The sequence below is a fragment of the Stenotrophomonas sp. Sm10 genome, assembly GCF_030985515.1.
GTDB classification, from domain to species: domain Bacteria; phylum Pseudomonadota; class Gammaproteobacteria; order Xanthomonadales; family Xanthomonadaceae; genus Stenotrophomonas; species Stenotrophomonas hibiscicola.
Genome location: NZ_JAPTFO010000005.1, coordinates 1 through 55,548, shown reverse-complemented (window position 1 = coordinate 55,548; position 55,548 = coordinate 1). Strand labels below are relative to the sequence as shown.

Below are 55,548 nucleotides of genomic sequence, written 5' to 3'. Positions count from 1 at the left end.
TTCGCCCAGAGCAGCACCTCCGCCGGTGTCGGCGGCCAGGTGATGTCCGCCGCAGGCCAGCCTGTTGCCGGCGCTGAAGTCACCATCACGCACACCGAGTCGGGCACTGTTTCGCGTGCCACCACCGATGCGTCGGGTCGCTACAACGCGCGCGGCCTGCGCGTGGGTGGTCCGTACACCATCACCATCACCAAGCCCGGTGAAGGCACCAAGACCGAAGAAGGTGTCTACCTGAACCTGAACCAGGTCAACACCGTCAATGCCAACCTGGGCGGTGATCTGGCTGCGACCAACCTGGACGCGGTGAACGTTGTCGCCACTGCCGGCGGCCTGGACCTGTTCAGCGCCAACAAGATGGGCACCGGCACCAACGTGACCCGCGAAACGATGGATGCATTGCCGTCGGCCAGCCGCAACATCCAGGACTACGTCCGCCTGGATCCGCGCATCTCGCAGGTCAGCAAGGCTGACGGCGCGATCTCGGCCGGTGGCCAGAACACCCGTTACAACGCCATCCGCATCGACGGCATCAGCGCCTCCGATCCGTTCGGCCTGGGCTCCAACAACCTGCCGACCGAGCGTCAGCCGGTGTCGATGGACGCCATCCAGGAAATCAACATCGACCTGGCCAACTACGACACCACCATCGCCGGTGGTACCGGTGCGGTGATCAACGCCGTGACCAAGTCGGGCACCAATGAATTCCACGGCACCGTGTACGGCTCGTACCGCGACAAGGACATGGTCCGTTCGCGCCTGGAAGGTGACAAGCAGGACTTCAACGGCTTCGAGGACGAGAAGACCTACGGCATGACCTTCGGCGGCCCGATCGTCAAGGACAAGCTGTTCTTCTTCACCAACTACGAAAAGTACGAGCGCTCGGCCGCCGGCGTCGCGCTGAGCGACACGCCGATCGGCCGTGGCACCATCACCCAGCAGCAGATCACCGACGTCCAGAACTTCCTGGGCAAGCTGGGCTACGATCCGGGCAGCCTGACGGCGCCGAACAGCAAGACCGAGATCGAGGAGTATGCGGTCAAGCTGGACTGGAACATCAACGAGAACCACCGTGCGGCCCTGCGCTACAACAAGATGGAGCAGAACGTCGTTCGCTTCCCGCAGGTCAGCAGCAGCGCCATCTCGCTGAGCAACTTCTGGTACCAGCAGCCCACTGAGTACGAAACCTGGATGGGCGAACTGTTCAGTGACTGGTCCGAGAACTTCTCGACCGAGTTCAAGGTCTCGCACAAGGATTACTCGGCCAACCGCGTCCCGCTGGTCGACATGCCGCAGATCCGCATCAAGTCGGGCAACGATTCGCTGTACGTCGGTACCGAACAGAACACCCACGTCAACATCGTCGAGTCGAAGGAACTGAGCGCCTTTGGTGCCGGTACCTGGTACATCGGTGACCACACCGTCAAGTTCGGCTTCGATTACTCGAAGAATGACCTGATGAACTTCTACGGCCGCAACCTCAACGGCGTGTACGAATTCAACAGCGTCAACGATTTCCTGGCGGGCAAGGCTTCGCGCTACCAGCTGCGTGCTCCTCGCGCCGATGGCAGCCGCAGCGACATCCCGGCCGACTTCACCCTGAAGAACACCGGCGTGTTCGTGCAGGACACCTGGGCGATCAACTACAACCTGAACCTGATGTTCGGCGTGCGCATCGACATGCCTGACTTCAGCACCCAGCGCCTGTACAACCCGCGCATCGAGCAGCTGTACGGCTTCAACAACACCAAGCTGGTCGACAAGAACCTGGTGCAGCCGCGCGTCGGCTTCAACTACACCTTCGACAGCGATCGCCCGACCCAGCTGCGCGGTGGCGTGGGCCTGTTCGGCGGCGCCGCCCCGAACGTGTGGCTGGCAGGTGCCTACCAGAACACCGGCCTGAACTACATCGAGTACGACGAGCGCAGCATCCCGGCCGGTGCCTTCACTCCGGACGGCAACAACCCGTACATCCCGGCCGGTGGCCCGGCTTCGGCCCGTCAGAACGTCGACATCATCGCGCCGGGCACCCGCCTGCCGTCGGTGTGGAAGGCCAACCTGGCGTTCGACCATGAGCTGCCGTGGTACGGCATCGTCGCGTCGGCCGAAGTGCTGTTCACCAAGGTCAAGGACGGCATCTACTTCGACCGTCTGGACGTGTCGGCGCCGACCGCCTTCGGTCAGGATGGCCGCGCGATCTACTGGAACGATGCTGGACGCAACTCGGCGAACACTCGCATCGATAAGGGTGTCGACTACGGCATTTCGACCGGTACCAAAAATGCGGTTGATCGTTTCAACCGTCCGAAGGACATCGGCGACGTTCTGGTCCTGCGCAATACCGATAAGGGTCGCGGCACCCAGGCCACCTTCTCGCTGGCCAAGCCGCTGACCGAGAACTGGGGCTGGTCGCTGGGTTACACCTACACCAAGTCGACCGAGGTCAGCCCGCTGTCCAGCTCGCAGAACACCTCGAACTGGAACAACACGCTCATCTTCAACGCCAATGAGAACGTGGCCTACAATTCGCGTTACGCGATGAAGGACCGCGTCACCGGCACCCTGGAGTGGAAGCACAACTTCTTCGGTGACAACGCCACCCGCGTGGGCCTGTTCTACGAAGGTCGCTCGGGCCGTCCGTACAGCTACATCTTCTACAACGATGCCAACGGCGACGGTGCCACCACCAACGACCTGTTCTACGTGCCGAAGGGCCCGGGCGACGTGCTGTTCACCGGTGGTGCCGCGATGGAGAAGCAGTTCTTCGATTGGCTGGCGCAGAATCCGGAACTCGATGCCTACCGCGGCAGCGTGGTCCCGGCCAACCGCCACCGCGCCTCGTGGGTCAACAGCTTCGACGTCCGCGTCAGCCAGGAATTCCCGGGCTTCATGAAGGGGCACAAGGGTGAAGTCGCCCTGGACATCATGAATGTCGGCAACCTGCTGAACAAGAAGTGGGGCCTGATCGACGACTACGGCTTCTACTCGACCCGTCGCGTTGCCAACTACGCAGGTATCGATCCGGCCACCGGCAAGTACGTGTACTCCTTCACCGGTTCGACCGACAACCCGTCGGTGCAGGAAAACAACAACGACAAGGGCAACACCGCCGTGTCGCGTTGGTCGATGCAGCTGACCCTGAAGTACAAGTTCTGATCCGTCAGAATCTGAAGCAGTAGGTGAAAGCGGCCGGGGAAACCCGGCCGTTTTTCTTTTGCGATAGAAAAGAAATTTTTGATGTGCTATAGCTGGAGTGAAGATGGCCATGGACGGTGAAGATGAAAGTCAGATATGGATTGCCTGAGTCGTCAGTCATCGGACTGAGGGGCTGTGACTTCGTACTGCCGGATGGGTCGGATCACTCTTCGGGGCGGAGATTTAGAGAGATGTTCGCCCGTGTTCTCTCCTGCCGGTTGCGACACTGTCCTGAGTGCAGCTCGATCACTGGGTCGCATCTTGGATGCAGAAGAGGAGATGCTTACCTGAAGTCTGCCGGGAAGTGCGGCATTCAGGAAATGCATGCGCGTTCGTTGATCTCTATGCATTCCCGATTTGCTGCCGATAGCGCAGGTCGGAGTGACTTCAGGGTTAGGCGCGTATGGGTGGGCGCGGAGGGAGCGCCTCACAGCTTTGTCGCGGCGCAGATAGATGTCCAGTCACACCTTTCGAAGATCTGTGGGTCGATTGCGGAAATGAAACCCGCTCCACGTCTTTATGCACTCCTGCTGGCCATCGATATTCTCCATCCATTTGAAGATGGGAATGGGCGTCTGATGAGGGGGCTTGCTTGCGCTTTTGCTGTTCAGTATCGATGTGATTTTTTCGCATTCCTCGCTGTCTACATCAAGGTCGCGCAGGATGACTTCGTTCATGCCCTTGAAATGGCGGCGGATGACGTTCCATTGGAACTGCATGGTTTCCATGCTCGAGCAGTAGAGAAGTATCAGTGCCTTATGGCTGAGCCGGGTGGATTCGAACGTTGGCTCGATGAGTCCGTGATTAGAAAGGGTGAGTGGATGTGTGGCGATGTTTTTCGTCGTCATTTGGTTGATTGATTTGGACGAGTGCTGATTTCAACTAAGGAGGGTTTACGGTGAAATTGAGTGTAATGATTGCTTCCGTAGTGTTTGGTATGGGGCTGACCGCAGTGGCCGAGAAGGCTAATGCGCTGGATCCTTGGTGCAACCCTAGCTACTGCCCGCCGACTCCGGGTTATCCGGGATCTGGTGAAACATCCAGGGAGGAGGACTACGGTGATACGAACAGGCTTGTTGCTGGTGTGGTGAGCTGTGACTCGCCAGTACAGGAGCGCTACGCTGCGGTCCTGGCTGCATACTTGGCGGATCCGATTTACGCACGGGTTGCCTACTATGAGCAGAGTCCACGTGGAGAATTCCACGCGATGTACACCGGAATCGCGGAGTTGAATGGAAGGTTGGCCTATGAGTCTTGGATCATCACGGACCCATCTTCATCGGTTCCAATTGCCCCCAATCCTGTTCCTGGGTTTGAGTGCCGCAGATAGTTGACTTCGCTTGAGCGATGCGGTGCGCGAAAACGGCCGGGGAAACCCGGCCGTTTCCCGTTCAGGCGAAAGTCCTTGCAGGGCGTGGGGCAACGGCGTAGCATCCAGAAATGTGCGCGGTGCCAACGCCGCCGATGCGGTCCCGGAATGGCGGACGCGGGCGGCACACATCCAACGGTCGGGCTTCCCGGCCGTTTTGCTTTTTAAGGGGGCGGCAGTACAGTCGGAAACCTTGAAGGAAGCGAAAAATTGGATATGACCACGAACGAAAAATCGGCCCGTGCACTGCCGGTGCAGGATGCCCGGATCTACCCGCGCGGTGGGCTGGATGTGCTGTCGCGGGCCGAGGTGGCACGCCTGCGCGATGCCTCCGCCGGCGGCATGCATGAGCTGCTGCGCCGCTGCGCGCTGGCCGTGCTGACCAGCGGCAGCGCCTCCGACGATCCGCGCGCTGCGCGCGATCTCTACCCTGATTTCGACATCCAGGTAGCGCAGCAGGATCGCGGCGTGCGCATCGATCTGGTCAACGCACCGGCGATGGCCTTCGTCGACGGCGAGATCATCCGCGGTGTCGCCGAACTGCTGTTCGCCGTCGTGCGCGACCTGGCCTACATGGCCATCGAAATGGGCCCGGCCTACGCGGCCGAGCTGGAGTCATCCGAGGGCATCACCAACGCGGTGTTCGGCCTGCTGCGCAACGCGCGCATCCTCAATCCGGGTGATCCGAACCTGGTGGTGTGCTGGGGCGGACACTCGATCTCGCGCGACGAATACCTGTACACCAAGCAGGTGGGCTATGAACTGGGCCTGCGCGGCCTGGACATCTGCACCGGCTGTGGCCCGGGTGCGATGAAGGGCCCGATGAAGGGTGCCACCATCGCCCACGCCAAGCAGCGCCGTACCGTGACGCGTTACATCGGCCTGACCGAGCCGGGCATCATCGCCGCCGAGTCGCCGAACCCGATCGTCAACCACCTGGTGATCATGCCGGACATCGAGAAGCGCCTTGAGGCCTTCGTCCGCATCGGCCACGGCATCATCGTGTTCGCCGGTGGCGTCGGTACCGCCGAAGAGATCCTGTACCTGCTCGGCATCCTGCTGCGCGAGGAGAACAAGGACCTGCCGTTCCCGCTGATCCTGACCGGCCCGACGGTAGCGGCACCGTACTTCGAGCAGATTGATCGCTTCATCCGCCTGACCCTGGGCGATGCGGCTGCCGAGCGCTACGAGATCATCATCGGCGACCCGGTGGCGGTTGCGAAGAAGATGGCCACCGGCATCAAGCGCGTGCGCGAGCACCGCCTGGCGCAGAAGGACTCGTTCTTCTTCAACTGGTCGATCGAGATTCCGTGGGAGTACCAGCAGCCGTTCGTACCCACCCACGAAGCGATGGCGGCGCTGGACCTGCACCACGGGCGTGCCCCGCACGCGCTGGCGGCCGACCTGCGCCGCGCGTTCTCGGGCATCGTCGCCGGCAACGTGAAGGAAGACGGCATGCGCCGCATCGAGCAGTTCGGGCCGTTCCAGATCCACGGTGACCCGGACATGATGCAGGCGCTGGATGCGCTGCTGCGCGCCTTCGTCGAGCAGCGCCGGATGAAGATCTCCGGCGAGTACCAGCCCTGCTACCAGGTGCTGGCCTGAACCCGGGCCGGCGTGATGGGGATCGCGCCGGCACTGGCAGGGGAGGACGGGTCGTCAAGCCTTTGACGCCCGTCGCCCCGGATTGACCGTTCATCCTGCCGCCGCTTGCCGGTGGCGGGGCGATGGCCCATCGTGGCCACCAACACGCTGGGGAGCGTCCAATGTCTTTGCGCCGGCAAAACGGCTTCACGCTGGTTGAGTTGATGGTCACGGTTGCCGTGCTGGCGATCGTGGCCGCGATCGCCTTTCCGAGTTTCCAAGGCACTCTCCGCTCCAATCGGGTTGCGTCGGCAAACAATGAAGTCCTGGGCCTGCTCAGCCTGGCGCGGAGCGAGGCAATTCGCAGCAACCGCGGCGGTGGCGTGTGTGGCAGCAGCGACGGCGCGAGCTGTGACGGTAACTGGTCTGCCGGCATGCTGGCCTTCACTGACACCGATGGTGATGGCACGATGTCCTCCGAGGAAACCGTACTGCGGTTCGTCAGCGGCAGCCCCAAGCTGCAGCTGAGTGGGCCGTCGGAAGAGATCGCCTTCGATGGGCGGGGGCGCCGCAGGGCCGCCAGCGATCAGTCGATCCAGCTGGAGCCGGATGTGTGCAGCAAGGGCGCACTGGACAAACGCACTCTTACGGTAAATGCCTCTGGGCAGATCCGCAGCAGCAAGGAAACCTGCTCATGAACCCGCGTTCCATCCGCGCACGCCAAGCGGGCGGCTTCACTCTGCTGGAAGTGCTGGTTGCAATTATCGTTCTGGCATTCGGCCTGCTGGGATTCGCCCTGCTGCAGACCATGAACGTCCGCTTCGTACAGAGCGCCAACTATCGTACCCAGGCAACCAATCTCGCCTACGACCTGACCGAGCAGATGCGCAGCAACCGCTATCAAGCGGCGTGGTACACCGCCGCGTCGTTTGAGGCAGGCAGCAAAACCGCAGAGAAGGCGTGCACGGCCGACACCGGCGACGTCGCTATTGCTGCAAAAATTGAACGTTGGCAATGCCAGGTTGTGAAGGCGCTGGGTGACGATGCCGGTGCCGAAGTGACCTACAAGGGGGGCGTGGTGAACGTCGCGATCACCTGGGGCGACCAGCGCTGGGATCCGGATGATCCGGACAAGGCCACTACCTTCGCGCTGGCGACGGAACTGTGAGCATGACCATGAAACATCGTACCTCCATGGCTGGTCTATCGCTGGTCGAACTGATGGTTGCCCTGGTGATCAGCTTGGTGTTGATGCTGGGCGTGGTCCAGGTGTTCATTGCCTCACAGACGGCTTCGCGCCTGTCTGAGGGGGCCTCCCGCGTCCAGGAAAATGCACGATTCGCGTTGGACTTCCTGGAGCGGGACATCCGGATGGCCGGGCACATGGGCTGCGTCAACGACCAGGCCCATGTAGTGAAGAACCAGGGAGACCCGGTATCGCATCTCGGTGCGACCTCCGGTGATGGCAGTCCGTTGGATTTCAGTGTTTCCATCCAGGGCTTCGACGCTCCCGACACGGCTCCCGGCGGCAGTCTGGCGCTGGGCGCGGACTGGTCCGCGCCGCAAGGCCTGCCGGCCGCGATCGCCGGATTGAGCCCGGCACCGGCCGGCGGCAGCGATGTGCTGCTGCTCCGGTTCTTCGCCCCGATGGGGGCGCCGGTCACGGCGATCTCTTCCAATGGCGGCGATGCACTCCTGGACGTGGATAGTGACCACGTCGCGCGCCTGACCAGCGATGGCATCAGCACGCCCACTCTGTTCGGCATCGCTGACTGTGGGCATGCCGATGTGTTCGCAGGCACGTTGAGCGCTGCGCGGGTGACTGCGACCTCTCTGGACCTGTCGCGCTACGTGGCCCAGCCAACCGGGCAGACGATGCTCTATCGCGCCGAGTCGATGGTCTATTACGTGGGTATCAATCCGGAGACGAAACAGCCTGGCCTGCGGCGAGCGCGTGCCGACAGCGATGGGGAATACACGATCAATGAAGAGTTGGTGGAAGGCATCGAAAGCCTGCAGCTGATGTACGGCCTGGACAACACTGCCAACATCAGTATCAGCACTCCGCCGGCCGGCAACATCACCCAGCTCGACGCAGCCGGCGGGGTCAGCACGGATGCCAATGCCGAGGGTGCTGCACAGTGGTTGCGCGTGGGGCAGGTGCAGGTTGGATTGCTGGCGCGCAGCCCATCGCCGTCGTCCTCGGCCCAATCGGCCAATGCGCTATCGGTGCTCGGCGTTGAGTTCACCAACAGTGACAAGCCCGACGGTCGCTACCGGTCCAGTTATGAAGTGTCGATTGCCCTGCGCAATCGCTTGTTCGGAAACTGATCATGCCCCATTTCCAGCGTTCATTCAGACCCGTCACCGCCCCCCGCCAGCAACGCGGTGCGGTGTTGTATGTCGCGTTGATCATGCTCATCCTGCTGGCATTGCTGGGTATCGCTGGCATGCAGGTGGCGGGCATGCAGGAGAAGATGGCAGCCAACTACCGAGCCGCCAACCGGGCGTTCCAGAATTCAGAAGGTGTGGTGCGTGCAGCCGAGCGCACGGTGGAACAGATCGCCAATCGCCAGGATATCGGCGACGAGAGCTTGGTACAGGCCAGCGATGTGTCGCGGGTCTGCGATGACGGATTCGACCCGGCCGATTGGGCCGTGGAGCGCCGCGACGATACTCGCCCTGCCGTCAACGTAAGGCAGATCGACAGTTGCGTCATTGGTGAATCGGCGCTGGAGATGGGGCGGCCACTGGAAGACATCACACCGATCTACCAGATCACCGGATTTGCCACTGACGATGTGGATGCCAGCTCGTCCGCAGTGGTCATCGATACCGTATTCAAACTCTGAGGACGCAGGCCATGGCTTCGCGCAAATTCCGCTTCATGGCCGCAGGTGGCGCCGCACTGGCGCTGGGTGGGGGCTACTTCATCTATACCCTGATGGCGGCCCAGGGCCAGGGTACGCTGGCGCAGGCGCCGCTGAACATCCAGGTGCAGACGGCACCGGCATTCCTGATGGCGCTGGATGATTCCGGCTCGATGCTGTGGGAGGTGCTGAACAATACCCGCGACGGTGTCTATCGCTGGAGCGGGACGAGCTTCTACAGTGGCAATGTGGCGTACGGCTATGTCGATTCCGGGAACATGTATCACTATGTTTTCCCCAGCTACGGCCGAGATTCAAATCTGGCAGTTCCGCCATTGGATGCCTATGGCTTTGTGCGATCTCCGGATGTCAACGGCTCCTACTTTGATCCTCGCGAGACCTATGATTCCTGGAAAACCGGGCTTACGGGTTCGGCTGCCAATTTCCCAAGTGATCCGATTGATCCGGCCGCAGCGCCCCTGGATCCGCGACCGGGTACGCCAGACGGCAAGAAGACCGGCATCCTTAATCTCGCTGCCAATTCGACAATGACGTCCATTGTTGTGAGCGGAAAAGCCGCAAACTGGCGTTTTCAGTTCTATAGCGGTATGGAACTGCCGAAAGATACGAGGATTGAAAACAATCGATGCAGCGATATTACCAGCCGGAACAGCAGTGTGAAGGACGGCTTCGCTGTGCTGAATCAGAAGGTGACGCTGAGCAGAAGCTGCAGTGCCGCAATGGTGTTCTATCCAGCCACGTTCTACCTGGAAAACCCGGCCTCGCTGCCGGCCGATTACGGCTATACCGCATCCCCGGTGGCGGTGACCAACCCCGTTGGCGGGCGTCCGGGTACGCTCTACAGGTATGAGATCAAACTGGATAACTTCAACAAGGACCAGGCCAAGTACAACAAGGCGATGCAGAACTTCGCCAACTGGTTCAGCCTGTATCGGACCCGTCGCGAAGCGTTGATCGGTGCGGCCACCAATGCGCTGCATGGCACTACGAACCTGCGTGTGGGCTGGTTCCGAATCAATGATCGTGAGCAGGTCAAGATGCACAACATGACCGACGAGACCGAAAAGTCGAAGTTGCTTTACGACATCATGAGCAGAATGCGAGCCAGTGGGACCACGCCGAACCGTTCTGCCGCAGACTACCTTGGCCAGCAGTTCCAGCGCACGGATGACGGCGCGCCAGTGCTATTGGCCTGCCAGAAGAATGCGGGCATGCTGTTCACTGATGGGTATATCAATGAAAGCGGCAACAAGACTCTGATGAAGGACCTGGTGGCGCCCTACTACAAGGGCCCGCTGATTGAAGACCTTGATAACAGCTCTGTGCCGGTTCCTGCAGAGTGCAGCAGTTCCAGTCCGGACCCGTCATTGGACTGCAACAAGAAACTGCACATGAACTTCTACGGTGTGACGCTGGGTACTCAGGGCAAAGAGTTCGGCGTCAAGTACCTTCCGGACCCGAAGAGGCCCTGGGTGCTCAGCCCAGATCCGTATGTTGTCAAGCCCAATTTCCCGACCACGACGCAGGATCTCAAGCCGGAAGCGGTCGACGAGCTGTGGAACGCGGTGTATGACACCCGCGGCGAGATGGTCAACGCCACGCGCCCGGGCGAAATCACCGCTGCCATGCGCCGGATCATCAGCAATGTTGCCCAGGGGGCCACGCCGTCCGGCTCGCGTTCGTTGACGGGGGCTCGTATCGGCGTGGGCTCGCTGTCGGTGGAGCCGTTCTACGAGGCGACCAACAACGGTACTGACTGGTACGGCAGGCTGCATGCCTACTCGCTGAAGGTGGACGAATCAACGCGCAGGATTGTCTCGGAGGAGGCATGGGAAGCGTCGGCGAAGATGCCAGCGGCCGCATCACGCCGCATCCGCTTCTGGCGCAACGGTGAACTGGTTGATTTCACCGGCAGTAATGTCAGCCTGGCCAACCTGTGCGACAAGTCGAGTGTGATGTATCCGGGCATGCTGATCTGCAGTGCCTCGGAACTCGAAGGGCTCGCCACGAATTCGGCGACCGCCGTTGCGTACCTGCGTGGAGACACAACCAACGAAAAGCGCAGCGGCGGCAAGCTGCGCGACCGTACCACAGTGCTTGGGGACATCATCACCTCTACGCCGGCCCTGAGTTCGCCGCTCGATGACTACGGCTTCCGTCGCCTGCCAGGCGCGATGGGCACCAGTTATGCCGACTATATGGTCACCAAGCGCAATGACCGACGCTACATGGTCTACGCGGCTGCCAACGACGGGATGCTGCACGCCTTTGATGGCGGCATGGGCGCGGATGGCGAGATGGACAGCGATGGTGGCAAGGAGCTGTTTGCCTATATCCCATCCACATCGTTGGGTCATATGGGCAATCTGTTGCTGCCCAACGATCCCACCAACCAGAACGTCCAGCGCTTCCAGCATCGCTACTATGTCGATGGCCCGGTGACGATCAGTGATACCTACAGCGGCGGAAGCTGGACGACCTCGCTGGTCGGCACGGCGGGTGCCGGTGGGCGCAGCGTGTTCGCGCTGGATGTGTCTGATCCGGCCAGCTTCGGCGGCACCGGTTCGCTGCTGTGGGAGATCAGTGATCTCAACGCCTCGCTGGATGAGGACGTAAGGAGCAATATCGGCTACGTGCTGGGCAAGCCGGTGATCGTGCCGATGAAGAACTCTGACGGCTCGGTGGGCTTCCGGGCGATCTTTGGCAATGGCTATGAAAGCAAGAGCGGAAAAGCCGTGTTGTTCGTGGTCGACATGGCGGCTGGCAATACGCCGACCATCCGCATGATCGAGGCGGTCGAGTCGGGTACGGATCTGCCTGCCGGCAGCAATGGGCTGGGCAACATTGTGGTGGTGGATCGTTGGGGTGGGGCTGGACAGAACGAACGGGTCCGCGATGGTCTTGCTGATACCGTCTATGGTGCTGACAAGCGCGGAGCGGTCTGGAAGTTCGACCTGCGTGCCGACGCGGCACCGACGGTTCCGCTGTTCACCACCGATACCCATGTCGATCGCAGTGACAAGCGAACCTATCGCCAACCCATCACCGGCGGCTTGACGGTAACCACAGGCCCATCCGGTGGCGTGATGCTGATCTTCGGCACCGGCAGCTTCTCGTACTACGGCGATGAGAACGACGCTGCGGTGCAGGCGCTGTATGGCATCAATGACGTTGAAACCGGGCAGCCCAGTGCTACGCTGACGTCGGCCAATCTGCGCCCGTTCGCGGCGCAATTTGAGAATGGCGTTCGCACCCTGCTTCCGGGTACTGTTCCGGCGCTAAGCCGCGGCTGGACCGTAACGCTGTCCAACAAGGAGCGTGCGGTCGGCAATCCGCGCATCGTTTCCGGAGTGGTGTTCATGCCCACCTATATCCCGTCCGAGGCCAAGGGCTGCTCGGTGGATGGCGCGAACTGGGTGTTTGGCCTGCAGGCCGGCAGTGGCGAAGCGGCAATGTCGCAGGTGCGCTTCGGTGCACCGGACGGCACGTCGCCGGGGGCAGGTACGGCCGGTGTACCCCTGGAAACGGGCGGCAACGCACCGGTCAGGGATGTCACGACCTCTGTTGTCCCTCGCCTTGCGCCGCCGGATCCGGGTGAACCAGGGACTCCTCCACCGACGCCGCCGGGCGAGGCCTGCCTGATGCAGATTTCGGTGGCAGGTGCAAAACCGATGTACTTGCCTTACCCGTGTGGTCGCCAGTCGTGGAGGCAGATCCAGTGAGTAGTGTCCGTGCTTCGTCGATCAATGGAGTTGCTGCAATGCACACGACGTTCGCCCCTGGCCGCCTGGCCTGCGGATTCACTCTCATTGAACTGATGATCGTGGTGGCAGTCGTGGCGATCCTCGCTGCGATCGCGTACCCGAACTACAGCGAACATGTGCGAAAGTCGCGGCGTGCGCAGGCCAAGGCCGATCTGGTGGAGTATGCGCAGCTGGCCGAGCGCTACCACACCATCAACAACACCTATGTGGGCTTCACCTTCCCGGGCGGAGCTGATTCCATCAACTCGCCACGCGAGGGCGGCACTGCGGCCTACACCTTGTCCATGGAAACCGCGCAATCGACGTTTACGTTTACGGCGACGGCTGCCAATGCTCAGGCCGAAGACAAGTGTGGTGACCTGTCCCTCAACCAGGCCAATGTGAAGACATCCAAGGGCACGCTGTCCGAATGCTGGTGATGTGGAAAAGCGCGCCGGCGGGCGTCGTGGGCAGGAGTGTTGCACTCTCTGATCGAGGTGATTACAATGCGCCTCCCCGCCCGAATAGCTCAGCCGGTTAGAGCACTTGACTGTTAATCAGGGGGTCGTTGGTTCGAGTCCAACTTCGGGCGCCAGGTTATACGCATCAAAGGCTTGCGGTCATCCGCAGGCCTTTTTTGTTATCAGCAGGGTCGATCGGTCCTGGTCCGTGTTGATCGGACGCGCCCGCTGTTGCTGACGATTATCCGGGAGTGCTCACGGCCGTCCGCGCAGATGCGCAGCGTCAGATTGGCTCCAGGGCTGCGGCCATCCGGTTGGAAGTAAAGCTGCGGCCGGCCACTGCTGGTGGTTCCCCGGATCCTGATGTTCGGAAAGCCTGCCTGGTGCATCAGAATAGCGTCGGCAGAAGAGGGGGGGTTCGCGCCGGCCGCTTGTCCTGTAGATGACCCACCCCTGGCTCCAGTCGTCGCCGCAGTGGTGGCCATCGGTACTTGCGCAGATGCCGATCAAGTTTCGGCGCATGATCGCCTGGTAGCGCGCAGCAGCGAGTCCGGACTGCAGGTTGATACGGGTGGCGTCCGCACGCTGCCGCAACAGCATCGAATGCAGGGTGGGCCATCCGGCGGCCAGCAGCACGGCCAACACCGCCACCACCGCCATCAGTTCGACCAGGTGCATGCCTCGCGGCGCCGTAGGGCTGGGGATCGGGCAGTGGCGCATGAGTCCAGCCTCCCTCGTCCAGCGTCGCCGGCGCCATCAGGCACTGCCGCGCCCGCCTGCCCGGAAACCCCTCAGCTGGCCGTCACCGCTTGCCCCGTATACTCACCCTTCCCGGGAACTGGCAACACCATGAGCGACCGTTTTGAACTCGTCTCGCCGTATTCGCCGGCAGGCGACCAGCCTGATGCCATCGCAAAGCTGACCAGCAACTTCGAAGCGGGCATCGCCAAGCAGACCCTGCTGGGCGTCACCGGTTCGGGCAAGACCTACACCATCGCCAACGTCATCCAGAACGTGCAGAAGCCGACGCTGATCATGGCGCCGAACAAGACGCTGGCGGCGCAGCTGTACGGTGAGTTCAAGGCATTCTTCCCGCACAACGCGGTGGAGTACTTCGTCAGCTACTACGATTACTACCAGCCGGAAGCCTACGTGCCGTCGTCGGACACCTTCATCGAAAAGGACAGTTCGATCAACGAGCACATCGAGCAGATGCGGCTGGCGGCGACCAAGACCCTGCTGTCGCGCCCGGATGCGATCGTGGTGGCCACGGTGTCGGCGATCTATGGCCTGGGTGCACCCGAGGACTATCTGTCGCTGCGCCTGATCCTGTCCAAGGGCGAGCGCATCGACCAGCGCGACCTGATCAATCACCTCACCCAGCTGCAGTACACGCGCAACGAGTACGAGCTGCAGCGCGGTACGTTCCGCGTGCGTGGCGAAGTGATCGACGTGTTCCCGGCCGAGTCGGACAGCGAGGCGCTGCGCCTGGAACTTTTCGATGGCGAGGTCGAGAAGATCACACTGTTCGACCCGCTGACCGGCGAGACGCTGCGCAACATGCAGCGTTTCACTGTTTATCCGAAGACACACTACGCGACCACGCGCGAGCGCGTGCTGGCAGCGATCGAGACGATCAAGGTGGAGCTGAAGGAGCGGCTGGAGCAGCTGTACGCGCAGAACAAGCTGGTGGAGGCGCAGCGCCTGGCCCAGCGCACCCAGTTTGACCTGGAAATGATGGCCGAGGTTGGCTACTGCAACGGCATCGAGAACTACTCCCGGCATCTGACCGGCAAGAATGCCGGCGAGCCGCCACCGACCCTGTTCGATTACCTGCCGCCGGATGCACTGCTGGTGATCGACGAATCGCACGTGACCATTCCGCAGATCGGCGCCATGTTCAAGGGCGACCGCTCGCGCAAGGAGACCCTGGTCGAATTCGGTTTCCGCCTGCCGTCGGCGCTGGACAACCGCCCGCTGCGCTTCGAGGAGTGGGAGGAGCGCTGCCCGCGCAGCATCTACGTGTCGGCCACGCCCGGGCCCTATGAACTGCGTGAAGCCGGTGACGAGATCACCGAACTGGTGGTGCGCCCGACCGGCCTGATCGACCCGGTGGTGGAGATCCGCCCGGTCGGTACCCAGGTCGACGACCTGATGAGCGAGGCCAACGCGCGCATCAAGGCGGGCGACCGCGTGCTGGTTACCACGCTGACCAAGCGCATGGCCGAGAATCTCACGGAATACCTCACCGAACATGGTATCCGCGTGCGCTACCTGCACTCGGACGTGGACACGGTCGAGCGCGTGGAGATCATCCGCGACCTGCGGCTGGGCAAGTTCGACGTGCTGGTCGGCATCAACCTGCTGCGCGAAGGCCTGGACATGCCCGAGGTATCGCTGGTGGCGATCCTTGATGCCGACAAGGAGGGCTTCCTGCGTTCCACCGGTTCGCTGATCCAGACCATCGGCCGTGCCGCGCGCAACGTGCGTGGCAAGGCGATCCTGTATGCGGACAAGATCACCCGTTCGATGCAGGCCGCGATCGATGAGACTGACCGCCGTCGTGCCAAACAGGTCGAGTACAACGAGCAACATGGCATCGTGCCGCGCTCGGTGGCGCGCCCGATCGTCGACGTGCTGGAAGGCGCGCGTTCGGATGCGGCAGAGAAGGAAGCGAGGAAGGGCAAGGGCAAGGGCAGGCCTGGCGTGGCCGAGGACGGGGGCGACTATCGCTCGCTCAGCCCGGCCCAGCTGGCGTCCCGTCTCAAGGCGCTGGAACAGCAGATGTACCAGCATGCGAAGGACCTCGAATTCGAGGACGCGGCCCGCGTGCGCGACCAGATCAGGCAGCTGAAGGAGGCGAGTCTGGGCTGAACGCGGCAGTGCAGCATCTTCTTCACGAAAGTATTGCACTTCACGGCGGGCATACGTAATATACGCGGCCTGCACCGACGCAATCGCGAACGTTCAGAAGCAAAAACGGGCGGTTAGCTCAGCGGTAGAGCACTACCTTGACATGGTAGGGGTCACAGGTTCGAACCCTGTACCGCCCACCACGAAGTCCTCGGAAGAGGGCTGTCGTGAAATGCAAAGCCCGGCCCTGGCGCCGGGTTTTTACGTAGCAAGGCCAGCTTTCGGGCGGCAAGAACAAGATGGGCGGTTAGCTCAGCGGTAGAGCACTACCTTGACATGGTAGGGGTCACAGGTTCGAACCCTGTACCGCCCACCACCTGGCTCCCGGCACTGCCGGTGCAACGGTGGATCAGAATGAAAGCCGGCCCCGGGCCGGCTTTTTTCGTTTGCGCCAGTGGGCTGCAGCCAGCGGTCAGCGTTGGGCCACCCATTCGTCGATGCTGATCATGCGCTGCAGCCGCCAATGCCCGTCCACGCGTTCCCAGACCTGCGCAACGCGTGCCGAGCCGGTGCGCTGCTGCGGGGTGTCCGCCCGCAGGGGCTGGTTGCCCACGCGCAGCACGCGATCCTGGCGCAGCCGGTAAAGCTGAAGGGTGGCCGGGTCTGCTTTCTCATCCGGCATTGGAGATGCTCCTGCCTGCCCAGCCTCGGCCTGCAGGATCTGGCTGCGCAGGGAAGCATCCCCGGCGTCGGTATCGCGGCCGAACAGGCCAGCGCACAACAGCAGCAGGGCAAGCATCGGCATGGCACGGTGCTCCGGAGAAGGGAGTCCAGCGTGGCACTGCCCCCTGCGGTGTGAAACCGGTATGCGACGAAAGCCGGTAAAGCGCGCGCCAAGGCGCCCGGGGAAGGATGAATCCGGGGCCGGAAGTGCCGGGCCGCCCCAAGAGACGGCCCGGCGCGATGCCCAATGCGGGTGGGCGCCGATCAACACCGCTGCGCTGGGTCAGCGCTGGCGACCCGCAGCTCGGCTTCGATTACAGCGGATCACAGCACAGCACCTGGCCAGGCTTGCCGGAGTTGCCGAACGGGCAGCTCGGATGCGGCTCGCAACCGGGCGCATAGCCGGCCTTGGGCGCAACGGCAAAGGCCTGGCTGGTGCCGAAGGCCATGGCCGCGACAACGACGATACCGGCGACAGACGAGAACAGCTTCTTCTTACCGATCATGCGTGGCTCCTTCAGGTGTGGAAATGCACGGTGTAGGCCGTTTGCGGGACGGCCTTGCACAGGTCAGTTCGGCTGGCAGCAGATGCGGGTACCACCGATTGTCCCGTTGCCGCCGAAAACGCAGCCCGGCGTGTAGGTGCAGCCCGGCGCGAAGCCAGCCTTGGTTGGCTTCGCAAAGGCCTGGGACGCGCCGAACGACAGCGCGGCGACAACGACGATACCGGCGACGGACGAAAGGACCTTCTTTCCGATCATGTGTATCTCCTTGGTTGGCGTTGGTGTTGCAGTTGCCGAAGGCACCGGAGTGCCGGTTGTGGCGCGAATCTGGTGGCGAGGGCGGGCGCGCGGATCGGGCTCGTGGCGCCTCAGTGCAATGCAAGGCGAGGCGCCAGCGACTTCATGGCGGCCTGCACGACCTGCTCATCGAGCTGGCCGACGTGTTTGTAGGCCACGCTGCCATCTGCAGCCAGCACCACCAGCATCGGTGTGACCGTGGCGCGGTAGCGTCTGGCGGCATCGCCGTCGCTGTCGATGGCAATCGGGAAGCGCAGATCGTGCTTGCCGGCGTAGTCGGCCAGTTCATCGTAGGGAGGAAGGCCCACGCCGACCAGCTCGCTGGTGCCACGTCCGCCAGCAATCTGCTGCAGCTGCGGCATCGAGGCCAGGCAATAGCGGCAGGCGGTGGAAAAGAAGTACAGGATCTGGGCAGTGCTGCGTTCGCCGCCGATCATCACCCGGGTGCGCTGGGTGGTTTTCAATGCCAACGTATCGGCACGCGTGCCCAGCGCCAGGCCATGCGCCTCATGCTGCATGGCCTGCAGCTGGGCGGCCATCTGCTCGTTGATCTGCCGCAACTGGCGGTTCTGCCATCCCAGCGCGATGATCAACGCCGACAGCAGCAGGGCAGCAACAGGAACCAGGGCGCGCTTGAGCATTGATCATCCTTGAACGCAGCGTTGTCCGGAACATACCCGAACTGCGGCGCGAGTTGTTAAGCAGACGTTCCGCGCGTCGCCGTGGCGTGCGCGTCCCTACCACTCTCAGGATCCGTCTCAGATGAGCGAGCATGTTCCGGCTCCCCGGACCAATCCATTCGTCGAGCTGCTGTTCGGCGGCAACATGCTGGAAGGCACCTTCAAGGCCGTGGTCTGGGTAGCTCTGCTGGCTGCGGTGCTGGCCTGGGCCACCTTCCGCTGAGCCATCGTGCCCCTGCGCTCAGGCGTTGAAGACCTGCCGCAGGCTGTGCAGCGTAGCCTGGCGGTGCTCCTTTGCGGTCGCTTCGCTCATCTCAAGTTCCTGCAGGCGCAGCCCGACCAGGGTCATCGACAGCGCGTAGGTGCGTGCCGCATCGGCGACGCGCGAAAGCCCGAGTGCGCGGCGGGCCAGCGCATCCACATGCTCCAGATCGGGCATAAGGCCCAGATACGCACGTTCTGCGCTGTCCAGGTCGGGAGCACACAGGATCGCATGGGCTTCGAGGGGGGCGGAGACGCAGGCCATGAGGGGTGTCCTTGTCTGTAACGGGCGCTCGCTCAGAACGAGCTCATCAGGGAAACGAAGGCCGACGTCTGTGTCCCACGCCGCGCCATCGGGCTGTCCTTTACTGCATCGCCGAACCGCTGGTTGGCGGCCAACGGACGGCTGATGGCAGCGGAGAACAGCAACAGGCGCAGCAGGGTCGGGGGCAGCAACGGCATCGATCAGCCACTTTGCGGAGGATGGCTGTGCATGGTGCGGGCGCAACATTGTCAGAACATTGCGCGTCGGCAATCGGCACGCGAAGGCGCCCAAACCCGGCGCAAGGCACTATGATCGGCAGCGTTTCCGGTAGCCGAACCCCCTGATGCGCATCCTCCTGGTCGAAGACGATCCCGATCTGTCCCGAGCCCTGCAATCGGGCCTGGAGCGGCAGGGCGTGGTCGCCGACGTGGTCGGAAGCCTGGCCGAAGCTACGATCGCGCTGCGCGAACCGGTACACCAGTTGATGTTGCTCGACCGCCAGCTGCCGGATGGCGATGGCGCGGCGTTCGTCGCCACCGCGCGTGCACTGCGGCCTAACCTGGCGGTGATCATGCTGACCGCCAAGGGCACGTTGTCAGACAAGGTCGAGGGCCTGGATGTGGGGGCCGATGACTACCTGGTGAAGCCAGTGGCGATCGAGGAACTGATGGCGCGGATCCGCGCGGTCTCGCGCCGGCCCTCGGCGATGGTGACGCCAAGCCTGCATCTGGGCCGGCTGGAATTCGACTTCGAATCGCTGCAGGCGCAGGTGGAGGGCCAGCTGTTGGCGCTGCCCCGGCGCCAGGTGCTGGTGCTGCAGGCGCTGGCGATGCGACAGGGACGCACCGTCACCCGCAGCGCGTTGGAGGCGGCAGTGTACGGCTTCGATGACGAGATCCAGTCCAATGCACTGGACGCGCATATCTCCAAGCTGCGCAAGGCGCTGCAACAGGCCGGGGCCGGCGTGGAGATCCATGTGATCCGCGGCGTCGGCTACCTGCTGGCGGAGGCGTGAGATGACCCGACCGATCCGCTCCATCACGCTCGGCCTGGCCTGGCGGTTGTTCCTGGCGCAGGCCTTCACTGTGTCGTTCGCGGTGGTCGCGTTGATCCTGACCTGGGGCGACAAGGACACTTGGGGAATGGACATGTTCACGGCCGAGGCGGTAGCCAAAGCCGTGCACAGCGAAGGCGGCCGGCTGGTACTGGACCAGGCGCGCTGGGACAGGCTCAATGCCGGGGCGGGGGGCAACCTCTGGTTCGCGGCGGTTGATGACAGGGGCACGTGGCTGGAGCGCGGCACGATTCCTGCGGTCCACGCCCCGTTGCTGGCACGCTTGCCGACGGTGGGCGCCACCGAACTGGGTTCACTGGTGCCGCCCTATCTGGACGTTGCGCGGGTGATGATCCGCAACGAGGATGGGCGGCGCATCACGGTGATGGTGGGCGGGGCGCCGAAGGGCGGGCTGCTGGACGGCGCACTGATGGTGCTGCGCCTGATCGGCCTGTGGTTCTTCCTGCCGCTGATCGTGATCACGCTGCTGGTGATGCCGACCGTGATCCACCGTGCGATGCGCGGCGTGCGTCGGTCCGCACAGCAGGCCAAGGAGCTGGATATCGGCCAGCCGGGTGCGCGGCTGGATGCGCAGCTGGTGTCGACCGAGGTCGCGCCGCTGGTGGAAGCTTTCAACGACGCGATCGACAAGGTGCAGCAGGGCTATGCAGCACGTGACAAGTTCCTCGCCGATGCCGCGCACGAGCTGCGGGTGCCGATTGCAGTGGTACAGGCGCGCTTGTCGCAGCTGCCGCAGGGTGAGCTGAAATCGCAGCTGCTGACCGACGTGGCGCGGCTCGGCAACGTCGCCGAGCACCTGCTTGACCTGCAGCGGCTCGATCGCAATGTCGGCGCACTGCAGCGGCTGGATCTGGCGCTGCTGGTGCGTGAAGCGGCCGCCGATCTGGCGCCACTGGTGGTCGGCGCCGGCTATGGCTTCGAGGTGGATGCGCCGGAGTCGCCCGTGTGGATCCATGGCGACAGCCTGGCGCTGGGGCGGGTGATCGCCAACCTGGTGCACAACGCCATCGTCCACGGCGGCGGGCGCGGCACCATCTGCGTGCGCCTGGATGCACGTGGTCTTCTGGAAGTCAGCGATCAGGGCGCCGGTATTCCGGTGAGTGACCGTGAAGCGATCTTCGAGCCGTTCCATCGCCTGCGCGCGGCGGGCAGCGGCAGTGGCCTCGGCCTGCATCTGGTGAAGGAAATCGTGCAGCATCACGGCGGCTCGGTCAGTGTCGGCGAGGCCACCGGCGGTGGTGCCAGCTTCCGGGTCAACTTCCATCGCGGCACCGTCCGGCGCTGACAGCCGCGCGGGGGAAACCCCGATAGGCAGCCTGTAGCGCCTGGCGGCAGGCTGATGGAATGGCTTCCGAACGTTCCGCGCCGGCCCTGTTCGGCCCCGGCTGCGCTGCCGGCCTGGTGCTGGGCGCGCTGGCCTGCGTGCAGATGCCGGCGCTGCTGCCGCTGTGGCTGAGCGCGCCGATGGCGGTTGCCGGCGGCGCGGGCTGGCTGCTGCGCTGGCGCGGCCGCCCCTGGGCTGCAATCGTGCTCGGCCTGGCATGGGCAACATTGCACGGGCATTGGGCGCTGCACGGCCAGCTGCCACCCGGCGCGCCGCCGCAGGATGTGCGGGTGAGCGGACGGGTCGCCGATCTTCCGCAGCGGGGGGCCGGCTACACCCGTTTCGTGTTGCACGTGGATGAGGCCGATGCGCTGCCAGCGCTGCGCGGCAAGCGCCTGCAGGTCACCTGGAACGATCCGTGGCGCGGGTCGTCAGCGCACGAGGCCGAGGGTGGGCGGCATGCGGTTCGTGCGGGATCGCATTGGCAGTTGCCGCTGCGCGTGCGTGCGCCACGTTCGCGGATCAATCCCGGCGGCGTCGACGGCGAACGCCATGCCTTGCTGCGCGGCATCTCCGGCAATGGCACGGTACGCGACCCGGGGGCTGCGCGTGAGCGCGCGCCTGCGCAGGGCCTGCCAGCCTGGCGCGAGCGCAGCAGTGACGCCATCGCTACGCAGGTGGCACATCCTGCCGCGCGGTTCGTGCAGGCCTTGGCGCTGGGCGATACCCGCGGGCTGTCCGATGCCGACTGGGAGCACCTGCGCGCGCTGGGCCTGACCCATCTGGTCGCCATTTCCGGTTTTCACGTGGGCGTGGTGGCGGGCTTCGGGGTACTGCTGTGCCGCTTGTCGTGGTGGCTGTGCCCGGTGCTGGGACGTTGCTGGCCACGGCCACAGGCGGCGGCATGGGGTGCAGCGCTGGCCGCAGCCGCCTATGCCGTGGCCGCCGGCGGCGCGCTGCCAACGGTGCGCGCGGCGCTGATGATCGGGCTGGTGGCACTGGCCCGTGCCGGACGTCGCCCGGTGGGTGCGGGGCAGGGGTTGGCCCTGGCCGCGATGGTGATGCTGCTGCCGGCGCCGCTGTCGGTGTTGTCGGCCGGCTTCTGGCTCAGCTTTGGCGGGGTGCTGTGGCTGCTGTGGTGCCTGCCGCGAACCGGGCCGGAGGGCGCCGGTGGGGGCCTGCGTGGCTTCCTGGCCGCCCAGGGCGTGGCCAGCCTCGGCCTGTTGCCGCTGTGCGTGGCCCTGTTCGGCGGCACCGCGCGGTTGGGGCCGCTGGTCAACCTGCCGATCATTCCGTGGTGGACGTTGCTGGTGGTGCCGTTGTCGTTGCTGGGTACGGGGCTGCATGCGCTGCACGAGGGAGCCGGCCGCTGGTCCTGGCGTGCTGCGGCCTGGCTGTTCGAGCTGAGCTGGCAGGCGCTGCAGCCACTGGCGCTGCACCCGCAGGCCATGTGGTGGTTGGCCGAGGCGCCGCGCTGGGCCGTACCGGCGGCATTGGCGGGGGTGTTCTGGTGGCTGCTGCCACGCGGCGCCGGCGGTGGCCTGGCGGGCCTGCTGCTGTGCCTGCCGCTGTTGTGGCCGGCGCGGCATGCACCGGCCGAGGGGGAACTGGAGCTGCTGGTGCACGATGTGGGGCAGGGCACAGCGGTGCTGGTGCGTACAGCGCGGCACGCACTCTGGTACGACGTAGGGCCTCCGACCGGCGGCGAGGGCAACGAGCGCATTCTGGTCCCGGCCCTGCGCGCGCTCGGCCAGGCGCCGCCCCGGCAGGTGATGCTCAGCCATGACCATCTTGATCACACCGGCAGCCTGTCCAGCCTGCGACGGCAGCTGTCCGGACTGCAGCTGCTGGCGCCACCGGGCAGCACCATCGCCGGCGCCACGCCCTGCCAGCAGGGGCTGCGCTGGCGGTGGGACGGGGTAGATTTCCAGGTCCTGCACCCGGCGCCGGGCAGCCGTGAGGCCGAGAACGAAGACAGCTGCGTGCTGCGCATCGCCAGCCCCCACGGCGTGGTCCTGCTGCCGGGTGACATCGGCCGACCGGCCGAGCGGACGCTGCTGCAGTCGTCTCCGGCCGCGCTGAAGGCGGATGTGGTGCTGGTGCCGCATCATGGCAGCGGTGGCAGCTCCAGCGCGCCGTGGGTGGCCGCCGTGGCGCCACGGTTGGCGGTGGTTTCGGCCGGCCACCGCAACCGTTTCGGCCATCCACGCCAGGACGTGGTCCAACGCTGGCAGGCGCAGGGGGCGGAAGTGCTGGCCACGGCCGACTCCGGCGCGATCCGCGTATGGCTTGGTGCACAAGGGCTGCAGCTGCGTGAACAGCGTATCCACGCATCCCGGTGGTGGGATGCCGCTGGGCGGGCGCGGTCGGCTGCTATCCTATCGCCGAACGAACAAGCGGCCGTTGGGCCGGAGGGTTGAAACGTGTGGGAACTGGTCAAGGCCGGTGGCTGGCCGATGGTGCCGCTGCTGCTGTTGGGCGTACTGGCTTTGGCGATCATCCTGGAGCGTTTCTGGTCCCTGCGGCGGACTGAAGTGATGCCGCCCGGCCTCGGCCAGGAAGTGCGCAACTGGGCCGCACGCGGCAAGCTTGACCCGGCGCACCTGCAGACCCTGCGCGCCAACTCGCCGCTGGGCGCGCTGCTGGCCGCTGCGCTGGAAGCGCGCAACCGCCCGCGCGACCAGATCCGCGAGCGGATCGAGGACACCGGGCGCCACCTGGTGCACCGCATGGAGCGCTTCCTCAACGCGCTGGGCACCATCGCCTCGGCCGGCCCGCTGCTGGGCCTGCTGGGCACCGTGATCGGCATGATCCAGATGTTCCTGGGCATCCTCGACCATGGCGTGGGCGACGTGAACCAGCTGGCCGGCGGCATCGGCAAGGCGCTGGTGTGCACCGCCACCGGCATGATCGTGGCCATCCCGGCGCTGATGTTCCATCGCTATTTCAAGGGCCGGATCCACGGCTATGTGGTGGAAATGGAACAGGAAGCCAGTGCCCTGCTGGATACGCTCGACGGCCGCCCCGGGGTGATGAACCCGGCCGCGCCGGCGCGGCCAGCCCACGCTGCCACGGCGAAGGCCTGATCGATGCGTATCGGCAATGACCGATCCCAGGATGAGCCGCATATCGATCTGGTGCCGCTGATCGACGTCATCCTGGTGCTGATCATCTTCTTCGTGGTCACCACCACCTTCGATGCGCGCTCGACGCTGCAGGTGCAGCTGCCGACCGCCAGCCAGCAGCCCAGCAACGAGCCGCCGCGCTCGCTCAGCGTGCTGATCAACGCCGAAGGCCGCTATTTCATCAATGACCAGGAAGTGCTGCGCAGCGATGTCGAGTCGGTCAAGCAGACCATCGCATCGGTCGCCGGCAGCGATCGCAGCCAGCCGGTGCTGCTGCGCGCCGACGCACGCACTCCCTACCAGGCCGTGGTGACTGCGCAGGACGCGCTCGGTCAGCTCGGTTTCCGTCGTATCGCCATTGCAACTGCGCCAGAGGTGCGTCCATGAGTTCCCATCACGCGCCGGTGTGGCCGATCTACAAACGTCTGCTGGGCTACACCCGCACCTACTGGGTGTTCATGGTGGGCGCGGTCATCGCCATGGTGGTCGAAGCCCTGGCCGGCTATCACTTCACCAAGCTGATGGAGCCGCTGGTCAACGAGGGGTTTGTCGATCCGCAGCCGCGCGCGGCCGTGGTCCTGCCGCTGACCATCCTCGGCCTGTTCCTGATGCGCAGCGTGGCCACCTGGGTCAGCGACTATACGCTGGCCAAGACCGGCCGCAGCGTGGTCCGCGACCTGCGTGAGCAGGTGCTGCAGAAGTACCTGCACCTGCCGTCGTCGCACTTCGACACCGAAGCAACGCCGGTGATGGTCAGCCGCCTGAACTTCGATACCGAGCAGGTCACCCAGGCCAGCGCCGACGCGCTGAAGACCGTGGTGGCCGATACCCTCACCATCATCGCGATGCTGGCGGTGATGCTGCAGATGAGCGTCAAGGTAACCCTGGCGATGCTGCTGGTGGTGCCGCTGATCGGTGCCATCGTGTCCTACGTGGGCAAGCGCTATCGTCGCATCAGCCGCGGCATCCAGGACGGCATGGGCACGATGGCGCAGACCGCCGAGCAGTCCTTGGCGGCGCAGCAGGAAGTGAAGGTGCACGGCACCCAGCAGCATGAGATCTCGCGCTACTCGCGCCTGGCCAACCGCATGCTGGCGCTGAACATGAAGGTCGAGGTGACCCGCGCAGCGGCGTCCAGCGTGGTGCAGTTCCTGGCCGCACTGGCGCTGGCGGTGATCGTCTGGGTGTCGACCCGCGAAGCCCTGGCCGGCCGCCTCAATGCCGGCCAGTTCATGGGCCTGATGACCTCGATGATGGCGATCATTCCATCGCTGCGGCGCCTGACCAGCGTGCAGACCTCGATTTCGCGCGGCGTGTCCGCCGCCGAGCGCCTGTTCGGCATCCTCGACATGCCGGTGGAGCGCGACGAAGGCCAGCACCGCGTGCAACGCGTGCGTGGCGAACTGGCGTTCGACCACGTCATGCTGCGCTACCGCGAAGACAGTGGCATCGCCCTGGACGACATCAGTTTCGTTGCCAGGCCGGGTACGGTGACGGCCATTGTCGGCCGTTCCGGCAGCGGCAAGACCAGCCTGATCCGGCTGGTGCCACGCTTCTACGAGCCCAGTGGCGGCGTCATCACCCTCGATGGCGTGGCGCTGGATGACTATCCGCTGGCTGACCTGCGCCGGCAGGTGGCGATCGTCGGGCAGAAGGTGATGCTGTTCGATGACACAATCGCCGCCAACATCGCCTATGGCATGGAAGCGACCGACGAGCAGATCCGCGCGGCGGCCGAAGCCGCCAACGCGTGGGAGTTCATCGCACGCATGCCGCAGCAGCTGCAGACGCCGGTAGGCGAGAACGGCGCGCTGCTGTCCGGTGGCCAGCGCCAGCGCCTGGCGATCGCCCGCGCGATCCTGCGCGACGCCCCGATCCTGATCCTCGACGAAGCCACTGCGGCGCTGGACAACGAATCCGAGCGCCTGGTACAGGACGCGCTGCAGCGCCTGATGCCCGAACGCACCACGCTGGTCATCGCGCACCGGCTGTCGACCATCGAGCATGCCGACCAGGTGCTGGTGATGGACCATGGCCGCATCGTTGAACGCGGCACGCACAAGGAGCTGCTCGAGCTGGGCGGCCTGTACCAGCATCTGCACAGCATGCAGTTCCGCGAAAGGCAGGACTGATGGCCGGCAAGGGTACCCAGACCCCGGCGTACTGGTACGACGGCAGCCCGGTTCCGTGGGCGATGCGCCTGCTGGCACCGCTGTACGCCGGCGTCACCGCGCTGCGCCGGCGCGCCTATCGGCGTGGCTGGCGCAAGCGTTACACGCTGCCGGTGCCGGTCATCGTGGTTGGCAACATCACCGCCGGTGGCACTGGCAAGACGCCGCTGACCATCGCACTGGTGGAGCGCCTGCGTGCCGCCGGCTGGAAGCCGGGCGTGGCCAGCCGCGGTTACGGGCGCGAGGATGCCGACACGCCGCTGTGGGTAAAGGCCGACACGCCAACCGCCAAGGGCGGTGACGAGCCGGTGCTGATCGCCTGGAAGACCGGCGTGCCGGTGCGCGTGGACAGTGATCGGGTTGCTGCCGGCAAGGCGCTGATCGAGGCCGGCTGCGATGTGATCGTCTGCGACGACGGTTTGCAGCACTACCGGCTGGCGCGCGACATCGAGATCGAAGTGGTCGATGCGCAGCGTCGCTATGGCAATGGCCGGATGATTCCGGCCGGGCCGCTGCGCGAGCCGGTCAGCCGCGCCAGCGAATGCGATTTCCGCGTGGTCAATCTCGGTCAGGCCGATGAGGAGACTGCGGCACAGGCCTGTGGCTTCGGCCAGTGGCCGATGGCCCTGCACATCGACAGTGCGCAGCCGCTGGCCGGTGGCCGCGCGCGCCCGCTGGCGTACTTCAAGGGCCAGCGCGTGCATGCGGTGGCCGGCATCGCCCATCCACAGCGCTTCTTCGACATGCTGCGCGCGCGTGGCATCGGCGTCGTGCCGCATGCGTTCGCCGACCACCAGGCCTATCAGCCGCAGGACCTGTCCTTCGGCAGCCAGCTGCCGGTACTGATGACCGAAAAGGATGCGGTGAAATGCCGGGCGTTCGGCAACGACTGGCACTACGCGGTTCCGCTGCGCGCCGAGTTGCCCGCCGCGTTCTGGGTGGCGCTGACTGACCGCCTGGACAAGCTGCGACCGAACTGAGCGGCGCAGCGGCGCTTGCATTCACGCGCCGCCGGCCGCATTCCCCTTGTAACGAGCCTGCCGAGTACCGCCCCATGACCGAATTCGTCGTCGCCATCCCGGCCCGCTATGCCGCCTCGCGGCTGCCCGGCAAGCCGTTGCGCCTGCTGGGTGGTGAACCGCTGGTACTGCACGTGGCGCGCCGCGCGCTGCAGGCCGGCGCCCGGGAGGTCTGGGTAGCGACCGACGATCAGCGCATTGCCGATGCGCTGTCCGGGCTGGCCGAGGTGAAGGTGGCGATGACCGCGACCACGCATGCCTCGGGTACCGATCGCCTGGCCGAGTGCGCACGCATTGCCGGCTGGGCCGATGACACGGTGGTGGTCAACCTGCAGGGCGACGAACCGTTCGCACCGGCGACCGGCATCCGCGCGGTGGCAGATGCGCTGGTCGCTGGCACTGCGCCGATGTCGACTCTCGCCACGACCGTCGAGGACGCGCACACCCTTTTCGACCCGAACGTCGTGAAGCTAGTGCGCAACGTGCGCAACGAGGCGATGTACTTCAGCCGCGCGCCGATCGCCTGGCACCGCGACGGCTTCGCACGCAGCCGCGACACGCTGCCGGACGGCCACCACTGGCTGCGCCACATCGGCATCTACGGCTACCGCGCCGGTTTCCTGCAGCGGTTCGCGGCGATGCCGCCAGGCCAGCTGGAGCAGGTCGAATCGCTGGAACAGCTGCGCGTGCTGGAAGCGGGCTACCCGATCAGCGTGGCGATCTCGCCCGAACCGTTCCCGCCGGGCATCGACACGCCCGAGGACCTGGAGCGCGCCGAGCGGCTGCTGCAGGCGATGGCCGCGCGATGAGGCTGCTGGTCGTCTGCCTCGGCAACATCTGCCGTTCGCCGATGGCCGAAGGTGCGCTGCGTGCACGCCTGGAGGCCTCGCCGCTGGCCGGGCGGGTGCAGGTGGATTCGGCCGGCACCGGCGACTGGCACGTGGGCGAGCCACCGGACCGGCGTGCGATCGCCTGCGCGGCCGGGCACGGTGTGGACATCGGCAGCCTGCGCGCACGCCAGCTGCAGGCCGCGGATTTCGACCGTTTCGACTGGATCCTGTGTGCCGACGAGGCCAACCTGCGTGACGCCGGTCGCCTGGCGTCGGTGGCGCAGCGCGAACGGCTGGCGCTGTACCTGCCCTGGTCCGGCGCGCAGGGGCGGATCGCGATCCCCGATCCGTACACCGGCGGGAGCGATCATTTCGAACAGGTCTGGTCGCTGGTCGACGATGCTGCAAAACGTGCAGTGGCACGACTGTTGCATGACGCCGACTCCGGCATAATCGGATCATGAACGTCCAGCCCGTCCCGGACCTGCCCGAGTTCGCCACCTGGCTCAACGCCACCCCCTGCACCCTGACCGAACTGCGCGGCCGGCCGGTCGCGCTGCTGTTCGTCAATGCGGCCTCCGCCTGGAGCGCGCAACGCCTGGCTGAGTTCGGCCAATGGCTGTCGCGCCATCCGGGCAAGCTGCAGCCGCTGGTGCTGCAGGTGCCGCGCTTCGATTTCGAACGTGACGCCAGCGCTGCACTGAAACTGCTGCGTCGCCAGGGCCTGACCATGCCTGTGCTGCTGGATGCCGACTGGGATGGCTGGCGCCGCTTCGGCGTCAGCGCCTGGCCGACCCTGGTGCTGCTGGATGCACAGGGCAGGGAGCAGCAACGGCTGATCGGGCTGGGGGCCCCCGGTGAACTGGAACGCGCCTTGAACGCGCTGTGCCAGGGAGCCCCTTCGGCGCCGTCGCGCGGGGGCAGCGAACTGCATCCGGAACCGCGCCAGGCCCTGCGCTTCCCGTTGGGGCTGGCAGTCAGCACCGAGCGCCTGTACATCGCCGACAGTGGCCACCACCGCATCCTTGAATGCAGCCACGGTGGCCGCATCCTGCGCCAGTTCGGCCTCGGTACCGCCGATTTCATGGATGGCAACCTTGCCGAAGCGGCATTCCATCGCCCGCAGGCGCTGGTGCTGGAGCGCGATTCGCTGTACGTGGCCGATACCGGCAACCATGCCGTGCGCCGCATCAACCTGTTGACCGGCATCGTCGACACCCTGTGTGGCAACGGGCGCCCCGGTGCGCCGGTGGAAGGTCCGGTTGCGCAGCCGCGGCAGGTCTCGCTGGACCACCCGGTCGGCTTGGCCATTGCCGACAACCAGCTGCACATCGCGATGGCCGGCGACAACCGCATCTGGAGCTACCACCTGGGCCAGCGCAGCCTGCAATGGCGCGCAGGCAGCGGCTCCATTGACGAGCGTGATGGCAGCGGCCATCTGGCGGCCTTCGCCCAGCCCACCGGGCTCGCCGTGGTGCAGCAGGTGCTGTACGTGGCCGATGCGCTGGGTTCCTCGATCCGCGCGCTTCAGCTGCGTGGCGACCTGGTGCAGACCCTGGTCGGGCAGGGGCCCTGGCGCTTCGGCAGTGAAGACGGTCCCCGCGCCCAAGCCAGCCTGCAGTTCCCGCAGGCCATCGCGCTGAGCCCGGATGCGCCGCTGCTGTGGATTGCCGATACCGGCAACGGCCGCCTGCGCACGCTGCGCCTGGGCGGAGGCGAACTGACGACCCAACCGCTGCCGCGTCGCCTGCATGGCCCGGCCGGCCTGGCGGTGGGGGCCGGGGCGGTGTGGATTGCCGAGACCGACGCCCATGCCGTGCTGCGATTCGATCCCGACAGCGGCGTGCTCAGCGAAGTGCCGATCAGCGAATGACCGACGTTCCCGCCCCGGCCTTCGACGGCAAGGCCTTCGCGGCCCAGCTCAGCACCGCGCCCGGCGTGTACCGCATGTACGCCGCCGACGACACCCTGCTGTATGTGGGCAAGGCCCGTGCACTGCGCAATCGCGTTGGCAGCTACTTCAACGGCAGTCCGAAGAACGCGCGGATCATGTCGATGATCTCGCAGATCGCGCGCATGGACGTGACCGTCACACGCTCGGAAGCCGAGGCGCTGCTGCTGGAAAACCAGCTGATCAAATCGCTCTCGCCGCGCTACAACGTCTCCCTGCGCGACGACAAGACCTACCCGCATGTACTGCTGACCCGCGAGGACTGGCCGCGCATCGCGCTGCATCGCGGCCCGCGCGCCATTCCAGGCCGCTATTTCGGGCCTTACCCGGGCGTGACCGCGGTACGCGAAACGCTGAACCTGATGCACAAGCTGTTCAAGCTGCGCAGCTGCGAGGACAGCGTGTTCCGCAACCGTTCGCGGCCGTGCCTGCAGTACCAGATCGGCCGTTGCAGCGCGCCGTGCGTGGAGCTGGTAGCGCCTGCCGAGTACGCCGAATCGGTGCGCCGCGCCGCGCTGTTCCTGGAGGGCAAGAGCGACGAACTGACGCGCGAGCTGGGCGAGCAGATGCAGGCCGCCAGCGAGGCACTGGAATTCGAGCAGGCCGCGCGCCTGCGTGACCTGATTTCCTCGCTGCGCAGCATGCAGACCCGCCAGTACGTGGATGGCCGTGCTGCCGACCTGGACGTGCTGGCGGTGGCCATGCAGGGGTCGCAGGCCTGCGTGCTGCTGCTGGCCTTCCGAGATGGCCGCAACCTCGGCACCCGCCCGTTCTTCCCGCGCACCAACGGCGAGGAAAGCCCGGAGGAAGTGCTGGCCGCGTTCGTTTCGCAGTACTACATCGAATTCGAGCCGCCGCGCGAGATCCTGCTGGACCGCGAAATTCCCGATGCCGACCTGCTGGTTGCCGCGCTCTCGGCCTCGGCCGAGCGCAAGGTGCAGCTGAAGTGGAACGTGCGCGGCGAGCGCGCCGGCTACGTGGAACTGGCCAGCCGCAACGCGCAGCTGACCCTGGCCACCGAACTCAACAGCCGCAACGCGCAGCAGGCGCGCAGCGACGCACTGCGCGACATGCTGGGCCTGGCCGAGCCGGTCAAGCGGGTCGAATGTTTCGACATCAGTCACACCCTGGGCGAGGCCACCGTGGCCTCGTGCGTGGTGTTCGACGCCGCCGGTCCGGTGCGCGCGCAGTATCGCCGCTTCAACATCAGCGGCATCGAGCCGGGCGATGACTACGCCGCCATGCGCCAGGCCATCGACCGCCGCTTCCGCCGTGCGGTGGAAGAGCAGGGCGTGCTGCCGGACGTGCTGCTGATCGACGGCGGCGCCGGGCAGCTGGCGCAGGCGCAGGCCGCACTGGCCGACCTGGGCGTGGAAGGCGTGCTGCTGGTGGGCGTGGCCAAGGGCGTGGAGCGCCGCGCCGGCCACGAAGCGCTGGTAATGCCCGATGGCCGCGAGCTGCGCCCGGGCGCGGCCAACCCGGCACTGCAGTTCATCCAGCAGGTTCGCGACGAGGCGCACCGTTTTGCCATCACCGGCCACCGTGGGCGCCGCCAGAAGGCACGGATGACCAGCAAGCTGGAGGATATCCCCGGCATCGGGCCGCGCCGCCGCGCCAGCCTGCTCAAGCATTTCGGTGGCCTGGTGGGCCTGAAAGCCGCTGGCGAAGCGGAAATCGCCAAGGTGGAAGGCATCAATGACGCCCTCGCGGCACGTATCTACGCTAACCTGCACGGGTTGGCCACGCCCGATGCGGCCGAGTAGAGAGAGAAGCACGCAAGCATGAAGTTGACCCTGCCCACCTGGCTGACGTTGTTGCGGATCGTGATGATCCCGGTGCTGGTGCTGGTGTTCTACCTGCCCTACACCTGGACCAACTTCGCTTCGGCGGCGATCTTCGGCCTGGCCGCGATCACCGACTGGCTCGATGGCTGGATCGCACGCCGTTACCAGCTGGAGTCGGCCTTCGGCGCGTTCCTCGATCCGGTCGCGGACAAGCTGATGGTGGCAGTAGCGCTGTTCCTGATCGTGCAGGGCCACCCGACGCCGTGGATGGCGTTCTGGGCGGCGGTCATCGTCGGCCGCGAGATCGCGGTGTCGGCGCTGCGCGAATGGATGGCCGAACTGGGCCAGCGCGCCAAGGTACGCGTGGCGATGATCGGCAAGGTCAAGACCACCGCGCAGATGGTCGCGCTGTTGTGCCTGCTGTATTCGGTGGCCCCCAACGTGCCGGTGGAAGACATCTGGATGGGCTGGCCGGTGTTCCATATCGGCGACTGGACCCTGGCCATTGCCGCGGTGCTGACCCTGTGGTCGGGCCTGCAGTACCTGCACGCCGCCTGGCCGAGCCTGCGCGATGACGAGCGCGCTGCGCGCGAGCGTGCGCGGCAGAAGAAGCTGGGCAACTGAGCCCATCGATGCGCGTATTCACGCATGGCGCGGATACGCGACGCCGGGCACCTCGCAGACCCTGAAAAAAGCGCTTGACGGCATCCTTGGAATAGGTAAAATTTCGCCTCCCAAGCGGGAATAGCTCAGTTGGTAGAGCGCAACCTTGCCAAGGTTGAGGTCGCGAGTTCGAGTCTCGTTTCCCGCTCCAGATTCAAGAATGACGCTCCCGCAAGGGAGCGTTTCTCGTTGTGGGCCACCGAAGCGTGTTGAGCCGATTGCGGCCGGGGTCTGAGAGTTGCTCGACGTTTGTGTGAGGGGATGGGGCATCAACGCTTGTCGTCAGGCCGGTCGACCATCACCGCGCGCCTGACTTGGTCTCAGGCCAGTCCGCTATCAACGGAGAAGGGGCGAGGCGGGCGAGCAGCTAGCAGGGCTTGCCAAGCAGTTGCGCGCGAGGCTTGGTGTCCGCCAGGAAAACTCCCATCCATGCGTCCATCACTCTGAAGACATCAATGGCGAATTCTGGAGTTGCAGGATGCTCATGCCACCAAATCAAACCATCCGAATCATCATGGCTGTCGGCGTTCACTGCGACATAGTCTCCGCTGCCGTTCGAGAATACGGTGATCCAACCTGCCACAAAAGAATCGTCTGCCTCATCGACCAGTTCGGAGACCCGTGACTGGTCGCCAAGGCGTTGCGGGCCCATGGAGCGCGCAGGAAAGAAGGTGTAACCGTCGTGCACTTCGCGATAGAAGTCCTGCAGTCTGCTGGGCAGATGCTTGAACTCAAAGGTCTCTGTGGCTGCACCTTCGACGGGCCTTCCACCTAGGTAGTAGTAGAGGCCGTTTCCGTCATGAAAGATGTACGCCAATTCAGTTTCATCACCTAGTAGCAGTGCTGTGCCCAGCAGGCAGTCCTTGAATAGTGCAATTGTGGATGGGAACTCATTGGAGAATGAGCGCCAGCCATCAGGAAAGAACGGGGCGACGTGCGGCCTGAGTCCAAAGTTCTCCCAGCTCCTGGGCAGTGCGACATCTTTAGGTACATCATCGGGTGAAAGACATACCTTACGATATGGGAATGTATCGCCAAGGTCCTTGGCAATGTCATCAAGCGTAGTCATTTCATTCTTCCTAAAGCGAACCGGAATCACTCCCTGCAAACTAATCGTTCTGCCGCTCGATAAACTCGTCTGTCTCGAAACTCTGAATAAGCATCTGCTCAGCCTCTTGACAGTGTACTCATTCCGAATGGCTTGTTGTACGTTGCTATGCTGAGCGGAATGGGTCCATGCAAATAGTCCGAAAAGACGCAGCAAACGCCCATGTTTCGAATCCAATGTGACCGAACATTTATGGGCGACGAGGAAGGGTCCGTCAGCCTTTGGAGCAGTGCCAGTCATCCGGCGAAGATTGGCGCGCGCCGGAGGGAATAGCTCAGTTGGTAGAGCGCAACCTTGCCAAGGTTGAGGTCGCGAGTTCGAGTCTCGTTTCCCGCTCCAGATTCAAGAAAAACACTCCCGCAAGGGGGCGTTTTTCGTTTGCGCGTTTCGCGGCGCGCAGTTCATGGTTGGCATCGACAATCGCAGAGCCACCCAGCGCCCGTGTCGCTCAGTGCAACTTTCTTGATTACTGGCCGATTGAGTACTTGAGGCCAGGATCAACACCAAATGGATCTATCCAATCACAGACGACCGCGTGAAGATCCTGGTCTAAGCGGATCTGCTTCGCACTGTGGTGGCCTGACCCCGAGCGGGCCTGGCAGCAGTGCTTCGGCGTGGGGTGCCGTGCCGTCGGTAGTCACCCGAATTTCAGATGCTCCTAGCATCAAACAGCTTGATGCTCGCGCCTGCAGTTGAACTTAAGGACAGCGCTGCGGAAGCTCTCCGGGAGCTGAGCATGAGTCGCCGTTTGATGAAGGGAGAGCGGGTGACTCATCAGAGGGTGATCAAATTTCTCGGGATTGACTAGTCCGTTCCATGTTCGGATCTGCAGGAATGTAATTATTTCATAGGGGAAAAGCATGGTGTATTCGTAGTCAAATTCTGCAATGTCGTCGGGTGTGATGGGGGTGGTGTTGGATATGTGGAATTCAGCCATTTCCGAAATCAGGCTTTGGACGATTTTTTCATCGCGTGTATCCCAGTTTTCTAATGCGCGCTCATAAGGAAGTAGATGGGCAGGGTGCGAAATGTTGGACACATCTAGTTCCACGTTCATGGTTTTCAGATGGAGCTTCATCATGAACCAAAGGTGTGAGAATAGCTCGCCTTTTTCATTTTTTGGATTGGTTGAGGTAGAGAAGTCAAGCAAGGGTGAAGTGAGTCCTTCGATCAGAATTTCATGCCTGGCAGTAAATTCGTCCTTCTGGTTAGCCGCGGCGGCAAGTCCAAGGGATAGAGATGCGTCGTTGGGGAGTATGGAGATATTTAACCCCTCAGCGATTAGGGTCCTGGCAAGCGCAAGGGATTGGCCACTGTATAGGGACGCCAAGCAGAGGTGCTCTGAACTCGAAATGCCCGAAAGGAGATCCTTCTCGTAGTTGATTGTGTGCCAGATGGATAAATCCAATGACGCTTGGCTCAGTGTGAAGTGATCGGCTTTATCATCGAGGTAGTGGGAAATGACGCTGGATGGTTCTGTCAGGAATAGCTCCCGATTTATGGGCATATCTGGCCATTGCTTGACCCATCTGCGCACTTTTTTGTCCAGTCTGCTCATCTGGGCCGTAGTGTTCATTGCTCTCCTCGCTATCTGCATGGATCTGGACGAAAGATTTGGGTGCTTTGACGAATCCTCGGCTTGGATCATCAATGGATCGGTAATGTTTCTCATGCTTGGTTGACCAGCCCTTGAGTTTGTACCGGAACCGACTCGTTGGATGGCGATGGACTATCGGATGCGGTTTCGCTTCCGTCCATGCAACTTGTCTGAAATAGGCCTGCCAATCACGGCCTTTCTCAGCTTCATCCCCACTTCACCGCCACTCCTTCGGCTCATCACGCGGCAGTTCGACGCTGCATCTCCGACTCTCCACGGCGATGCCGCAATGCCTCACACTCCCTCCGCCTACGATCACGATGTGGTCATCGTCGGCGCCAGTTTCGCCGGTGCCGCCTGCGCATTGGCCGCTGTCCAGTACGGGCTGCGCGTCTGCGTGCTGGAACGCAAGGCCGACCCCGGTGAGCGCCTGCACACCACCGGCATCGTGGTGAAGGAAGCGATGGAGCAGACCTGGCTGGGGCGCATGCCCGAGCATCTGGTGCAGCGGGTCGCCAACGTGCGCCTGTATGCGCCGAACCTTCGCAGCGTGTTGCTGGCCGCACCGGGCTATTACTTCCTCACCACCGATACGCCGAACCTGATGCGCTGGCTGGCCAGCGAGCTGCATGCGAACGGTGTCGACCTGCGCCTGCAGCAGTCCTTCACCGACGCCCGTCGCTGCGGTGACGGCTGGCAGGTCGAAGGGGCAGGGCGGTGCGCCTATCTGGTCGGCGCAGATGGCGCACGCTCACGCGTGGCCCAGCGCACCGGCCTCGGCCAGGTACGTGACAACCTCTACGGCGTCGAACGTGAGTTCGCCGGCCTGCAGGTCGCGCAGGGCGACGCGCTGCATTGCTTCGTCAGCAAGCGCTACGCGCCGGGTTACATCGGCTGGGTCGCGCAGAATCCGACCGGCCTGCAGGTGGGATTAGCGCTGCGTCATGACCCGCAACAGGTGCGGCCGCCGGATATCGACGGCTTCCTCGACCACGTGCGCGGTGTGGTCAACATTCCGCCTTCGGCGCGCCCCTCGGCCACCCGCGCCGGCCTGGTGCCCTGCGGCCGGCCGGACGGGCCGATCACCGGCCAGCGCCTGATCCTGACCGGCGACGCTGCGGGCATCGTCTCGCCGCTGTCCGCCGGGGGCATCCAATCTTCGTGGCGGCACGGCTGGGCGGTCGGTGAGGCGATTGCCCGCCATCTGCGTGGGCAAGGGCCAGAAGCGGAACGGGTGGCGCGTCAGGTCGCCCCGGCGTTCCATGGCAAGCGCGTGCTGCGCTGGGCGATGGATCATCTGCAGGCCGATTGGCCGCTCGAAGTACTGCTGCATACAGCGGTCATGCGCCGCATTGCCGAACAGGTCTACTTCCATCGCCGCGGGCTGCGCACGTGAAGGGAGCAGGCAGGGGCGCCTGAACGCCACCCCCTCACTTCTCGTGAAAATTCCTGTTGACGCCGTGCAGCAATGCCGACACAATAGCGCTCCTTCGACGCAGGTCGAACGAAATCTGCGGGAATAGCTCAGTTGGTAGAGCGCAACCTTGCCAAGGTTGAGGTCGCGAGTTCGAGTCTCGTTTCCCGCTCCAGATTCAAGAAGAACGCTCCCGGAAGGGGGCGTTTTTCGTTTGTCGGGCCGGATGCGCCCATGGGTCGCCAGCAAGCGTTCGAGGCCGGTGGAGCGGTCAGCGCGATCACGATGCACCGACAGCCACCGCCGTGATCGAAGCGATTGGCTGCCAGCGGCGAGGATGTTCACGCGTGCGGCACGTCGAGCCGGGGAGACGTCGCAATGTGCAATGCGCCGTGAAAAGCATCCAGTGTTCTGTACCGGGAACGCGTTGAAAGCGCAGTGAAAGACTGGGGCAGCGCTGCCTGAACCGCACGCGTGTGGTGACCGTTTTCGGACCAATTCTCCATGTTCGCTCCACAATCGCACGGTAGCCTTCATGCTCCTTCTACACGTTGGCGGGCTGGTGGTCAGGCGTATCACTTCAGTGGCAGTGCCCAGGACCGGGCGCGGACTCTCCCTGCAGGCAGTGCTGCGCCCGGGCGCGCTGCTGACCAGCCTGGCGCTTGCAGGTTGCATGTCGGTGCCGGCTCCGGACCTGCCTGATCGCACACCCAGCACCTGGACCCAGGTGCCGCAGGGCAAGGGCGTAGCGGTGGATGCCAGGCAGTGGTGGAAGGTGCTGGCCGACCCGGCGCTGGACGGCCTGGTCGACCAGGCCATCGCCGGCAATCTTGATCTGCAGCAGGCCACGTTGCGCCTGCAGGCGGTGCGCATCGTCGCCGACGCCTCCAACGCGCGCTTTCTGCCGGAAATCACCGCCAGCGCCAAGCAGGTGCAGGATGCTGCTGCGGTCGACACTTATTTCCATGCCGGTATCGAAGCGATCTGGGACCTGGGCCTGTTCGGTGCCGCCGAGAGCGCGCAGTTGAGCGCGCAGGCCTCGGCCGGCAATGCCGAGGCGCTGCGCAATGCCGCACAGGTGGCGGTGATTGCCGACGTAGTGCGCAGTTATCTGGACCTGACCGTGGCCCAGGCCCAGCAGGATCTGCTGGCCCGGCAGCAGGCCGTGGATGATCGCGGCGAACAACTGGCACTGGTTCGCCTGCGCTTGCGCCTGGATGAGCCGGGCGAGCTGGAACGCCTGCGTGCGCGCCAGGCCGCGACCCGAGCAGCGACGGCGCAGGCCCGCGAAAACGCGGACAACGCGGCCCGCGCGCTGGCGCTGCTGCTGGGGCGTGACGGGCCGGATCCCGCCTGGCGTGCATACCGCGCGCCGCCGAAGCTCGGTGCATTCTCACTGCAGCAGGTCCCTGCGGATCTGCTGCGCCACCGCCCGCAGATCCTGCTGGCCGAATCGGAGGTGATGCAGGCCGCGGCCAGCAAGGGTTCGGCGCGCGCAGCGATGTATCCACGGGTCAGCCTTGGCGGCTCCATCCTGTACGCGTACAACCTCACCCAGAACGCCCGCTCCAATTCCGACTCCAGTCCGTCGATCGGCCCGTACATCGATATTCCGCTGTGGGACTGGGGCCAGCGTCGCGCGCGCTTCCATGCCGATGAGAAGCAACTGGACGCCGCATTACTCGGCTACCGCAAGGCCGTGCTGGAAGGCGTGAGCGAAGTGGAAGCTGCACTGGGCAGCCTGGCGCGGCAGGACAGCAGCATCCAGTCGCTGCGCGCGGCCAACGATGCCGCCGGGCAGCAGGTCAAGCGCCAGGCGCGGCAGGTGCAGCTGGGCCTGTCCAGCGAGTTCGATGGGCTGGATACGCAGCGTGCCGTATTGGCCTCGCAGGCCGACCTGATCGGTGCTCAGGGCGCGCGCGTGCTGGCCTTTGCGTCGCTGTACCGCGCCCTCGGTGGCGCCCCGCTGCCTGCCGAGGGCGAGGGTGGATCGCAATGATCGCACTCGCCCGCAAGACCCTGGCCTATGAGTGGCGCCGGTTCCTGCCGGTGGTGCTGGCGATGTGTTTCGCCGGTGTACTGTTGATCGTGCAGGCCGCACTGGTGCTGGGCATCTTCGGTACCGCTGCGATCTACGTGAAGGCATCCTCGGCCGATCTCTGGGCCGGTTTTCCCGGCACCCAGAGCGTCAACTACGGCCATGCGATCAGCGCCGACGTCGAAAGCCACCTGCGCATGGACCCGGATGTCACCCGCGTCGAACCCTACGAGTGGGTCGACGGCGAATGGCGGTCCGGCGCGCAGGGCACTGGCAATGTGTCGGTGTACCTGTCCGGCATCTCCACCCGGGACGACGCGATGATGTTCGCGCGCATCCTCCCGGCGAACCTGCGCGCGCAGCTGCGCGAGCCGGGTGCGGTGATCGTCGACAGCGCTGATCTGGATACGCTGGGCGTGGACCTGCAGAACAACCGTGCCTGGATCAATGGCAAGGCGGTGCGCGTGGTCGCTGCACAACCGGGCCTGCGGGGCCTTGGTGGTGTCAACGTGCTGGCCTCGCTGGACACCGCGCGCGCCATCGCCGGCACCGACCCACACGAGGGAAGCACCTATTTCGTGGCGGGCTTGCGCTCGCCGGACCTGGCCGACCGCGTGCGTGACCGCCTGGCCGCGTCGATGGGCCAGGCCACACCGGTCGAGTTCTGGACCGCGCCGGCGTTCGCCAGCCGTTCGCAGCAGTATTGGCTGTTCGATACCGGCGCAGGGATCGCCGTGTTGTTCATGGCCGTCATCGTCTGCTTCGTCGGTGCGGTGATCACCAACCAGTCGTTCGCCTCGGTGGTGGCCGGCTCGGTACGCGAGTACGCCACGCTCAATGCACTCGGTGCAGGCCGCTATGCGCTGGCACGGGTGGTGTTCGAGCAGGCATTGCTGATCGGTGGCGTGGGCATGCTGCTGGCGGCGGCGTTCAGCACGTTGGTGCTGTTGATCGCGCAGACCCAGCGCGTGCCGGTGCAGCTGACGCCGATGGTGATCCTCGGCTGCGTGGCGCTGGTCGCGGTGATGGCCATGCTCTCCAGCATCATGGCGGTGCGCAGTGTCGTCCGCTCCGATCCATCGTTGCTGCTGCGTTGAGGACCGGCCGATGACTTCCACACGCGCCATCGCCCCGACCCTGCAGGCCGAAGCATTGGAAAAAGGCTTCATGTCCGGTGATGTGCAGGTGCCGGTGCTGCGTGGCCTGTCGCTGGACATCTATCCCGGCGAGCTGACCCTGGTATCCGGCCCGTCCGGCTGCGGCAAGAGCACGCTGCTGTCGCTGCTGTCCGGCCTGTCCGCACCCGATGGCGGTCGCGTGCACGCGCTGGGCCAGGACGTGGGCCACATGACCCGCAGTGAAGTGGAGCGTTTCCGCCTGCACCATGTCGGCTTCGTGTTCCAGGGCTTCAACCTGTTCCCGGCACTGACTGCGTTGGAGCAGGTGCAGCTGCCACTGGGCTACCGCGGCATGCGCAATCGCGAAAGCGAGCCGCTGGCCCGCAAGGCGCTGGAAGAAGTCGGCCTCGGCCATCGAAGCCACATGCGCCCGGCGCAGCTGTCCGGTGGCGAGAAACAGCGCGTGGCGGTTGCCCGCGCGTTTGCCAAGTCGCCGACCCTGATCTTCGCAGACGAACCCACCAGCGCGCTGGATGCCGAGAACGGCCAGCGCGTGATCGACATCCTGCATCGCTACGCACGTGCGCATGGCGCCACCGTGCTGTGCGTGAGCCACGATCCGCGCCTGATCCGGCATGCCGATCGGGTGATCGCCATGGAAGACGGCATGGTCCGTGATGACCGCCGCCAGAACGAAACCGTAGAGTCCGCCCCATGACCAAGACGTCGCATCTGCTTCCCCTCAGCCTGGCCCTGTCCGCGGCACTGCTGCTCGGCGCCTGTTCCAGGGAAGCGCCCACCGCTGCATCGGCACCCTCAGGCAAGGAGGGGACTGCCGCCGCCGGCAAGGTCGCCGTGGCGCGGGGCATCATTGACGTCGAAGGTGGCCTGATCGCACTGGCACCGCCGGTGGATGGCTCGATCACTGCAGCGCCGGTGAAGGAAGGCGCCACGGTGAAGAAGGGGCAGCTGCTGCTGTCGCTGGATGGCGCCCTGTTGGAGCAGGAAGTGGCAATGGCCACCGCCGATCTGGCCTTGGCCAATGACCGCCTGAAGGGCAGCCAGGCGCAGCTGCGCGAACTGGAACGCAACGCCACCCGCCTGTCCACGGGCGCCAGCGAAGGTGTGTCCTCGAACCAGCAGGCCGATGCGGCCAAACAGCAGCTGGCCGGTGTGCGTGCCGATGTCGAGGTGGCCGGTGCGCAGGTCGACATGGCGCAGCACAAGCTGGAGCACGCGAAGCTGAAACTGCAGCAGATGTCGTTGAGCGCGCCGGAAGCCGGCACCGTGGTCGGCCAGGTGCCGGGCGTCGGTGCCTTCGTGCAGGCGGGCAAGCCGGCGATCTCGTTGCTGCCGGCGCGCCCGCTGCAGGTGCGCGCCGAACTGAGCGCCGCCTACGCCGATGCGGTGCAGGTAGGCATGAAAGCGGCGGTGGTACCGGACAGTGATGGTGCCGAGAACACCGGCACGCTGCCGACCGCACGCGTGGTACGCATCAGCCCGGTGTTCGCGCAGGCACGCCTGCCTGAAGATGCAGGGCGTGGCGTGGCCAAGGTGGTGGAGTGTGTGCTGGAGTTCGATGGCGAGGCCAAGGCACGCTTCGGCCAGCATGTGCGGGTAGAGTTCCGGAAGTAGGCCTAGCGTGGTGGCGGACGCCTGAACGCCCGCCACGCGCTCACCGCCGACACCCCGCACAGCGCCAGCAGCAGGCCCACGTCCAACAGCAGCAGCCACAGCAGGTGCATGCCTTGTACCGGCGGCTGGTGCATCGCCGACAGCATCCACGGTACCGACCACACCAGCAGCAAGGCAAAGGCGATCAGCAGACGCAGCCACAGGCGTTTCAGTTTCCAAGGCCGCACGATCAACGCGGCCACCACCAGCTCAACCGTTCCCAGCAGCGCGAACAGGATGACGGTGCTGGTCGGGTAGGGCAGCTCAGCGCCTTCCAGTCGGTGCAGCAGCCAGTAGTCCGGGGTGAAACCGGCATTGACCAGCGCGGCGATCAGCGCCAGCCAGGTCAGCGCGACCAGCAACCAGAAAAGGCGGACGTAGCGTCTCGGCATCGGCGGTGTCCGTGCTTGGGCGGGGCAGCGTACCCCAGCGCGGACGCCCGTGACCGCATGATGTGAAGACTGTTGACGGCGTGAAGGAATTTGGACACAATGGCGCTCCTTCGACGCAGGTCGAACGGAATCTGCGGGAATAGCTCAGTTGGTAGAGCGCAACCTTGCCAAGGTTGAGGTCGCGAGTTCGAGTCTCGTTTCCCGCTCCAGAATCTACAGGGCCCCGGTAGGGGCCTTGTTTTTCTCCCGCCACGGCAAGGCGGGGCACGTTGGGCCACAAGGCTTTACGCGCAGTCAGAAAGGTGAAATCGCTGGTGTGTTTTCCGGATTTCCGGTAGCATGTCGGCTTACGCGGGAATAGCTCAGTTGGTAGAGCGCAACCTTGCCAAGGTTGAGGTCGCGAGTTCGAGTCTCGTTTCCCGCTCCATGTTCCGACAGGCCCCATCTTGGGGTTTTGTCTTGTCAGGGCTACGTTCCTGGCGTGAAGTACGTTGGCCTCATGGCAGAGTGGCTATGCACCGGATTGCAAATCCGTTTACAGCGGTTCGATTCCGCTTGAGGCCTCCAATTGAAAAGCCCTGACTCCGGTCAGGGCTTTTTTGTTTGGCTGCGATCGATTCCCCGCTCGCGCGATCGCCACCCGACCTGGCGGTCAGTCATGGCGGATGCGGTGGCGCTACACTCGCGTGATGAACCAGATTGATCATTTCCGCGGGGCTTTGCTCGGCCTCGCGTGCGGCGATGCCGTCGGTACCACGCTGGAATTCAAGCCCCGTGGCAGCTTCACCCCGATTACCGACATGGTGGGTGGTGGGCCGTTCCACCTGCAGCCGGGGCAATGGACTGACGATACTTCCATGGCGATGTGCCTGGCCGAGAGCCTGGCGCGCTGCGACACCTTCGACCCCCGCGATCAGATGAACCGCTACGCCAACTGGTACCGGCACGGTTACTGGAGTGCGACCGGCGAGTGCTTCGATATCGGTATGGCAACGCGAGCTGCGATCGACCGGTTCCTGCAGGACGGCCATCCGCTGGCGGGGAGTGACGACCCACGCAGTGCTGGCAATGGCTCGATCATGCGTTTGGCGCCGGTAGCATTGCGCTACGCCGGGACTCCCGATCTGCAGGCCATGGCCGAGCTGAGTTCGCGGACGACGCACGCTGCGCAGGAGTGCCTGGAGGCGTGCCGCTTGCTGGCGGTCGCGCTGGAGCGGGCGTTGGCAGGGAGCACCCGCGACGGGGTGCTGGATCTCAGCAATGTCCCCGTCAAGAGCGCGCGGCTGCAGCAGATCGCGGCGGGCGGCTACCGCGGTGCCGCGCGTGAGCAGATCCGTGGCAATGGTTATGTTGTTGACAGTCTGGAAGCAGCACTCTGGTGCTTTGATCGCCACGACACCTTTGAAGCCGTCGTACTCGAGGCGGCCAATCTTGGCGAGGACGCCGACACCACGGCCGCCATCGCGGGGCAGCTGGCGGGGGCATTCCATGGTGCGCGCGGAATCCCCGGGCGGTGGTTGCAGCGGCTGGCCCTGCGTGCCGAAATCCAGGCGCTGGCCGATGCGCTGCACGCCTTGAACCAGGGCAGCGACCGCGCTGCGTGAGTCGGGTTCCCTGCCTGTGAACTGCGCCGGCAGGATGCTCCCTGCCGCCGCCATTTCCGACGCCGCGCTGCTTCACCTGCAGCCGTTCGCCACGTCCCGATCGCCAGTCTCAGCCGGCCACGACATGGAAAGGCGCTATGGTCGAGTTCCACGTCTCAGGGAGCCGCAATGGCGAGCACGGACATCACGCGTCGTTCCAGCCACGGAGCGAAACGGAAATGAGCAAAGTCACGGCAGATGTGCGCTGGTTGACCTTTCGCTTGAAGAACGGGCAATCCATCGGGCCGGACCGGTTGAAGGATGGCTGGATCATCGCTTCGGAAACCGCCCGCTGCGGGGTGCGCCGTGAGCATATCGAGGGGTCGGGCCTGGTCTACGCCCTTTATGCGCCGGCCAATCTGGCTTCGCCGCGTCGCGCGGAAATGCGCATGCGCGAATTCCTGATGAGCTCGGGCTACACCTTCACGATGGGCACGCTGGGCGGCTGAGCTGCGCGCGGGCCGCGATTGTTCAACGCTGTGCGGCCTTCAACGCCTCGATGATCTGCGCTCCGGAGAAGCCACAATGGCCTTCGCCAACGGGCGGCAGCACCTGTGGCAGCGGACGGGCGCCGGCCCGTGCGGCCGTCTGCGGATACACTGTCTGCATGCGCGGCACGATCGTCGGGTCGTTGTTGTTGAGCTGGATCACCAGCGGTCGCCTCAACGCACCGCTCAATGCCAGCTCCCTGCGGACAGCGGCCTGCGCGGCAGGCACGGCATCGACACGTCGCACGCCGGCATTGAACGCCATGTCGTCACCGAAGCCGCTGTAAGCCACGCCTCTGTTGCCCACCGGCATGCCGCCACTGCGCGTGGCCAGTTCGTGCAGGACCAGTGCATGCAGGCTGATCGTGCCGGCCAGTGCATCAGCGGACACCTGCAGCCGCTGTGCCAGCAACGCGGCATGCGAGGGGCTGCGTTGCAGCGCACTGGAGATGCCTTGGTACAGTTCGCCCTGTGGCAGCGCAGCCGCTTCGGGTGAGAGCAGGCCCGCAGCCGGCAGGCCTTCGGCCTTGGCAAAGAAGTAATCGAAAGCGACCAGCGTGGTCAGCAGATCACTCGCGATCTGTTCGCCACTGAGATTGGCGCCGCATAGCGACACGCCACCAGCGTAGTGTTGCGGGAACCGTTCGAGGCTGGCGAGGGTCACGGCGCCGCCCATCGAAAATCCCAGCATCCAGATATGGCGCACGTGCTTGAGTTCAGCCACTGCATGTCGGCGCAGGCGTTCCATGTCGGTGATCGCATCGGCCACCGCCCAGCCCTGACTGGCATAGGCGCTCTGCGCGACGGCGTAGCCTGCAGCCAGCAATGGCGCGGTGCCGTCATTGGCAGCCATCGGCGTAGCACGTGGCATGCCTACCGGCTCGTAGCCGTGCGCCAGCATCACCAGGTCACCGTTCCAGTCGGCCGGCACGTCCAGGCGCCACGGCGCGCCCTGCAGCTCGCCGCTCAGCGTGCGTGCCGCCGTTGGCGCTGACGCCAGCAAGGTCGTCGAAGGCAGCAGCAGGCCGAGGGCGAGGGCGCATCGAAGCAGGGCGGGCATCGGGGTCATTCCATGCGGGAATGACCCCGAGCATAGATGCCAGCGAAATGTTGCGCGCGCTGCACTGCCGCAGGAAGGGCGGGCTGGGGGGCGCCCGCTCCCAGAGTTGATCACGTCCGCTAAGGGGGTGATTCCGATACGATGTGTCGCCTTGATCTCTTTCTACTTTACCCAGGGTCCCGTCATGGTCGACCGTCTCGCCATTCTGCTTGAACGCTTTGCGGTCACTGCCTCGGTGTTCCATGCCGGTGCGCTGTGCGGTATCAACATGCTGGAGGGGGAGAATGAGGCCGGGCAGCTGCACCTGGTGCGGCGCGGTCCGTTGCAGGTCAGCCACGGCCGGCAGACCGTGCAGGTCGAGGTCCCCAGCCTGCTGCTGTACCCGCGACCGATGCCGCATCGCTTCAGCACTGATCCGCAGCACGGCGCCGACATGGCCTGCGCCAACCTGCATTTCGAGGGCGGTCGGCTCAACCCGATCAGCGCCGCGTTGCCCGATTTCATCTGCATGCCGCTGGCGGATCTCCATGGCGGCAACGCAGCGCTGGAACTGCTGTTCGAGGAGGCCTTCGAGCAGCGCTGCGGACGTGCGGTGATGGTCAACCGGTTGTTCGAGGTAGTGATGATCCAGGTGCTGCGCCAACTGATGGAAGGGGGCGGGATGCGTGGTGGCCTGTTTGCCGGGCTGGGTCATCCACGGCTGCGGCTGGCACTGGTAGCAATGCATGAGGCGCCCGCACAGTCCTGGACCCTGGAAGACCTGGCCGAGGTTGCCGGCATGTCACGCAGCGTGTTTGCTGCCAGTTTCCGCGAGGCGATGGGTACCACGCCCGGGCAGTACCTGCAGGGTTGGCGGGTGGGCCTGGCGCAGCAGGCACTGCGTCAGGGGCGCCCGCTGAAACGGATTGCCGACGACGTGGGTTATGGCAGCGAAGCCGCGCTGTCGCGCGCGTTCAAGGCGCATACCGGGCTGTCGCCGCGGGAATGGCGCGGGCAGACCCGGGCCAGCGCGGCCTGAGCGCTCAGCCCAGCAGCAGCCGGGCCAGCTTCATGCCGCCGAACAGGCCGGCCAGGCCCAGTGCCACCGAGCCGCCGGCATACAGGGCCGCCAGCCCATGCTGGCCGCGCTGCAGCAGCAGGCCGATCTCCAGTGCATAGGTGGAAAACGTGGTGTAGCCGCCGAGGATGCCGGTGGCCAGCAACAATCGCAGCTGTGGCGAGGCGCCATTGCGCATCGCGAAGACCTCGACCACGACGCCCATCAGGAGCGCGCCGCTGATGTTGATCAGGAAGGTCGACCAGGGCCAGGGACTGCCGGCCACTACCCGCGCGCCGAGCAGATTGCAGGCGTGGCGCAGGCAGGCACCGATGCCGCCTCCGATGAAGACCAGGAAATAGCCGTTCAGTGCGTGCATGGGGTGCCTCGAATACGGGTTCGCAGGGTCAATGGCGAACGCCGAGGGCAGGCACGACCCGCCGTCGACGAACACCGGGTTCGTCATGGCAGGAGCCATCAGCCTTCTCAGGCGGTTATCGGGGGAGCCCCATCCCCATCGAGGCCCATGCTACCAGCGGCGGTGCATTTACGTCATCGAGGTCGTCAGAACCCGGGCAACCTTGCTGCGGCTGAAGCCGTCCATCAGCAGTTCAAACGCGAGCAGATCCAAGGCCGCGTGGCGCCGGTGGTCGATCTCCAGACCGTTCTCGGCCACCAGATGGCTGACCAGCTCGTAGGCGTCCTGCCAGACATCCAGGTGGGCCTGGCTGGGGATGTAGGCATTGCCAGGCTCACCGACGCCAAGCCCGCTGACCCCGTACAGCAGCTCGCGTGCGTCCAGCTTGGCCGCATCGGCGATGCGGAACAGCTGTTCGGCCTTTACGTGCGAGGCGCTCACGTGGTCGTTGAGCCAGTTGCTGATGGTTGCTGTCGTTGATTTGGCGGCGCGTGCCAGATCGGCCGGGCGTGGGTGCCCGGCTTTCTTCATGGCTGCCGCGAGTCGTTGGCCGAGAGTATTCATCTATGCAAGCCAGCTTAACGCGTGGATTGCGAAGAAGCCTTGTCGCAAGAATCAGTCTGGTTAACAGAAGGACCGACCGTGACCGAATTCTGGAGCAAGCGGCAGGTACGAACCCGGCTGGGATTCCGCACCGACGCGGAACTGGCGCGCTTCTTTGGCATCAGCCGTTCCGCAGTGTCGCAATGGCCGAGGGACTTTCCCATTCCTCCATTGCGGCAGTACATCCTCCATCAGCGCTACCCGAACCTTTTTCCGACAACTGAAGCGCGGGCAGACGAATCCATCTGATTTGCGCCGCCTTTTGTCGCATCCAGCCTGCTTAACCCGATGCGCTAAGTACACTTAGCAAAATAGGCAAGTTCAATCGATCCCAAGCTGATAATCAGTGCCGCCTACTGCGGACGTCGTGCTGTGCTTCCTGACGCCTGTCGGCTTCGCCCCATCCGGCACCCCCAGGGCCCCGTATGTAGTTTCGTGAACGATTAATAATTTCAATCACGAAAGTCGCTGCATGTAATTGACCTGTCGTGAAATCTGTGACTAATTGGAGTCAACCAGTCGTGAAGCCTGGGAGTCTTTCAGTAGCACGCAAGTGAGTCGGTAGACCGTCAACGATGCAGGACAAGTCCAACGGAGGTCGTATGGAATACGGCATGAATGGCTTGGCTGAACGGGTACGCCGCGAACTGGAAGCCAGTTATCACAAACACGGATGCGGTCCGGCGTTCTGGGATACCTACCAGCAGGTGCTGGATCGCCTGGTCCCACAGGGGACCGAGCGTACCGAAGTCACCAACGAGATGGCGCTGATCATCGAACAGTTGGGCATCGTCCGGCGCGCCCAGCTTGTGCCGCCGCACGCCAACACGTCGCGTTGATTCACATCAGGCGCCAGGCGCCGCAGGCAAGCAGCGCGAGCAACAAGGACAGCAGGGCCAACGTCCGGGGGCGCCACAGGCGCTTCGGTTGTCCGGCCATCGCCTGCGGACTGCAGTAGCGCACCAGCCCAGGACCGAAACCGGCCCGGAGCTGTTGTTGTGCGCAGGCCTCCAGGCAGGCGCCACAGGCCAGGCAATCGGCCTGCGGTCCCTGGCGGATGTCCAGTTGCATCGGGCAGGCACGAACGCAGGCTGCGCAATCGGTGCAGTCACCCAGGCGGTCGGCGCTGAAGGTCGGCATCGGTCCTGCCAGCAGCGGATGCGCAGCGCGGAATGCGTAGTCCTGCGCAGTGGTCGGGTCGAGCAGGCCGCGGCCACGGCCCAGCACCCCGCCGAGACCGGACGGGCGTGGCCCGCGCGGCTCACCGCGGCGGGCGTCGTACAGCATGCGCGGCGTATGCGGATCGGTCAGCAGCGGCTGCATGCGTGCGAACGGGCACAGCGAACGGCACACCTGCTCACGCAGGAAACCGGCGTTTCCCCAGGTGGCGGCGGCGTAGAACAGCACCCAGAACGTTTCCCACCCGCTCCAGCCAGCGCTTGGCGCGGCGGCCAGCAATCCGCTGATCGGGCTGAACAGGCCGACGAAGGTGATGCCGGTCCACACTGACAGCAGGCCCCAGGCCAGCTGGGTGGCTGGGCCCGCCGCAGGTGCGGGCAGTACCCGCGCCGCGCTGCGGGCGATCCAGTCGAAGGCACGGCGCCACAGCGTCTGCGGGCAGGCGTGGCCGCACCAGATGCGCCCGGCGAGGTGGGTCAGCAGCGCGAGGCTTACTACCAGTACCGCCAGCAGGCCGATCAGCGCGCCGACGTCGCCGGGCCACAAGGTCCAGCCAAACAGGTCGAATCGCCGCGCGCTGATGTCCAGCAGCAGCGCCTGGCGTCCTTCCCAGCGCAGCCACGGCAGTGCGTAGAACACCACCAGCAGGGCAGCGCTGAGCGTGCCGCGCCAATGCCAGGGACGGGGTACCCGGGTGCAGGACGTGCTCATCCCAGCGGCAGCTCCTCGTCGTCATCGCCCGGCAGGGGCCGCTGCAGGTACCAGGTGACCGCGCTGGACAGTGCAGTGACCGACCAGAACATGAAGAATCCTGCCGTATAGCCCAGTTCGCGGCTGATGGCCGTGCCCGGGAAACTGATGGCCTGCAGGCGCAATGGATCGACGAAGGCGAAGAACACCACGCTGGCAACGCCGGCGGCGATGAAGCTGGGCCAGAGGATCGCGCCCCAGTGCTGGATCAGCCGCTGGCGGCGGTTGGGAAAAGGTCTGTTCATGCTGTCCCCGATCGAAAAGTGGGCGGCGCGTATACTTCGCCAGGATCGGCGCCGTATCCGCAGGGCATGCTTCCTGCAAGCGTGCCAGCCTAGGCGCAGCGGATTGCGCCGACATTGATCTGGATCAACGGCGCTGCCGCCTGGGTGCGGCAGCCTGCCTGCAAGCTTTGGATGCCCCGATGAACGCAACACAGCCGCCTGTCCTCCCCGTCGCCTCGCCCGGGTTGTGCACCGAGCAGGAAGTGACCCGACTGGTCCACGATTTCTATGCCCGCGTGCGAGCGGAAGAGCGGCTGGGACCGGTGTTCGAGGCGCACGTGCACGACTGGCCCGGGCACCTGGCGCAGCTGGTCGACTTCTGGTCGGCGATGCTGCGTGGCACTCGCCGCTTCAAGGGCTCGCCGATGTCCAAGCACATGGCCATCGAGCTGGACAAGGACCTGTTCGATCGCTGGCTGGTGCTGTTCCGGGCCACCACTGCCGAGTGCGGTAACCCGCCGATGCAGGAACTGGCCAACGACGTGGCTGCGCGGATCGGTGACACCTTCTGGAAGCGCTACCAGATGCTGCGCTGGCCGCAGGTCGGCCTGCCGGTACTGGGGATCGCCGGCAAGCATTGATCTGGGTCAAGGCGGCATAGGCCGCCTGGCGCGATGCTGGGGGCATGGACACGTTCTCTCCCGCTGCCGGTGGCCTGGCCTGGACCTTCGACCCCGATCTGCTGCGCCGGCACGACCGGCCCGGGCCGCGCTACACCTCGTATCCGACCGCGCCCCATTTCCACGATGGCTTCGGCGCGCCGGCGCTGCGCCAGGCGATCGCCGACAGCAACCAGCTGGCCCGCGCGCTGTCGCTGTACGTGCATGTGCCGTTCTGTTCCAGCCCCTGCTTCTACTGTGGCTGCAACCGGGTGATCACCCGCGACCGCGGACGTGGCCACAGCTATGTGTCGCGCGTGCTGGCCGAGGCCGACCTGCTGGCGCCGCAGTTCGAGGACGGCCGTGAGGTCATCCAGCTGCATCTGGGCGGTGGCACGCCGAATTTCCTCGAGGCCGAGGCGATGACCACGCTGGTGGAAGGGCTGCGCCGGCGCTTCGATTTCAGCGATTCACCGCAGCGCGATTTCTCGATCGAACTCGATCCTCGCTTCATCGACACCCGCGACGTCGCCATGCTGGCGCGCCTGGGATTCAACCGGGCCAGCCTGGGCGTGCAGGATTTCGACCCGCAGGTGCAGGAATCGATCAACCGCATCCAGGGCGTGCAGCAGACACTGGACATCCTGAGCGCCTGCCGCGACAGCGGCATGCGTTCGGTCAACGTCGACCTGATCTACGGCCTGCCCGGGCAGAGCCTGGAGGGGTTCGGCCGCACCCTCGATAGGGTGCTGGCGCTGCGTCCGGACCGCCTGGCGGTGTACGGATACGCGCATCTGCCGCATCTGTTCCGTGCGCAGAAGCAGATCGACGAAAGCCGCTTGCCTTCGCCGGAGGACAAACTGGCGCTGCTGGGTCTGGCGGTGGAGACGCTCTCTGCGGCCGGCTACCAGTACATCGGCATGGATCACTTCGCATTGCCGGAAGAAGATCTGTCGCGCGCACAACGCGCCGGGCAGCTGCATCGCAATTTCATGGGCTATACCACCCACGCCGATACCGATCTGCTCGGCCTGGGCGTGAGTGCGATCAGCCACATCGGTGCCACCTACAGCCAGAATCCGCGCGACCTGCCGTCATGGGAGGATGCCGTGGACCAGGGGCAGCTGCCGGTGTGGCGCGGCGTGGCGCTGAGCGCTGACGACCAGCTGCGTGCGGAACTGATCCAGCAGTTGATGTGCCAGGGCGAGGTCGATGGCGTGCAGCTGGGTCAGCGCCACGGCGTGGATTTCGAACAATACTTTGCCGAGGACCTGCATTCGGTACAGCGGCTGCAGGAAGACGGGCTGGCCGAATACCGCGATGGTGTGGTGCGTTCCAGCGAACCGGGGCGACCGCTGCTGCGGTTGCTGGCGATGTGCTTCGATCCGTACCTGCGTGCCACTCACGAGCAACCGCGTTACTCGCGGGCGATCTGAGTGTGGGTTGCGCGGCGTGCGTATGGTGCCCGGAGCCGGAATCGAACCGGCATGGGGTTGCCCCCGGCGGATTTTAAGTCCGATGCGTCTACCAGTTTCGCCATCCGGGCCAGCAGCGCGGCGCCGATTGTAGCCCACCTGCGGTGCCTCGGCCTGTTTGCATCACGGCGGTCGCGTGCTTAACTGCCGATCGTATTCATGTCATAGTCCCTGCCATCGTTCCCAGGGGGGGAGCCATCTGATGTCGCTGCACGCGATTGCCTATGCCAGCGAGGCCCGCGCCGATCTGCAGACAACCGATCTTGACCGCCTGCTGGCCGATGCCACGGCATTCAATCGTGTAGCTGGAGTCACCGGCGTCCTGATGTTCGATGGCAGCCGTTTCCTGCAGTATCTCGAAGGCCCGCAGGACGGTATCGATTCGGTGTTCCAGCGCATCCTCAACGCGCGCAGCCATGGGCAGCTGCACGTACTGTGCCGCGCTCCGGTGGTGCAGCGGGCATTTCCGCGCTGGTCGATGGGTACGCGGCGCATCGAGCCAGAACCACTGGCGCAGATCGTCGACGCCGCTTGGCCCGGCTTCCTGCTTGGCAGCGGTGGATTTGAACGCCTGCTGCAGGCCTGGACCGGTGCCGACGGTGAGCTGGAACCGGCGGCGGTGGCGTTGGGGTCCTGAGCCCGCCTTGGCGGCAGGGCGCCGGGGCCGGTAGGCTGTAGCCTTTCTGGCGCAGGTTTTCCGGAGTGGTGCAGCAGATGAGTGTGTTGGCCGAAGCCATGGCAGCGTATGTGCGATTGCATCGATTGCATGGGATGTGCCGATGAGTGTGCCGGTTGCGGCGGCCAGTGACCCTCGGTTTGCGGTGGTCGGCCTGGGCTATGTCGGCCTGCCGTTGGCGGTGGCGTTTGGCCGGCAGTGGCCGACGTTGGGCTTCGATATCGACGCCGGTCGCATCGCCGAGCTGCGCAGCGGCCAGGACCACACACTGGAAATGGAAGCCGACGAGCTGGCCAGTGCGCACCTGTTGCAGTACGGCAGCGATCCGGCACTGCTTGATGCCTGCAATGTCTACATCGTCACCGTGCCGACCCCGATCGATGCCTACGAACAGCCCGATCTGGAGCCGTTGCGTTCGGCCACGCGCCTGATTGCCAGCCATCTCCGCGCCGGAGATCTGGTGATCTACGAGTCCACGGTCTACCCCGGAACCACCGAGGAAGTGTGCGTGCCGCTGCTGGAACAAGGGTCCGGCCTGCGCTTCAACGAAGACTTCTACTGCGGCTACAGCCCCGAACGGGTCAGCCCCGGTGACCGCCAGCGGCGCCTTGCCGACATCCGCAAGATCACCTCCGGATCGACCCCGGAGGTCGCTGCGGTGATTGATGGTCTGTACCAGCGCATCATTGCCGCCGGTACGTTCCCGGCCCCTTCGATGCGCGTGGCTGAAGCGGCCAAGGTGGTCGAGAACATCCAGCGTGACGTCAACATCGCGCTGGTCAACGAGCTGGCCCTGATCTTCGACCGGCTCGGCATCGACACCCAGGACGTGCTGGATGCCGCCGGCAGCAAGTGGAACTTCCTGCCGTTCCGCCCGGGCCTGGTCGGTGGTCACTGCATCGGCGTCGATCCGTACTACCTGCTGCACAAGTCCGAGAGCGTGGGTTACCACCCGGACCTGATCCACACCGCGCGACAGGTCAATAACCGCGTCGGCGAGCACGTAGCGGCTCGGGTGCTGGCGATGCTGGCCGAGCGTGGCCGTGCGCCGGCGGATGCACGCATCCTGGTCCTGGGCGTGACCTTCAAGGAGGATTGCCCGGACCTGCGCAACAGTCGCGCGTTGGAACTGGCACAGCGCTTGCGCGATGCCGGTGCGAGGGTCGAGGTAAGCGACCCGTGGGTCGGCCCGGCGGCATTGACCGGCGAGGGCCTGGACTGGCTGGCCGAGCCCGGGGCAGGGCGCTATGACGCGGTGGTGCTGGCGGTGGCCCACGCCCGTTTCAAGGCGATGGATGAATCCGCAATCCGCGCGCTGCTGGCGCCCGGTGGCCTGGTCTACGACGTGAAATCGGCCTGGCCGCGCAACGTGGTTGACGATCGTTTGTAAGCCCCGGCTGCGAACGGCGCGGTAGACTCGGGGGCAGTTGCAACCGAGGAACGCCATGCACCGGTATATCGTCTACCTGCTCGCCATCCTGATGTTCCCGATATGCCTGTGGCTGGCCACGATCTGGCCAGCGTGGTACTGGGGCGTCGGCCTGACTGCCGCGATGGTGGCGCTGGGGACCTGGGACCTGCTGCAGAAACGCAGCACGTTGCGCCGCAATTATCCGGTGATGGCGCACTTCCGTTACGGGCTGGAGTCGATCGGTCCGGAGATCCGCCAGTACTTCGTGCAGAGCGACCTGGAAGACGTGCCGTTCTCGCGCCAGCAGCGCGCGCTGATCTACCAGCGCGCAAAGAACGAGATGGACACGGTGCCGTTCGGCACCCTGCGCAGCACTTATGCGGTGGACTACGAGTGGATCAACCATTCGCTGGCACCGACGACGATTGCCAAGCATGACTTCCGCGTCCTGATCGGCCCGAACTGCGCCAAGCCTTATTCGGCCAGCGTGTTCAACATCTCGGCGATGAGCTTTGGCTCGCTGTCAGCCAATGCGATCCGCGCACTGAACGAAGGCGCGCGCCGCGGTGGCTTCTACCACGACACCGGCGAAGGATCGATTTCGCCCTACCACCGCGAAATGGGCGGCGACCTGGTGTGGGAGATCGGCTCGGGGTACTTCGGTTGCCGTGACGAGAAAGGTGGTTTCAGCGAGGAGCGCTTCGTTGCCAACGCTACCCACGATCAGGTCAAGATGATCGAGATCAAGCTGTCGCAGGGGGCCAAGCCGGGCCACGGCGGTGTGCTGCCGGCACCAAAAGTGACCGCCGAGATCTCGGTGACCCGTGGCGTGCCGATGGGCGTTGACTGCGTGTCGCCGTCGCGCCATTCGGCGTTCTCCACGCCGGTTGAACTGTTGCAGTTCGTGGCCCGCCTGCGCGAACTGTCCGGTGGCAAGCCGGTCGGTTTCAAGTTGGCCATCGGCCACCCGTGGGAATGGTTCGGCATCGCCAAGGCGATGCAGGAAACCGGCCTGTTGCCGGACTTCATCGTGGTGGATGGCGCCGAAGGCGGCACCGGCGCGGCACCGGCCGAGTTCGTCGATCATGTCGGCGTGCCGATGCATGAGGCACTGCTGCTGGTGCACAACACCCTGGTCGGCCTCGACCTGCGTGAGCGCATCCGCATCGGCGCGGCCGGCAAGATCACCAGTGCGTTCGACATCGCACGGACCATCGCGTTGGGGGCCGACTGGTGCAATGCCGGCCGAGGCTTCATGTTCGCGCTGGGCTGCATCCAGTCGCTGAGCTGCCATACCGACAAGTGTCCGACCGGGATCGCTACCCAGGATCCCGCGCGCTGGAAGCATCTGGATGCACCGGACAAGGCTGCTCGTGTCTACAGCTACCACGAGCACACGCTGCATGCCTTGAAGGAACTGCTGTGTGCCGCTGGCCTCAATGATCCGGCCGAGCTGGGGCCGGAACACATCCTGCGCCGTGTCTCGCCGGTGGAGATCCGTTCGCTGGCCTCGTTGTACCGCTACCTGGAGCCAGGCGAACTGCTGCACAAGGTGCCCGACCATGCGGTGTTCCATGCGTTCTGGGCCGATGCGCGCAGCGACTCGTTCCAGCCACCGCCGAAGATCCAGGCGCTGCGCGCCAGCAAGTCGCGATAACGTGATGTTGTAGAGCCGAGCCCATGCTCGGCTGATCTTCGTTCCAACATCGCGATGCGTGATCGAGAAGCAGCCGAGCATAGGCTCGGCTCTACAAGGAGATGTAATGCAGTTCAGGACCGGCACCATGGATGACGTGGCCATGTTGTGGGCGCTGGGGCGCC

The 55,548-nt window shown here is 64.8% G+C and carries 52 protein-coding genes, 9 tRNA genes, 2 pseudogenes and 1 riboswitch (1 of these 64 only partly in view); of the genes and pseudogenes, 46 read left to right on the top strand and 17 right to left on the bottom strand.

The window, feature by feature from the left end; genetic code table 11:
* From O0J15_RS02605 to O0J15_RS02560, 10 genes are all read left to right on the top strand, one after another.
* A protein-coding gene (locus tag O0J15_RS02605; protein ID WP_021203584.1) for a carboxypeptidase regulatory-like domain-containing protein crosses the window boundary here: on the top strand, window positions 1-3,153 show its 3' portion. The gene continues 69 nt to the left of window position 1, outside the view; only the last 3,153 of its 3,222 coding nucleotides appear in the window; its start codon lies off the left edge, out of view; the stop codon is at window positions 3,151-3,153.
* 122 nt (window positions 3,154-3,275) lie between these two features.
* Entirely contained in the window at window positions 3,276-4,052 is a 777-nt protein-coding gene (locus tag O0J15_RS02600; protein WP_134729513.1) for a Fic family protein, read from the top strand.
* Between the two features lie 725 nt (window positions 4,053-4,777).
* Complete coding sequence (gene ppnN, locus O0J15_RS02595; protein ID WP_019659018.1) at window positions 4,778-6,166, top strand: nucleotide 5'-monophosphate nucleosidase PpnN; 1,389 nt, start codon at window positions 4,778-4,780, stop codon at window positions 6,164-6,166.
* Window positions 6,167-6,327: 161 nt separating this feature from the next.
* Window positions 6,328-6,843 carry a GspH/FimT family pseudopilin gene (locus tag O0J15_RS02590; protein ID WP_021203585.1) on the top strand — a complete coding sequence of 172 codons (516 nt, stop codon included), beginning with the start codon at window positions 6,328-6,330 and terminating at the stop codon, window positions 6,841-6,843.
* Complete coding sequence (pilV, locus tag O0J15_RS02585; protein WP_021203586.1) at window positions 6,840-7,313, top strand: type IV pilus modification protein PilV; 474 nt, start codon at window positions 6,840-6,842, stop codon at window positions 7,311-7,313. The genes O0J15_RS02590 and pilV overlap by 4 nt, the downstream gene beginning before the upstream one ends.
* 2 nt (window positions 7,314-7,315) lie before the next feature.
* Window positions 7,316-8,476: a PilW family protein gene (locus O0J15_RS02580; RefSeq protein ID WP_233653026.1), complete on the top strand. Its 1,161-nt coding sequence runs from the start codon at window positions 7,316-7,318 to the stop codon at window positions 8,474-8,476.
* A 2-nt stretch (window positions 8,477-8,478) separates the two neighbouring features.
* On the top strand, window positions 8,479-8,997 hold the full coding sequence (locus tag O0J15_RS02575; RefSeq protein ID WP_308305026.1) for a PilX N-terminal domain-containing pilus assembly protein: 519 nt from the start codon (window positions 8,479-8,481) through the stop codon (window positions 8,995-8,997).
* A gap of 11 nt (window positions 8,998-9,008) precedes the next feature.
* Window positions 9,009-12,758, top strand: a complete 3,750-nt coding sequence (locus O0J15_RS02570) for a PilC/PilY family type IV pilus protein (protein WP_308305025.1) — start codon at window positions 9,009-9,011, stop codon at window positions 12,756-12,758.
* Window positions 12,759-12,796: 38 nt separating this feature from the next.
* Entirely contained in the window at window positions 12,797-13,219 is a 423-nt protein-coding gene (locus O0J15_RS02565) for a type IV pilin protein (protein ID WP_308305024.1), read from the top strand.
* A 78-nt stretch (window positions 13,220-13,297) separates the two neighbouring features.
* Window positions 13,298-13,374 (top strand) — tRNA-Asn (locus tag O0J15_RS02560).
* Window positions 13,375-13,422: 48 nt separating this feature from the next.
* Here O0J15_RS02560 and O0J15_RS21340 read toward each other — a convergent pair.
* Together O0J15_RS21340 and O0J15_RS21335 are read right to left on the bottom strand one after the other, a co-directional pair.
* Window positions 13,423-13,725, bottom strand: coding sequence for a GspH/FimT family protein (locus O0J15_RS21340; RefSeq protein ID WP_345784128.1), 303 nt, complete (start codon window positions 13,723-13,725; stop codon window positions 13,423-13,425).
* Between the two features lie 19 nt (window positions 13,726-13,744).
* Window positions 13,745-13,900: pseudogene (locus tag O0J15_RS21335) on the bottom strand (pilus assembly protein); the annotation flags it as partial.
* A gap of 189 nt (window positions 13,901-14,089) precedes the next feature.
* Here O0J15_RS21335 and uvrB point away from each other — a divergent pair.
* The 3 genes from uvrB (at window position 14,090) to O0J15_RS02540 (ending at window position 16,469) form a co-directional block, all read left to right on the top strand.
* A complete protein-coding gene (gene uvrB, locus O0J15_RS02550; protein WP_308305023.1) occupies window positions 14,090-16,114 on the top strand; it encodes an excinuclease ABC subunit UvrB in 2,025 nt (674 codons plus the stop codon).
* Between the two features lie 107 nt (window positions 16,115-16,221).
* A tRNA-Val gene (locus O0J15_RS02545) sits at window positions 16,222-16,296 on the top strand.
* A 98-nt stretch (window positions 16,297-16,394) separates the two neighbouring features.
* Window positions 16,395-16,469, top strand: a tRNA-Val gene (locus O0J15_RS02540).
* 96 nt (window positions 16,470-16,565) lie between these two features.
* Here the strand turns inward: O0J15_RS02540 and O0J15_RS02535 are convergent.
* From O0J15_RS02535 to O0J15_RS02520, 4 genes are all read right to left on the bottom strand, one after another.
* Window positions 16,566-16,898 carry a hypothetical protein gene (locus O0J15_RS02535; protein WP_021203592.1) on the bottom strand — a complete coding sequence of 111 codons (333 nt, stop codon included), beginning with the start codon at window positions 16,896-16,898 and terminating at the stop codon, window positions 16,566-16,568.
* Between the two features lie 232 nt (window positions 16,899-17,130).
* Window positions 17,131-17,322, bottom strand: coding sequence for a hypothetical protein (locus O0J15_RS02530; RefSeq protein WP_308305022.1), 192 nt, complete (start codon window positions 17,320-17,322; stop codon window positions 17,131-17,133).
* Window positions 17,323-17,385: 63 nt separating this feature from the next.
* Window positions 17,386-17,577 (bottom strand): hypothetical protein, encoded by a 192-nt coding sequence (locus O0J15_RS02525; RefSeq protein WP_019659007.1) that lies wholly within the window; start codon window positions 17,575-17,577, stop codon window positions 17,386-17,388.
* Window positions 17,578-17,687: 110 nt separating this feature from the next.
* The gene (locus O0J15_RS02520; RefSeq protein ID WP_019659006.1) at window positions 17,688-18,257 is read right to left on the bottom strand and encodes a peroxiredoxin; all 570 of its coding nucleotides are present in this window, start codon (window positions 18,255-18,257) and stop codon (window positions 17,688-17,690) included.
* Window positions 18,258-18,378: 121 nt separating this feature from the next.
* Here O0J15_RS02520 and O0J15_RS02515 point away from each other — a divergent pair, with 121 nt between their 5' ends.
* Window positions 18,379-18,519, top strand: coding sequence for a hypothetical protein (locus O0J15_RS02515; protein WP_021203593.1), 141 nt, complete (start codon window positions 18,379-18,381; stop codon window positions 18,517-18,519).
* Window positions 18,520-18,537: 18 nt separating this feature from the next.
* Here the strand turns inward: O0J15_RS02515 and O0J15_RS02510 are convergent, their stop codons facing one another.
* Both O0J15_RS02510 and O0J15_RS02505 read right to left on the bottom strand, forming a co-directional pair.
* A complete protein-coding gene (locus tag O0J15_RS02510) occupies window positions 18,538-18,822 on the bottom strand; it encodes a hypothetical protein (protein WP_019659004.1) in 285 nt (94 codons plus the stop codon).
* 32 nt (window positions 18,823-18,854) lie between these two features.
* Window positions 18,855-18,950, bottom strand: a pseudogene (locus O0J15_RS02505) (MipA/OmpV family protein); the annotation flags it as partial.
* A gap of 215 nt (window positions 18,951-19,165) precedes the next feature.
* Here O0J15_RS02505 and O0J15_RS02500 point away from each other — a divergent pair.
* The 13 genes from O0J15_RS02500 (at window position 19,166) to O0J15_RS02440 (ending at window position 32,915) form a co-directional block, all read left to right on the top strand.
* Complete coding sequence (locus O0J15_RS02500; protein WP_308305021.1) at window positions 19,166-19,837, top strand: response regulator transcription factor; 672 nt, start codon at window positions 19,166-19,168, stop codon at window positions 19,835-19,837.
* A gap of 1 nt (window position 19,838) precedes the next feature.
* A complete protein-coding gene (locus O0J15_RS02495) occupies window positions 19,839-21,182 on the top strand; it encodes a HAMP domain-containing sensor histidine kinase (RefSeq protein ID WP_308305020.1) in 1,344 nt (447 codons plus the stop codon).
* A gap of 59 nt (window positions 21,183-21,241) precedes the next feature.
* Window positions 21,242-23,641 (top strand): DNA internalization-related competence protein ComEC/Rec2, encoded by a 2,400-nt coding sequence (locus O0J15_RS02490; RefSeq protein ID WP_308305019.1) that lies wholly within the window; start codon window positions 21,242-21,244, stop codon window positions 23,639-23,641.
* A gap of 3 nt (window positions 23,642-23,644) precedes the next feature.
* Complete coding sequence (locus O0J15_RS02485) at window positions 23,645-24,307, top strand: MotA/TolQ/ExbB proton channel family protein (RefSeq protein ID WP_164144408.1); 663 nt, start codon at window positions 23,645-23,647, stop codon at window positions 24,305-24,307.
* Window positions 24,308-24,310: 3 nt separating this feature from the next.
* On the top strand, window positions 24,311-24,733 hold the full coding sequence (locus O0J15_RS02480) for a biopolymer transporter ExbD (protein ID WP_019658998.1): 423 nt from the start codon (window positions 24,311-24,313) through the stop codon (window positions 24,731-24,733).
* Complete coding sequence (gene msbA, locus O0J15_RS02475; protein WP_134729525.1) at window positions 24,730-26,478, top strand: lipid A export permease/ATP-binding protein MsbA; 1,749 nt, start codon at window positions 24,730-24,732, stop codon at window positions 26,476-26,478. Before O0J15_RS02480 ends, msbA begins: the two co-directional genes overlap by 4 nt.
* Window positions 26,478-27,497, top strand: coding sequence for a tetraacyldisaccharide 4'-kinase (gene lpxK / locus O0J15_RS02470; protein WP_134734906.1), 1,020 nt, complete (start codon window positions 26,478-26,480; stop codon window positions 27,495-27,497). Before msbA ends, lpxK begins: the two co-directional genes overlap by 1 nt.
* Window positions 27,498-27,571: 74 nt before the next feature.
* Window positions 27,572-28,345, top strand: a complete 774-nt coding sequence (kdsB, locus tag O0J15_RS02465; protein WP_308305018.1) for a 3-deoxy-manno-octulosonate cytidylyltransferase — start codon at window positions 27,572-27,574, stop codon at window positions 28,343-28,345.
* Complete coding sequence (locus O0J15_RS02460) at window positions 28,342-28,830, top strand: low molecular weight protein-tyrosine-phosphatase (protein ID WP_180877538.1); 489 nt, start codon at window positions 28,342-28,344, stop codon at window positions 28,828-28,830. The genes kdsB and O0J15_RS02460 overlap by 4 nt, the downstream gene beginning before the upstream one ends.
* Window positions 28,827-30,239 (top strand): hypothetical protein, encoded by a 1,413-nt coding sequence (locus O0J15_RS02455; protein WP_134734904.1) that lies wholly within the window; start codon window positions 28,827-28,829, stop codon window positions 30,237-30,239. The genes O0J15_RS02460 and O0J15_RS02455 overlap by 4 nt, the downstream gene beginning before the upstream one ends.
* Window positions 30,236-32,080, top strand: coding sequence for an excinuclease ABC subunit UvrC (gene uvrC / locus O0J15_RS02450; RefSeq protein ID WP_164144415.1), 1,845 nt, complete (start codon window positions 30,236-30,238; stop codon window positions 32,078-32,080). Before O0J15_RS02455 ends, uvrC begins: the two co-directional genes overlap by 4 nt.
* A gap of 18 nt (window positions 32,081-32,098) precedes the next feature.
* On the top strand, window positions 32,099-32,725 hold the full coding sequence (gene pgsA, locus O0J15_RS02445; protein ID WP_012510614.1) for a CDP-diacylglycerol--glycerol-3-phosphate 3-phosphatidyltransferase: 627 nt from the start codon (window positions 32,099-32,101) through the stop codon (window positions 32,723-32,725).
* Window positions 32,726-32,839: 114 nt separating this feature from the next.
* Window positions 32,840-32,915, top strand: a tRNA-Gly gene (locus tag O0J15_RS02440).
* A gap of 216 nt (window positions 32,916-33,131) precedes the next feature.
* On the opposite strand, the gene O0J15_RS02435 is transcribed toward O0J15_RS02440, so the two are convergent.
* Both O0J15_RS02435 and O0J15_RS02430 read right to left on the bottom strand, forming a co-directional pair.
* Window positions 33,132-33,833 (bottom strand): hypothetical protein, encoded by a 702-nt coding sequence (locus tag O0J15_RS02435; protein ID WP_308305017.1) that lies wholly within the window; start codon window positions 33,831-33,833, stop codon window positions 33,132-33,134.
* 703 nt (window positions 33,834-34,536) lie between these two features.
* The gene (locus tag O0J15_RS02430) at window positions 34,537-35,448 is read right to left on the bottom strand and encodes a hypothetical protein (RefSeq protein WP_308305016.1); all 912 of its coding nucleotides are present in this window, start codon (window positions 35,446-35,448) and stop codon (window positions 34,537-34,539) included.
* A gap of 310 nt (window positions 35,449-35,758) precedes the next feature.
* Between O0J15_RS02430 and O0J15_RS02425 the strand changes: the two genes are divergently transcribed.
* The 6 genes from O0J15_RS02425 (at window position 35,759) to O0J15_RS02400 (ending at window position 41,674) form a co-directional block, all read left to right on the top strand.
* A complete protein-coding gene (locus O0J15_RS02425; RefSeq protein WP_308305015.1) occupies window positions 35,759-36,865 on the top strand; it encodes an FAD-dependent oxidoreductase in 1,107 nt (368 codons plus the stop codon).
* A gap of 117 nt (window positions 36,866-36,982) precedes the next feature.
* Window positions 36,983-37,058: transfer RNA gene (locus O0J15_RS02420), tRNA-Gly, on the top strand.
* 360 nt (window positions 37,059-37,418) lie between these two features.
* Complete coding sequence (locus O0J15_RS02415; RefSeq protein WP_308305014.1) at window positions 37,419-38,882, top strand: efflux transporter outer membrane subunit; 1,464 nt, start codon at window positions 37,419-37,421, stop codon at window positions 38,880-38,882.
* A complete protein-coding gene (locus O0J15_RS02410; RefSeq protein ID WP_099495017.1) occupies window positions 38,879-40,018 on the top strand; it encodes an ABC transporter permease in 1,140 nt (379 codons plus the stop codon). The genes O0J15_RS02415 and O0J15_RS02410 overlap by 4 nt, the downstream gene beginning before the upstream one ends.
* Before the next feature lie 10 nt (window positions 40,019-40,028).
* On the top strand, window positions 40,029-40,757 hold the full coding sequence (locus O0J15_RS02405; protein ID WP_111096516.1) for an ABC transporter ATP-binding protein: 729 nt from the start codon (window positions 40,029-40,031) through the stop codon (window positions 40,755-40,757).
* Complete coding sequence (locus O0J15_RS02400; protein ID WP_308305013.1) at window positions 40,754-41,674, top strand: HlyD family efflux transporter periplasmic adaptor subunit; 921 nt, start codon at window positions 40,754-40,756, stop codon at window positions 41,672-41,674. Before O0J15_RS02405 ends, O0J15_RS02400 begins: the two co-directional genes overlap by 4 nt.
* 2 nt (window positions 41,675-41,676) lie before the next feature.
* On the opposite strand, the gene O0J15_RS02395 is transcribed toward O0J15_RS02400, so the two are convergent.
* Window positions 41,677-42,105: a hypothetical protein gene (locus tag O0J15_RS02395; RefSeq protein WP_021202080.1), complete on the bottom strand. Its 429-nt coding sequence runs from the start codon at window positions 42,103-42,105 to the stop codon at window positions 41,677-41,679.
* A 133-nt stretch (window positions 42,106-42,238) separates the two neighbouring features.
* Here O0J15_RS02395 and O0J15_RS02390 point away from each other — a divergent pair.
* The 5 genes from O0J15_RS02390 (at window position 42,239) to O0J15_RS02370 (ending at window position 44,197) form a co-directional block, all read left to right on the top strand.
* Window positions 42,239-42,314: transfer RNA gene (locus O0J15_RS02390), tRNA-Gly, on the top strand.
* A gap of 142 nt (window positions 42,315-42,456) precedes the next feature.
* Window positions 42,457-42,532, top strand: a tRNA-Gly gene (locus tag O0J15_RS02385).
* 66 nt (window positions 42,533-42,598) lie between these two features.
* A tRNA-Cys gene (locus O0J15_RS02380) sits at window positions 42,599-42,672 on the top strand.
* 122 nt (window positions 42,673-42,794) lie between these two features.
* On the top strand, window positions 42,795-43,709 hold the full coding sequence (locus O0J15_RS02375) for an ADP-ribosylglycohydrolase family protein (RefSeq protein ID WP_155029255.1): 915 nt from the start codon (window positions 42,795-42,797) through the stop codon (window positions 43,707-43,709).
* Window positions 43,710-43,927: 218 nt separating this feature from the next.
* A complete protein-coding gene (locus O0J15_RS02370) occupies window positions 43,928-44,197 on the top strand; it encodes a hypothetical protein (protein WP_020723485.1) in 270 nt (89 codons plus the stop codon).
* A 22-nt stretch (window positions 44,198-44,219) separates the two neighbouring features.
* On the opposite strand, the gene O0J15_RS02365 is transcribed toward O0J15_RS02370, so the two are convergent.
* Window positions 44,220-45,296, bottom strand: a complete 1,077-nt coding sequence (locus O0J15_RS02365; protein ID WP_308305012.1) for a hypothetical protein — start codon at window positions 45,294-45,296, stop codon at window positions 44,220-44,222.
* A gap of 184 nt (window positions 45,297-45,480) precedes the next feature.
* Between O0J15_RS02365 and O0J15_RS02360 the strand changes: the two genes are divergently transcribed.
* Window positions 45,481-46,314 carry an AraC family transcriptional regulator gene (locus tag O0J15_RS02360; protein WP_019658975.1) on the top strand — a complete coding sequence of 278 codons (834 nt, stop codon included), beginning with the start codon at window positions 45,481-45,483 and terminating at the stop codon, window positions 46,312-46,314.
* Between the two features lie 4 nt (window positions 46,315-46,318).
* On the opposite strand, the gene crcB is transcribed toward O0J15_RS02360, so the two are convergent.
* A complete protein-coding gene (gene crcB / locus O0J15_RS02355; RefSeq protein ID WP_021204393.1) occupies window positions 46,319-46,711 on the bottom strand; it encodes a fluoride efflux transporter CrcB in 393 nt (130 codons plus the stop codon).
* A gap of 82 nt (window positions 46,712-46,793) precedes the next feature.
* Window positions 46,794-46,857, bottom strand: a riboswitch (Fluoride riboswitch).
* 22 nt (window positions 46,858-46,879) lie between these two features.
* The gene (locus tag O0J15_RS02350) at window positions 46,880-47,281 is read right to left on the bottom strand and encodes an XRE family transcriptional regulator (protein ID WP_019658973.1); all 402 of its coding nucleotides are present in this window, start codon (window positions 47,279-47,281) and stop codon (window positions 46,880-46,882) included.
* A gap of 111 nt (window positions 47,282-47,392) precedes the next feature.
* Between O0J15_RS02350 and O0J15_RS02345 the strand changes: the two genes are divergently transcribed.
* Window positions 47,393-47,602, top strand: coding sequence for a hypothetical protein (locus O0J15_RS02345; RefSeq protein ID WP_019658972.1), 210 nt, complete (start codon window positions 47,393-47,395; stop codon window positions 47,600-47,602).
* A 353-nt stretch (window positions 47,603-47,955) separates the two neighbouring features.
* Entirely contained in the window at window positions 47,956-48,192 is a 237-nt protein-coding gene (locus O0J15_RS02340; RefSeq protein ID WP_308305037.1) for a hypothetical protein, read from the top strand.
* Between the two features lies 1 nt (window position 48,193).
* On the opposite strand, the gene O0J15_RS02335 is transcribed toward O0J15_RS02340, so the two are convergent.
* Both O0J15_RS02335 and O0J15_RS02330 read right to left on the bottom strand, forming a co-directional pair.
* Window positions 48,194-49,243 (bottom strand): 4Fe-4S dicluster domain-containing protein, encoded by a 1,050-nt coding sequence (locus O0J15_RS02335; RefSeq protein WP_308305011.1) that lies wholly within the window; start codon window positions 49,241-49,243, stop codon window positions 48,194-48,196.
* Entirely contained in the window at window positions 49,240-49,527 is a 288-nt protein-coding gene (locus O0J15_RS02330; protein WP_019658969.1) for a hypothetical protein, read from the bottom strand. Before O0J15_RS02330 ends, O0J15_RS02335 begins: the two co-directional genes overlap by 4 nt.
* A gap of 179 nt (window positions 49,528-49,706) precedes the next feature.
* Here O0J15_RS02330 and O0J15_RS02325 point away from each other — a divergent pair, with 179 nt between their 5' ends.
* Both O0J15_RS02325 and hemN read left to right on the top strand, forming a co-directional pair.
* Complete coding sequence (locus O0J15_RS02325) at window positions 49,707-50,147, top strand: group III truncated hemoglobin (protein ID WP_021204395.1); 441 nt, start codon at window positions 49,707-49,709, stop codon at window positions 50,145-50,147.
* Between the two features lie 44 nt (window positions 50,148-50,191).
* A complete protein-coding gene (gene hemN / locus O0J15_RS02320) occupies window positions 50,192-51,601 on the top strand; it encodes an oxygen-independent coproporphyrinogen III oxidase (RefSeq protein WP_019658967.1) in 1,410 nt (469 codons plus the stop codon).
* A 23-nt stretch (window positions 51,602-51,624) separates the two neighbouring features.
* On the opposite strand, the gene O0J15_RS02315 is transcribed toward hemN, so the two are convergent.
* A tRNA-Leu gene (locus O0J15_RS02315) sits at window positions 51,625-51,711 on the bottom strand.
* 131 nt (window positions 51,712-51,842) lie between these two features.
* On the opposite strand from O0J15_RS02315, the gene O0J15_RS02310 reads away from it, so the two are divergent.
* From O0J15_RS02310 to O0J15_RS02300, 3 genes are all read left to right on the top strand, one after another.
* Window positions 51,843-52,277 carry a BLUF domain-containing protein gene (locus tag O0J15_RS02310; protein ID WP_019658901.1) on the top strand — a complete coding sequence of 145 codons (435 nt, stop codon included), beginning with the start codon at window positions 51,843-51,845 and terminating at the stop codon, window positions 52,275-52,277.
* A gap of 142 nt (window positions 52,278-52,419) precedes the next feature.
* Complete coding sequence (locus O0J15_RS02305) at window positions 52,420-53,706, top strand: nucleotide sugar dehydrogenase (RefSeq protein WP_019658900.1); 1,287 nt, start codon at window positions 52,420-52,422, stop codon at window positions 53,704-53,706.
* A 55-nt stretch (window positions 53,707-53,761) separates the two neighbouring features.
* Window positions 53,762-55,384, top strand: a complete 1,623-nt coding sequence (locus O0J15_RS02300; RefSeq protein WP_021204397.1) for an FMN-binding glutamate synthase family protein — start codon at window positions 53,762-53,764, stop codon at window positions 55,382-55,384.
* Window positions 55,385-55,548 lie beyond the last annotated feature (164 nt).

Coding starts and splice junctions, on each gene's coding strand:
- O0J15_RS02600 (WP_134729513.1), top strand. CDS start 3,276: ATGAAAGTCAGATATGGATTGCCTGAGTCGTCAGTCATCGGACTGAGG.
- ppnN (WP_019659018.1), top strand. CDS start 4,778: ATGACCACGAACGAAAAATCGGCCCGTGCACTGCCGGTGCAGGATGCC.
- O0J15_RS02590 (WP_021203585.1), top strand. CDS start 6,328: ATGTCTTTGCGCCGGCAAAACGGCTTCACGCTGGTTGAGTTGATGGTC.
- pilV (WP_021203586.1), top strand. CDS start 6,840: ATGAACCCGCGTTCCATCCGCGCACGCCAAGCGGGCGGCTTCACTCTG.
- O0J15_RS02580 (WP_233653026.1), top strand. CDS start 7,316: ATGACCATGAAACATCGTACCTCCATGGCTGGTCTATCGCTGGTCGAA.
- O0J15_RS02575 (WP_308305026.1), top strand. CDS start 8,479: ATGCCCCATTTCCAGCGTTCATTCAGACCCGTCACCGCCCCCCGCCAG.
- O0J15_RS02570 (WP_308305025.1), top strand. CDS start 9,009: ATGGCTTCGCGCAAATTCCGCTTCATGGCCGCAGGTGGCGCCGCACTG.
- O0J15_RS02565 (WP_308305024.1), top strand. CDS start 12,797: ATGCACACGACGTTCGCCCCTGGCCGCCTGGCCTGCGGATTCACTCTC.
- O0J15_RS21340 (WP_345784128.1), bottom strand. CDS start 13,725: ATGGCCACCACTGCGGCGACGACTGGAGCCAGGGGTGGGTCATCTACA.
- uvrB (WP_308305023.1), top strand. CDS start 14,090: ATGAGCGACCGTTTTGAACTCGTCTCGCCGTATTCGCCGGCAGGCGAC.
- O0J15_RS02535 (WP_021203592.1), bottom strand. CDS start 16,898: ATGCCGATGCTTGCCCTGCTGCTGTTGTGCGCTGGCCTGTTCGGCCGC.
- O0J15_RS02530 (WP_308305022.1), bottom strand. CDS start 17,322: ATGATCGGTAAGAAGAAGCTGTTCTCGTCTGTCGCCGGTATCGTCGTT.
- O0J15_RS02525 (WP_019659007.1), bottom strand. CDS start 17,577: ATGATCGGAAAGAAGGTCCTTTCGTCCGTCGCCGGTATCGTCGTTGTC.
- O0J15_RS02520 (WP_019659006.1), bottom strand. CDS start 18,257: ATGCTCAAGCGCGCCCTGGTTCCTGTTGCTGCCCTGCTGCTGTCGGCG.
- O0J15_RS02515 (WP_021203593.1), top strand. CDS start 18,379: ATGAGCGAGCATGTTCCGGCTCCCCGGACCAATCCATTCGTCGAGCTG.
- O0J15_RS02510 (WP_019659004.1), bottom strand. CDS start 18,822: ATGGCCTGCGTCTCCGCCCCCCTCGAAGCCCATGCGATCCTGTGTGCT.
- O0J15_RS02500 (WP_308305021.1), top strand. CDS start 19,166: ATGCGCATCCTCCTGGTCGAAGACGATCCCGATCTGTCCCGAGCCCTG.
- O0J15_RS02495 (WP_308305020.1), top strand. CDS start 19,839: ATGACCCGACCGATCCGCTCCATCACGCTCGGCCTGGCCTGGCGGTTG.
- O0J15_RS02490 (WP_308305019.1), top strand. CDS start 21,242: ATGGCTTCCGAACGTTCCGCGCCGGCCCTGTTCGGCCCCGGCTGCGCT.
- O0J15_RS02480 (WP_019658998.1), top strand. CDS start 24,311: ATGCGTATCGGCAATGACCGATCCCAGGATGAGCCGCATATCGATCTG.
- msbA (WP_134729525.1), top strand. CDS start 24,730: ATGAGTTCCCATCACGCGCCGGTGTGGCCGATCTACAAACGTCTGCTG.
- lpxK (WP_134734906.1), top strand. CDS start 26,478: ATGGCCGGCAAGGGTACCCAGACCCCGGCGTACTGGTACGACGGCAGC.
- kdsB (WP_308305018.1), top strand. CDS start 27,572: ATGACCGAATTCGTCGTCGCCATCCCGGCCCGCTATGCCGCCTCGCGG.
- O0J15_RS02460 (WP_180877538.1), top strand. CDS start 28,342: ATGAGGCTGCTGGTCGTCTGCCTCGGCAACATCTGCCGTTCGCCGATG.
- O0J15_RS02455 (WP_134734904.1), top strand. CDS start 28,827: ATGAACGTCCAGCCCGTCCCGGACCTGCCCGAGTTCGCCACCTGGCTC.
- uvrC (WP_164144415.1), top strand. CDS start 30,236: ATGACCGACGTTCCCGCCCCGGCCTTCGACGGCAAGGCCTTCGCGGCC.
- pgsA (WP_012510614.1), top strand. CDS start 32,099: ATGAAGTTGACCCTGCCCACCTGGCTGACGTTGTTGCGGATCGTGATG.
- O0J15_RS02435 (WP_308305017.1), bottom strand. CDS start 33,833: ATGACTACGCTTGATGACATTGCCAAGGACCTTGGCGATACATTCCCA.
- O0J15_RS02430 (WP_308305016.1), bottom strand. CDS start 35,448: ATGAACACTACGGCCCAGATGAGCAGACTGGACAAAAAAGTGCGCAGA.
- O0J15_RS02425 (WP_308305015.1), top strand. CDS start 35,759: ATGCCTCACACTCCCTCCGCCTACGATCACGATGTGGTCATCGTCGGC.
- O0J15_RS02415 (WP_308305014.1), top strand. CDS start 37,419: ATGCTCCTTCTACACGTTGGCGGGCTGGTGGTCAGGCGTATCACTTCA.
- O0J15_RS02410 (WP_099495017.1), top strand. CDS start 38,879: ATGATCGCACTCGCCCGCAAGACCCTGGCCTATGAGTGGCGCCGGTTC.
- O0J15_RS02405 (WP_111096516.1), top strand. CDS start 40,029: ATGACTTCCACACGCGCCATCGCCCCGACCCTGCAGGCCGAAGCATTG.
- O0J15_RS02400 (WP_308305013.1), top strand. CDS start 40,754: ATGACCAAGACGTCGCATCTGCTTCCCCTCAGCCTGGCCCTGTCCGCG.
- O0J15_RS02395 (WP_021202080.1), bottom strand. CDS start 42,105: ATGCCGAGACGCTACGTCCGCCTTTTCTGGTTGCTGGTCGCGCTGACC.
- O0J15_RS02375 (WP_155029255.1), top strand. CDS start 42,795: ATGAACCAGATTGATCATTTCCGCGGGGCTTTGCTCGGCCTCGCGTGC.
- O0J15_RS02370 (WP_020723485.1), top strand. CDS start 43,928: ATGAGCAAAGTCACGGCAGATGTGCGCTGGTTGACCTTTCGCTTGAAG.
- O0J15_RS02365 (WP_308305012.1), bottom strand. CDS start 45,296: ATGCCCGCCCTGCTTCGATGCGCCCTCGCCCTCGGCCTGCTGCTGCCT.
- O0J15_RS02360 (WP_019658975.1), top strand. CDS start 45,481: ATGGTCGACCGTCTCGCCATTCTGCTTGAACGCTTTGCGGTCACTGCC.
- crcB (WP_021204393.1), bottom strand. CDS start 46,711: ATGCACGCACTGAACGGCTATTTCCTGGTCTTCATCGGAGGCGGCATC.
- O0J15_RS02350 (WP_019658973.1), bottom strand. CDS start 47,281: ATGAAGAAAGCCGGGCACCCACGCCCGGCCGATCTGGCACGCGCCGCC.
- O0J15_RS02340 (WP_308305037.1), top strand. CDS start 47,956: ATGGAATACGGCATGAATGGCTTGGCTGAACGGGTACGCCGCGAACTG.
- O0J15_RS02335 (WP_308305011.1), bottom strand. CDS start 49,243: ATGAGCACGTCCTGCACCCGGGTACCCCGTCCCTGGCATTGGCGCGGC.
- O0J15_RS02330 (WP_019658969.1), bottom strand. CDS start 49,527: ATGAACAGACCTTTTCCCAACCGCCGCCAGCGGCTGATCCAGCACTGG.
- O0J15_RS02325 (WP_021204395.1), top strand. CDS start 49,707: ATGAACGCAACACAGCCGCCTGTCCTCCCCGTCGCCTCGCCCGGGTTG.
- hemN (WP_019658967.1), top strand. CDS start 50,192: ATGGACACGTTCTCTCCCGCTGCCGGTGGCCTGGCCTGGACCTTCGAC.
- O0J15_RS02310 (WP_019658901.1), top strand. CDS start 51,843: ATGTCGCTGCACGCGATTGCCTATGCCAGCGAGGCCCGCGCCGATCTG.
- O0J15_RS02305 (WP_019658900.1), top strand. CDS start 52,420: ATGAGTGTGCCGGTTGCGGCGGCCAGTGACCCTCGGTTTGCGGTGGTC.
- O0J15_RS02300 (WP_021204397.1), top strand. CDS start 53,762: ATGCACCGGTATATCGTCTACCTGCTCGCCATCCTGATGTTCCCGATA.